A 57,671-nucleotide genomic window follows, 5' to 3' on the forward strand; every position below is an offset into this window, starting at 1 on the left:
ACTCGGGCGAGTTCAATTCGGGTGGCTTTAACATTGGCAAGCAGCTTTCCGGCTTCTGGCGCAGGAGCTGAGCCCCGACGACTATTTGCCCCGCCCTGCGCCGCTGCCACAACCGGCGGCGGCCAGCAACCACGAGTACTGAAAAGCGGTTTCCTTCCACCGTTCATAGCGCCCGCTGATGCCACCGTGCCCGGCGTTCATCTGGGTCTTCAACAGCACCGGGCTGCCGTCGGTGTTGGCGTGCCGCAACGCGGCGACCCACTTGGCGGGTTCGACGTAGTAGACCCGAGTGTCATTCAGCGACGTCATCGCCAGGATCGCGGGATAGTTCTTGGCCTCGACATTCTCGTACGGCGAGTAGGACTTCATGTAAGCGTATACGTCGCTGTCGGCCAACGGGTTTCCCCATTCGTCCCACTCGGTGACGGTCAGCGGCAGCGACGGATTCAGGATGGTGGTCAATGGGTCGACGAACGGCACCTGCGCCAGGATGCCGGCGAACAGTTCCGGCGCCATGTTGGCCACCGCGCCCATGAGGAGCCCGCCGGCGCTGCCCCCCAGTGCCACCAACTGCTGCGGACTGGTCAGCCCCGTGTCGACGAGATGCTCTGCCACCGCGATGAAGTCGGTGAACGTGTTTTTCTTCTCCAGCAGCTTGCCGTGCTCATACCATAACCGGCCCATCTCGCCACCGCCTCGGACATGGGCGATCACGAACACCATGCCCCGGTCCAGCAGGGACAGCCGGGCGATGGAAAACCTTGGATCCTCACAGATCTCGTAGGCGCCGTAACCGTAAATCAATGCAGGTGCCGGGAATTCGGTGCCCGCCTTGAAGACGATGGAGATGGGTACCCGGGCGCCGTCCGCTGCCTGGGCCCAGTCGCGCCGCTCCACGTAGTCCTCACGGCGGTAACCGCCCAGCACCGGCTGCTCCTTGAGCAGGGTGCGCTCGCCCGTGGTCAGGTCCATGTCGTAGATCCGGGCCGGCGTGACGAAGGATCCGGCTCCCACCCGCAGCTTCGGAGAGCGCCAGTTCGGGTTGGCCCCCAGTCCGGCCGACATCAGCTCGGAGTCGAACGAGATCTCCTGCGGATCAGCGTAATTGCCGTCAGAACCGAACGGCCACAGTTGAATTCGCGGGAGCGCTGCTCGCCGATAGCTGACCACCAGGTGGTCGGCGAACGCGTCCACGCCATCGAGGCGCACGTCGTCGCGGTGCGCGATCAGCAGGCGTTGCTGCGTCGGATCGGCCACCGGCGCCTCTACCAGTGTGAAGTTCACCGCGTCGTCGTTGTGCAGGATCAAGAACCGCTCATGGTCCCCCACCACCGCGTGCTCTAAGGAGTACTCGACGCCTTCACGACGCGGGAGCACCACCCTGAACTGAGCGTCGGGATCGGCGGCGTCGGCGTAACGCACCTCCGAGGTGACCGACGATCCGGCTGCGATCAGCATGTAGGCGTTGCTGCGGGTGCGGCCCACGCCCAGCCAGAACCGCTCGTCGGGTTCGTGATAGACCTGCTCCGGTGATCCGCCGGAACCGAGTCGGTACCGCCACACCGTGTCGGGACGCCAAGCCTCGTCCACCGTGCTGTAGTAGACGGTGCGGTTGTCGGCCGCCCAGGTCGCTCCCGCGCCGATGTCCCTGATCTCGTCGGGATAGCGCTCGGCGGTGCGTAAATCCTTGAACCGCAACGTGTATCGTTCGTCGCCTTTGATATCGACGGAGTAGGCCAGCAGATTGGCATCGATACTGACGCTGGCCGCTCCGAGGGCGAAGAAGTCGTGACCTTCAGCTTCGGCGTTCTCGTCGAGCAGTATCTGTTCACCCGGAATTTCCGTGTGCTCGTCGAACTGCGGCGGGCTCCAATCATCGGGATCGCTGACAGGGCAACGGCAGTGGACGCCGTACTGCTTTCCCTCGAAGGTGCGGGCGTAATACCACCACGCACCGCGCCGGGTCGGCACCGACAGGTCGGTCTCCTTGGTGCGCGACTTGATCTCGTCGAAGATCTGTTGCCGCAGCGGCTCGAGATGAGCGGTAGTGCGGTCCGTGTAATCGTTCTCGGCCTCGAGGTGGCCGATGACCTCGGGACTGTCCTTGTCCCGCAACCACTCATACGGGTCGATGAAGACGTCGCCGTGATGTTCGCGGCGTGTCTCCACGCGTTTGGCCGTGGGTGGCACCGACTCGCTCGTCATGCACCGATCCAGTCGCCGAAGCTCAGGCCCGAAATCCGTTCGTAGGCATCGATGTAACGCTCGCGGGTAGCATCGATGATGCCGTCGGGCAGTGGTGGTGGAGGTTCGGTGCCATGACGGTCCCAGCCGGATTCGGGGCTGGTGAGCCAGTTGCGGACGAACTGCTTGTCGAAGCTGTTCTGCACCACCCCGGGCCGGTATTCGTCGGCCGGCCAGTAGCGCGAGGAGTCGGGCGTGAAGATCTCGTCGGCCAGCAGGAGATTGCCGTTTCGATCCGTGCCGAATTCAAACTTGGTATCGGCGATGATGATTCCTCTGGTCAGGGCGTGGTCGGCGGCCTGCACGTAAATCTGCAGGGTGCGGTCACGGAGCTGGTTGGCCACCACTGCGCCGACCAGTTCGATCACCCGCTGGAAGGAGATGTTCTCGTCATGGCTGCCGAGCTCCGCTTTGGTCGCCGGGGTGAACAAGGGCTCGGCAAACTTGCTGGCCTCGACCAAGCCAGGAGGCAACGCGATACCGCAGACCTTTCCGGTCGCCTGATAGTCGAGCAACCCCGAACCGGTCAGGTAACCGCGGGCCACGCACTCCACCTCGAGCATCTTCAGCCGATGTACGACGAGCGCGCGGCCGAGTACCTCCTCGGGGATACGCGGGTCATCGGGTGGTCCGGCCAGATGATTCGAGGCGTCCACGAGTCCGAAGAAGAACACGCTCATCGCGGTCAGGATGCGGCCCTTGTCCGGAATCGTGCTGTCCAGGATGAAGTCGTACGCGGAGATCCGGTCGGTGGCGACCAACAGCAGGTGATCGTCATCGACACCGTAGATCTCGCGAACCTTGCCGCTGGCCAGATGCTGGTAATCCGACAATGGGGGTCGCATCGGGTCAGCCTATCGGGCGCGCCGGACCCATTCCGGGGTGAGCTGTGCTGGTATCACTGTTATGACGAGGTACCTGCCCTACTCCACCCGACCTTTCCGCCTCTTCGGTCAACTGATCAGCGATATCACCATTTCGCTGTGGACGGCGATCTGGGTGTTCGTCGGTATCGCCGTGCATGATGCGATCGCGACCATCGCCGAGGCGGGCCGTCAAGTCGAAACCGGTTCGAAGGATCTGGCCAACAATCTGGCCTCGGCGGGGCGCGGTGCGCACAACGTCCCGCTGTTGGGTGATGCGCTCGGTAAGCCTTTGGACGCCGCCAGCCAGGCGGCCCTGGATGTGGCGGGCGCGGGCCACAACCTCGATTACACGGCGAGCTGGCTGGCCTGGGTGCTGGCACTGGCGGTCGCGTCGCCGCCGATTCTCGCGGTGACCGTGCCGTGGCTGCTGCTGCGGTGGCGGTTCTTTCGGCGCAAGTGGGTGGTGACCGCGTTGGCGGCGACCGCATCCGGACAGCAACTGTTGGCGCTGCGCGCGTTAGCCAACCGCTCGCCTGCCAAACTGGCGGCGGTAAGCGCCGACCCGGTCGGCGGGTGGCGTCACGAGGACCCGATGGTGATCCGGGGGTTGGCCGCACTGGAACTGCGGGCCGCGGGCATCAGGTTACGGATGCCCTGACCAGTAGCGCCGGCTACGCCGGGCTGCGCAGCTTCAACAGCCCCCACACGACGACGATCACCCATGCCGTCGGCGCGACCCAGAAGAACACCAGCGAGACGGTTGCCCAGCGCCGGATTGGGCAGTTCGGCCGCAATCGCGGCCGTGGCCGCGGAGTACATGCCGAGGGGGAAGACCATGGCCCACCACACTCCGGCGAACTGCAGGCTGCCGGGTCGCGGCTGATCCTTTGCAGGCCGAAGTGGATCAGCGGTGGTATCCACAGTGTGGCGGTCACCCACGCGCAATCGACAATATTCCGGTCGCCATGACGGCGGCGAACACGTCGGGCGGCGGCCTCACTTACCCTCGTGCAGTTCCACGACCAGATGCCGGATGCCGGTGTGCCGGTTGCTGCGCGTCCACTCCGGTGGCTGCACCAGTGCAACGGCGCCGAACCGCGACAGCAGTTCCTCGTAGAGCACCCGGAGCTCCAGCCGGGCCAGGTTGGCACCCAGGCAGTAATGCACTCCCTGACCGAATCCCAAGTGCGGATTAGGTTTACGGGTGATGTCGAACTGTGCCGCGCGCTCGAAGACAGTGTCATCGCGATTGGCCGAGCCTTCCCAGATCTGCACTTTCTGGCCCGCCGCGATCGAGTGGCCGCCGAGGGTGACGTCGCGGGTGGCGGTGCGCCGCTTGGAGGGTGACGGCGAGGTCCACCGAATGATCTCCTCGATCGCTGTCGGCAACAACGTGAAATCGGAACGCAGCGCCTGCATTTGGTCCGGATGCTGGGCCAGCGCCAACAACCCGCCGGCGACCGCATTGCGCGTCGTTTCGGCCCCGGCGCTGAACAGCAGACTGAAGAACAGGTACACCTCGAGGTCGGACAACGCTTGCGATTCGCCCTCGTCGACCGTGGCGTTGGCGACCACCGACAACATGTCGTCGGTGGGGTGGGCGCGCTTGGCGGCGATCAACTCCTGCCCGTAGCTGAACATCCGCGACCCGGCCGCCTCGGCTTTCCCCAAGATCGACAGCTGCGACAGCGCCGCCTTGCGCGAGCCACCGAAGTCGAATTGCGGTTCGATAGCCTCGAAGAGCCAATGCCGTTCGCTCTCAGGCACTCCCAGCAGAATGCAGATCATCTGCATCGGCAGCTCGGCGGCGATGTCGACCAGGAAGTCGAACGGCTGCCCCGGCACCACGTCATTTAGCAGGCGACGCGCCCGGGTCCGCAGATCGTCCTCGACCCGGCGAACCATCCGTGCTGTGAGTCCGGAGCTGACCAGCCGCCGGATCTGCGAGTGCCGGGGGTCGTCCATCATGTTGAGCACTTGACCCGCGATGGCCAGATCCTGCAGCAGGGTGCCACCGAACGGGCGGGTGCCGCCGGTGACCGAGGAATAAGTCACCGGATCACGCAATACCTCAAGGGTTTCGGCGTGGGTGGCCACCGACCAGAAGCCTTCGCCATCGGGGGTGTTGTCGGTGGGTTCGTGCCAGAACACCGGCGCCTGGCGGCGGTGGACAGCGAACAACTCGTGCGGGAACCCGTTGGCGAAGTTGTCCAGATCGGTGAAATCGATGCTGGCAACGCCAAGAGTCACAGGATGGCCTCCGGCGTGTACTTGGCCGCCTCCGGATGGCGGCTCACCAGTTCGTCGACCTGGGCGGCCACCTCGTCGACCTGGTCACCGGCCGCGCCGACGAAGGCCTCCTTGTCGGCCAGTGCGGCGTCGAGCGCCTCCCGGTCCAGCGGCAGCCGCTCGTCGGCGGCCAACCGGTCCAGCAGATCGGGCTCGGCGCCGCGTTCCCGCATGGCCAGCGCGGTGGCCACCGCGTGCTCGCGGATCACGTGGTGCGCGGACTCGCGGCCCACACCAGCGCGCACGGCCGCGATCAGAACCTTGGTGGTCGCCAGGAACGGCAGATAGCGGTCCAGCTCGCGCTGGATCACCGCCGGGTACGCGCCGAACTCGTCGAGCACCGTCAGGAACGTCTCGATCTGCCCGTCGATGGCAAAGAAGCTGTCCGGCAACGCAACTCGACGCACCACAGAGCAGAAGACGTCGCCCTCGTTCCACTGCGCGCCGGCCAGTTCGGCGGCCATCGAGGCGTAGCCACGCAGCACCACCTGCAGCCCGTTGACCCGTTCGCAGCTGCGGGTGTTCATCTTGTGCGGCATCGCCGACGAGCCGACCTGACCTTCGGCGAACCCCTCGGTGACCAGCTCGTGCCCGGCCATCAACCGGATGGTGTGGGCCAGCGACGACGGTCCCGCGCCCAGCTGGACCAACGCGGAGATCACGTCGTGGTCCAGCGAACGCGGATATACCTGCCCGACGCTGTGCAATACCGTTGCGAATCCCAGAAATTCGGCCACCTGCTGCTCGAGCGCAGCCAGTTTGGCCGCATCGCCGTCGAGCAGATCGAGCATGTCCTGCGCGGTGCCCATCGGGCCCTTGATGCCGCGCAGCGGGTAGCGGTCGATCAGCTCCCGCAGCCTGGTCAAAGCGATCAGCGTCTCCTGCGCGGCCGAGGCGAACCGCTTGCCCAGGGTGGTGGCCTGGGCGGCGACGTTGTGGCTGCGCCCGGCCATCACCACGTCGCGGTAGCCGACCGCGCGCTCGGCAAGGCGTGCAACCACCGCCACTCCATGGGCGAAGACCAGCTCCAGCGACTGCCGGATCTGCAACTGCTCCACGTTTTCCGTCAGGTCGCGGCTGGTCATCCCTTTGTGCACGTGCTCATGGCCGGCCAGTGCGTTGAATTCTTCGATGCGGGCCTTGACGTCGTGGCGCAGCACCCGCTCGCGCGCCGCGATCGATGCCAGATCGACGTTGTCCAGCACCCGCTCGTAGTCGGCGATGGCTTGTTTTGGCACGTCCACCCCGAGTCCCGCCTGCGCGCGAAGCACCGCCAACCACAGCCGCCGTTCGGCCATCACCTTGGCCTCGGGCGACCAGATCGCCACCATCTCGGCGCTTGAGTACCGGCTGGCCAGCACGTTGGGAATGCTCACGAACACACAGCTTACGGTCGGTCCGAGGACGGGCCCATCGTCGACCGGCCACATCTCAACTGGCACAGCAGCCCCCCGATCAGGCGGCCCACACGCTGCCCGTCTCACAGCGACAAAGTATGGGTGTCGCCTTCAGGCGGGCACAGCGCGGCGCGCTCCCGGCAGAGATCGACGGTGCGGAAGTGACATGATGCCTTGATGTACTTCGCCGGCGTCGACCTGGCCTGGGCGGGGCGCAACCCGACCGGAGTTGCCGTCGTGGACGAAGAGGGTGCGCTCGTCCGCGTGGGCGCCGCCCGCTCCGACGACGACGTGCTCGCGGCCCTGCGCCCCGCCACGCGTGGCGACTGCGTGGTTGGCTTCGACGCGCCGCTGGTGGTGACCAATCCGGCCGGTCAACGTCCGGCGGAGTCCGCGCTCAATCGGGATTTCCGGAGATTCGAAGCCGGCGCGCATCCGGCCAACACCGGCAAACCGGAATTCGCCGACGGACCGCGAGCCGCACGCCTCGCGTACGCGCTGAACCTCAGCCTCGATCCGTACGCAGGGGTCACCCGGCGCGCACTCGAGGTGTATCCGCACGCCGCGACGGTGGCGCTGTTCCGGCTGCCCCGCACCCTGAAGTACAAGGCCAAGCCCGGCCGCGACGTCAGCCAGCTCAGGTCGGAGCTGCTGCGACTGATGGATCTCATCGAGACGCTGGCCGAGGCGCCAGTACCGCTACACGTGCGTGACCACCCCGAATGGGTCCGACTGCGCGAATCGGTATTGGCCGCCGGACGCAAAAGCGACCTGCGGCGCGCCGAAGATCCGGTGGATGCCGTGGTCTGCGCGTATGTGGCGCTGTATGCGCAGCGCCGCCCCGACCACATCACGATCTACGGTGACGCGGCGACCGGCTATATCGCCACGCCGTCGTTGCCCGCAGACGTGCTCACCACGTGTGCGGGCGGTTGATCGACGGGCGCCAGCACCTCGATCAAATCGATGACGGTCGCCATCGCGGCGGCGCGCGGATCCCGTCCTTCGACCAGCGCGGAGACCACTGATCCGTCGACGGCGCAGATCAGGGTGCACACCAATTCAATCTGGACCAACCGTCCCGACCTCTCGATGGCCTCAGCGACCGCCTCGGCCCGCTGCCGCAAGCTGCGCCGCATGCTCTCCCGCAAGGCGGGTAGGCGGGTACACGCGATGTGGCGTTCGTACCGGGATATCAGCTGCTCAGCGAGCCCAGGTCCGGATACGTCCCCCACCAGCAGATCGACCAGCACCTCAGCGGTGGTCTCGGGCCCGCGGCGCCGTCGGGACAGGCCATTGACCCGGGCCCGCAGCTGCGCCACCTCGATCATCCCGATATGTTCGACCGCGCGGGCGATCAGATCGTCGAGCGACGAGAAGTAATAGGTAGTAGACGCCAATGGCAGGCCGGCTCGCCGGGCAACCGCACGATGGCGCACCGCTTCGAACCCACCCTCGCCGAGCAGCTCGGCGGCAGCGCTCACCAACGCATACCGCCGACGTTCCCCCTTGGGAGTAACTGCTGCTGTCACGCCCACCCATGCTGCCAGCCAAAGTGGTACTGCATTGCCATTTTCGCGAAACGAACATGGCATGATGGCCCGCATGCCAGACATCAGCCGCCGCGCCGTGCTGCGTCTCGGCGCTGCCGCGGCATGCGGCGCGGGCGGCGCATATGCGCTCGACGTGCTGTTTCAGCCCCGAACCTCGGGAGCCGCGCCGGCTTCCTGGACTGGGACAAACGTTCCATTGGCGCCGGCACGACCACAGGATCCCGCACCCCCGGCCCAGGCCGCGCCGACCATGGTGACGGGCTCGTTCGTATCGGCTGCCCGGGGCGGGATATCGACCAGCTGGGCGATCGCGCGGCCGCCGGGTCAGACCAGGCCACTGCGCCCCGTCATCGCTCTGCACGGCAAAGGCAACGACGCGGCGACCGTGATGGCCGGCGGGGTCGAGCAAGGTCTGGCGCAAGCCGTCGATGCCGGGTTGCCGCCGTTTGCGGTGGTCGCCGTCGACGGTGGCGGCGGATATTGGCACAAGCGCGCGTCCGGCGATGACGCCGGTGCGATGGTGCTGGACGAACTGATCCCGATGCTGGGTGGCCACGATGTGGACACCTCGCGGGTCGGATTCCTGGGTTGGTCGATGGGTGGCTATGGGGCGTTGTTGCTCGGAGGCCGCCTCGGCGCGGGGCGCACCGCGGCAATCTGCGCCGTCAGTCCCGCGCTGTGGACGTCAGCCGGTGCCGCCGCGCCGGGCGCGTTCGACGGGCCTGAGGACTATGCGGCCAACTCGGTCTGGGGCATGCCGGCGTTGGGTTCCATCCCGATCAGGATCGATTGCGGCGACAGCGACCCCTTCTACTCGGCCACCAAGCAATTCATCGCTCAGCTGCCGAATCCTCCTGCGGGTGGTTTCTCACCGGGCGGTCACGACGGCGGCTTCTGGAGCTCACAACTGCCGGCCGAGTTGACGTGGATGGCTCCGATCCTCACGGCGTAGCGTTCGCCGCCGCTCTTCAAGACTGCGCCCGGCGGCCTTGTAGGCCGTTACGCTCCCCTGGTGAGCACACCATTCGGCTGGGATTTCCCCTACAGCTGGCCACGCACGCCCATGCTGGGCGCCAACGTCGTATGCACCTCCCAACCGCTGGCCGCTCAGGCCGGGATGACGATGCTCACCGCCGGCGGGAACGCGGTCGACGCGGCGATCGCCACCGCGATCACGCTCACCGTCGTCGAACCGGTGTCCAACGGAATCGGGTCGGATGCCTTCGCCATCGTCTGGGACGGCGCGCAACTGCACGGCCTCAACGCCTCGGGTCGCTCTCCCGCGGCTTGGACCCCGCAATACTTCGGCGATGAAGGGGTTCCGGCCGTCGGCTGGAATTCCGTCACGGTGCCCGGGGCCGTGTCGTCCTGGACGCAGTTACATGCCGGATTTGGCAAACTGCCTTTCGAGAGGCTGTTCGATCCCGCTATCTCCTACGCCCGCAACGGTTTTCTCGTCTCGCCGACCGTCGCCGCGCAGTGGGAAGCGCAGGTTCCGGTGTTCGCAGCCCAGCCGGGTTTCGCCGCCGCATTCCTGCCGGGTGGGCGCGCCCCCAGGGCCGGGGAGCTGTTCATGCTGCCCGAGCAAGCGGCGACGCTCGAGCAGATCGCATCATCCGGTGGCGAGGAGTTCTACCGCGGCACACTGGCCGAGCGGATGGAGGCGCATGCCAGCTCCAACGGCGGCGTGCTGCGAGCCACCGACCTGGCCGCGCACCGGGCCGATTGGGTTGACACGATCGCGGGTGATTACCGCGGCTACACCGTTCACGAGATTCCGCCGAACGGTCACGGTATCGTGGCGCTTATTGCGCTGGGAATCCTGGAGCATTTCGACTTGTCGTCGCTGGCAGTCGATTCCGCCGACAGTGTGCATCTGCAGATCGAGGCGTTGAAGTTGGCGTTCGCCGATGCGCAGGCCTACGTCGCGGACATCGACTACATGACGGTCGAGCCTGCCCAACTCCTCGACCGCGAGTATGTGAGGCAGCGGGCCGCGCTGATCGATCGCAAGCGGGCGATTCCGGCCTCGGCCGGAACGCCCAGGGGTGGAACGGTTTACCTGACCGCAGCGGATGCAGCGGGGATGATGGTGTCGATGATTCAATCGAACTACATGGGCTTCGGTTCGGGAGTGGTGGTGCCGGGCACCGGCATCGCGCTGCAGAATAGAGGATCGAATTTCGTTGCGACGCCCGGTCATCCAAATCAGGTCGGACCCAACAAGCGGCCCTATCACACGATAATCCCGGGCTTTGTGACAAAGGACGGGGCACCGGTTGCGAGTTTCGGGGTGATGGGCGGTCCGATGCAGCCGCAGGGACATGTACAGGTGCTGGTCCGCATCGTCGACTATGGTCAGAATCCGCAAACGGCTTGCGACGGCCCACGCTTTCGCTGGCTGGACGGCATGCAGGTGGCCTGCGAGAACGGGTTTCCACCGGCGACGCTCGACGACTTGCGCCAGCGTGGGCACGACCTGCTCAGCGTGGACGACTACAGTGCCTTCGGCAGCTGCCAGGCGATCTGGCGGCTGGAGGACGGGTACCTCGCGGCGAGCGACCCACGCCGCGATGGGCAGGCTGCAGTCGGGTGAGACCCGCTGCCGCGAAGATCACTTGACGGCAAGCTCACAGGAAATCATGAGTGAATTGGCGGCACAACGCCGCGTAGACTCAAGCGTGCATTCGAGGCGGTGCCGATGCGGCGCTCACCATTGTGATAACGGACGGTGCGATGACCCGCTCAGTTGATGAGGGGAACGGAATCGGTTTGAATGCCGGAGATGTGTTCGCCGGCTACACAATTGACCGCCTGCTCGGCCGAGGCGGAATGGGTCAGGTGTACCTCGCCCGGCATCCTCGCCTGCCGCGCCGCGAGGCGCTGAAGATCCTGAACAAGGACATTTCCGTCGACACGGCGTATCGCAAGCGCTTCATCAAAGAGGCGGATGTGGCTGCCGCACTGTGGCATCCGAACATCGTGCGCATCAATGACCGTGGCGAGTTCAGCGGTCAGCTGTGGCTGTCGATGGACTTCGTCGACGGAACCGACGCCGCGAGCTTGCTGCGCAAACGGTATCCGGCCGGCCTGCCCGCGAACCAGGTAGCCGCCATCGTCATGGCAATCGCGAGCGCGCTCGACCACGCCCATCGGCATCACGAGGTCCTGCACCGCGATGTCAGCCCGGCGAACATCCTGCTTGCCGCCCCGGGCACCGCCGAACAGCGGATCTTGCTGGCCGATTTCGGGATAGCGCGCAGCATCGATGACGTGGGTGGCCTGACCGCGACGAACATGACCATCGGCACTTTCCCTTACGCCGCCCCCGAACAGCTGACAGACGAACCAATCGACGGACGCGCCGACCAGTACGCGCTGGCGGCCACCGCCTACCACCTGCTCACCGGGTCCACCCTCTTCCCGCACACCAACCCCGCCGCCGTCATCAGCCGCCACCTCAGCACACCCCCTCCGGCACTGGCCGACACCCGCCCCGCCCTGCAGGGCTTCGACCCGGTGTTCGCGAAGGCCCTGGCCAAGAACCCGGCCGAGCGATACATCCGATGCAGTGACTTCGCCGACGCCTTCGTTCGCACCGCCCGCTGCGGCGAAGCAGAGACCAATTCGGTCTGCACCATGCCCAGAGCCGTCACGATCAGGACACCCGAGCACCCGAAGGCGGCCGCCGCGTCCGCCGCTACACCCCATCGCAGCCGCTGGCGCCTCGTGGCTACTGCAGCGGTGACCGCCCTCGCCGCGCTCGGCGCCGCCGACCACAATCCCGTCGTCGGTCGGCCCACGGCATCCCCGCAGCCGGCACACTCTTATGCGGCCGCGACGTTGGCGCCGCCACCGAAGGACGCCCCGGCGGCGGTCCCGGCCCCTGCGCCCGTTGTGCCTCGTGCGCCAGTCCCCGCCCCTGCGCCCGTTGTGCCTCGTGCGCCAGTCCCCGCCGCACTGCATCCCAAAACGCCCGCACCACAACGACCGCAACGGCCCACTGACCCGGACCAGACGTTCGTCAATACGTTGACCGGCATTCCAGGACTCACCGTCACCGACCCCGCCACAGCCGCCGCCACCGGCCGCGCGATCTGTAAGAGCATGCAAAACGGCGGAAGCCCCAATGACTCAGTCCAGGCGACGATGAGGAACAACTCGAGCCTCACCCCCGCTCAGGCTGCCGCGGGCGTCAACGCCGCCATCACGGTCTACTGCCCGCAATACTCGCACTAGGCGGCGCCCCGGCAAGATGAACTAAAGGTAAACTCATAGGAAACGGCAGGTGACTTCAGGGCAACGCACTGGGTAAACTTACGGGAGTGATTGCGGGCTAGCGCCGGGGCTGCGCCCGGCATTCCTGTAATGGATGGTGCAATGATCGGCTCATCTACTGACGGGGCCGGCATCGGTGTGAATGCCGGAGATGTGTTCGCCGGGTACACAATCGACCGGCTGCTCGGCCGCGGCGGAATGGGCGAGGTGTATCTCGCCCGGCATCCACGACTGCCGCGCCGCGAGGCGCTTAAGATCCTGAACGACGACATATCTGCCGATGACGCATATCGCCAGCGCTTTGTCAGAGAGGCGGACCTGGCGGCCGGGCTGTGGCACCCGAATATCGTTCGCGTCAACGACCGTGGCGAGTTCAACGGACAGCTGTGGATTTCGATGGACTTCGTCGACGGAACCGATGCGGCGACCTTGTTGCGGGACCACTATCCGGCGGGCATGCCGGTAAAGCAGACGGCCGCCATTGTCGAGGCGATCGCAACCGCGCTCGATTACGCACATCTGCACCATGATGTTCTGCACCGCGATGTGGGTCCGGCGAACATCCTGATTTCCCATCCAGGGACCAGTGAGCAGCGGATCTTGTTGGGCGACTTCGGCATAGCGCGGAACATCGGCGATACCGGCGGCCTGACCGCGACGAACATGATGATCGGCACGTTTCCCTATGCCGCACCTGAGCAATTGACGGATGAGCCGATCGACGGTCGCGCCGACCAATACGCGCTGGCGGCCACCGCCTACCATCTGCTGACGGGAACGACCCTGTTCCCGCACACCAACCCTGCCGTGGTGATCAGCCGCCACCTCAGCGCGCCGCCGCCGAAGCTGGCGGACATCCAGCCGGCCCTCAAGGCTTTCGACCCGGTTTTCGCCATTGCGCTCGCGAAGGATCCGGCCGAGCGATTCGCCCGCTGCAGCCAATTCGCCGAAGCTTTCGCACGGGCGGCGCATGCGACAGCTCAAGACACGAATTCGGTGTGGACCATGCCCAGACCGGTAGCGGTCAGGACCCCCACGCCTGCGGCACCGGGCGCAGCGGACACCGCGATACCGCAACGCCGGCGATGGCGGATCTTTGCGGCCGCAGCAACAACGATCGCGCTCGCCGGTGTCGGTGCCGGTGACTACCAGGTGGGGAACGGCTCGGAGGTTCGCGCACCTACTGCGGCTGCGGCGCCGCCTCAGGTGGCCGCGGCGCCACCGCCCAGCGACGCGCCGCCACCGCCGTCGGTGGCGCCACCGCCCAGCGACGCGCCGGCACCGCCGTCCCCCGCACCGCCCCCCGGTTCTGTCTCCGGGCCGCCTCGCGCGTCGGTCCCCGCCGCTGTTTCCGCACCGGCCGCTCCGGTGCCGAAAGTGCCCGCCGCGCAAGCGCATCCATCGCCAGAGCGGCCGCCCGACCCGGACCAGACCTTCGTCAATATGGTGTCCGCCATCCCCGGTCTCACGGTCACCGATCCCGCCACCGCAGCCGCGACCGGCCGCGCCGTGTGCGCGAGCCTGCAGAACGGCGCAACACCCAACGATTCCGTTCAGGCAACGGTGAACGGCAACAACACCATCACCCCCGCGCAGGCCGCCGCGGGAGTCAATGCGGCGATCACCGTCTACTGTCCGCAATATCAGCAGTAGGCGGCCGCGCTGCTACAGGCGAATCTTCCCCTCGGCCGCACGCTGGCCGATGTCGGTGCGAAAATGCCCGCCTGGCAACCGGATCGAGCCCAGTATCTCGTATGCGTGGGCGCGTGCTTCGGACAGGTCGGCACCGGTACCAACGACCGACAGCACCCGGCCGCCGGAGGAGATGATCGCTCCGTCGTTACGGCGGGCGGTGCCGGCGTGCAGGACACCCTCCGCCTCGGAGCCGACGATGACGTCGCCCACCCGGGGCCTTCCGGGATAGTTCTCGGCCGCCAGCACCACCGCGACGGCGGAGCCGTCCCGCCAGCGCAACTGTTCGAAGTCGGCCAGCTTTCCGCTTCCGGCGGCGTGCAGTAGCTGGCCCAGCGGGGATTCCAGCAGGGCCAGAACCGCTTGTGTCTCCGGATCGCCGAAGCGGCAGTTGAATTCGATCACCGCCGGCCCGTTCGACGTGATCGCGAGGCCGGCGTAGAGCAGTCCACAGAACGGGCTGCCGCGCCGAACGAGTTCGGCCGCAACGGGTTCGACGACCCGCTCGACGATCTCCCGGTAGACGTCGTCGGGCAGCCACGACAGCGGCGCATATGCGCCCATCCCGCCGGTGTTGGGACCGGCGTCGCCGTCACCGACCCGCTTGAAGTCCTGCGCCGGTAGCAACGGCACCACAGTCGCGCCGTCGAGCACGCAGAACAATGAAACCTCGGGGCCGTCCAGGAACGATTCCAGCAGCACCGGATGACCCGATTCGAGCAGGCCGGCGGCATGGGCGCGGGCGGCGCCGCGATCCGCGGTGACCACCACGCCCTTGCCGGCGGCCAGCGAGTCGTCCTTGACCACCCAGGCCGGGTCACCGGACGGCGGCCCGAACCGATCGAGCGCCGCATCCAGATGCGCCGGGTTGTCCACGATTTCACTGGCCGCGGTGCGGACCCCGGCTGCGGCCATGACTTCTTTGGCGAAGGCTTTCGAACCTTCGATACGCGCCGCGTCCCTGCCGGGTCCGAAACAGACGATGCCGGCGGCACGCAGGGCGTCGGCCACCCCAAGTACGAGCGGCACCTCCGGACCGATGACAACGAGGTCGGCCTCGACCGTGCGCGCCAGGGCGACGACCTGGTCAGTAGAGGTGACGTCGACGTCGCGTTGCTCGGCCAGCCGAGCGGTGCCCGCGTTGCCAGGCGCGATGACCAATCCCGTGACCTGCGGGTCTCTGCTGAGCGCCAGCAAGAGGGCATGTTCACGGGCACCGGAGCCGATCACCAGGACGCGCACGACAGGTCACACTAGCCGCAACACCGCAACAGCAGGTTTCACGGGTTGTCCTAGAGCACGGGCAACGAGCGCTGGCGAAAGACGCAACGTCCGGCCGCGCCCTGAGCCTATCCGCCGCAGTAGGTGGCCTCGACCGTTTGTTCGCCGAGCAACTTCATCTCGGCGATGCGGAGTTGGTCGGCCAGCTGGTTCTCATCGATGACCGATTGCAGACGGTCATAGAGGTGCCGAACCAGCGCTTCGAAAGTAGGTGAGAAGTCCACGGTGCACAACTTGAGCCCGCCTTTTTTGGCGACCGCAGCGATATCGTCGTAGAGCGGGTCACTCCGATCGATCACGAACGCGTGGTCCATCTCGTCGAGTATCGGCCGAAACGCATTTACCAGCAAGTCGGTGTCGAGCAGGAAATACTGCTCATCGAGGGTGTCACCGACCAGCGTTACCGAGACGAATATCGTGTGACCGTGCAGATTCGCGCACTTGTTCGCCACCAAATCCGACGTGTAAAGCTCACTGCCACCGCGGCTCGTGCGCATATCGTGCGTCCAGGTGCGGTGGCCCATTTCAAGCCGGATAGTTTGTTTGATGGTGTAGGGCATAGTTGGCTTCCCTTCGGTTAATCCAGCCCATAACTAGCGTTGAGTGTCGAGGCGCAGTGCAGTTCCGCTCGTCTGAGTGCGCAGCCGTCGAGTTGTAGCCGGCCGCTTATTCGCTCGTAAATGTGCTGCACGAGGCCTTCGATGGTGGGGTTGAAATCCACCGTGTAGACCTTGTCCGCTATATCAGCGAGTTCACAGACTTTGAGGAACTCATCGAATATTGGATCCTTGTCCCAGATGATGAACGAGTGGTCCAAGTCATCGATGACGGGCTTGACTATTAACGCTAGATCATTGGTGTCAAAGACGGTTTTCATCCGGTCCAACTCGCCTTTGAACTCTAGTATCAGCTTCAATTGCCAGGTATGCCCGTGGATCGTTTCCTCTTTCTTGTAATTGAAACCCAACGATCGATGGCCGGCATCGAATCGAAAAGTCTTTTCAATCGTATGACCCACTGAGGTCTCCACTTCCTGAGCTCTGCAGCAATCTGCTACCTGTTTCGCCGGGTGGAACCTTAAAACACCTGCGCGCGCACGACGAGAGCAATGTCAGGAAACATTCAATCCGACTGCCACCAACGGGTGTGGTGTGCGCGTGGACCCAGCCCGCCAGCCGGCGAACCTGACCTAGTCGCCGCCGGAGTTCATCTTGAGCGCGCGCTCGACGTTGGCTTTCTTGTCTTCCGCCGCACCCTTGGCCGCCGCCCTCTTGCGTCTGGCCACGACGGTGTCTACCGCGCCGTTGAGGGCTGACCCCAGAGGGAACCCGAGATAGTGCGTGAGGAACAGCGCCATTTCCTTCAAATCGCTCTCGCTGAGCTCCTCGTTCAGCAGCGCGGCGTTGATCTGGATCTCCGCCAGGTCGCGATTGCCGATGGCGGTGACTGCGGTCAGCGTCATGATGCGCTTGTCCCGCATCGAGAGTCCCGGTCGGGACCAGATGGACCCGAACAGGTGGTCGACCGTCAGATCGAAGTAGGGGTCGCCCTCGGTATTGGGCATCTCCCAGCCGTAGACCTCGTTCATCTTCTCGAGGCCCCTTCGGCGCAGTTCGTCCATCACGCGTCCTCCTGCTCGTCGTGCGGTACCCCAAGGCCGGCAGCCAAACGCTCGAGCGCGACCTCCGCCAACGGCAGGTCCACCGATAATGACTCGCCCAAGGCTAGAGCCAGACTCAGATCCTTCTCGCCCAGTCCGCGGGTGTGCAGGAACGGCTGGTACAGGAAGTTCTCCGGATCCAGATCGTTCATGTCCTCGCGCACCATGATCGCGCCTGGGCCGCCGGTGAGCGCATCGGTGTGGCGCACCACTCGTCCCAGCGCCTGCAGGTCCAGGCCGGCCGCCTCGGCCAGCTTCATCGCTTCACACGCGGCCACGTACGAGGTGAACGTCAACATATTGCGGGCCAACTTCATTCGCGTTCCCGCACCCGGCTCACCAGCGTGGATGACCATCGACGCCCAATGCTTGAACGCTGGCTTGATCCGCTCGTAAACCTCGCGCTCGGCGCCCACCATGGTTGCGAGCTCACCCTTGGCTGCCGCGGCGGCGCCACCGCTCACCGGCGCGTCAACAATATGGATGCCTCGCGGTTTGAGTTCGGCTGCCAGCTCGACAGCGGTGGTGTCGCTGATGGTGGAGTGAATTGCAATGACCGTGCCGGGGTTGGCGTTGGCGGCCAGCTCGCCGACGACCTTCCGCACCTGGGCGTCGTTGAGCACGGTGATGTGGATGATGTCAGCGGCGGCGACGTCGGCCACGCTGTCGGCCGGGTTGGCGCCCTTTTCAACCAACGGTGTCATCGCCTCTGGTCGGATGTCGTAAACGGTTATCCCGCCCGGCCATTCGGTCATCTTCTTGGCCATCGCGGCGCCCATGTTGCCCAGGCCGACACAACCGAGCGTCAACAAGTCATTCATGATCGGAAAATCTGTCCACCGTCGACGTTGAAGATCTGCCCGGTGATCCAGGATGCCTGATCGCTCAGCAGGAACAGGCACATGCCTACCAGGTCATCGGGTGTTCCCATGCGCGACAATGGAAGTCCCTTGACGATGTCTTCGATGATCTCCTTGGGTGTCGTCGTCCGGTTGGCCTCGGTGTCGATGGGCCCGGGCGCGATCGCGTTGATCCGGATGTTCTGGCCACCCAGCTCCCGCGAAAGTTGTTGAGTGAGGCCGTTGATGCCGACCTTGGCCAGACCGTAGAAGTTGGCATACAGCCATGCCGCCGTGGACGACTGGTTGACGATTGCCCCGCCACCGCGCTTGGCCATCTTCTGGTAAACCGCACGAGTGCACCACAACGCCCCATCGAGGTTCACGCTCATGAATTTCTTGTAGTACTCCGGATCCACGGTGAGTAGGAAGTCAAGTTTCATGCCCCCGAAGATCGCCGCGTTGTTGACCAGGCAGTCGATCCCGCCGAACTCGGCCAGGGTGCGATCCGCCATCGCCTTGGCCGACGCGGGATCGGACACGTCGACGGGAATGCTGATGGCCGTTCCGCCGTCGGCGACGATCTGCTTGGCCACGGCCTGCGCCGCCTCGGCGTTGATGTCAGCGACGACGACTGCCGCACCCTCCCGGGCCAGCGCCTCCGCGTACGCCTGACCGATGCCGCCGCCGGATCCGGTGACGATGGCTACCTTCTCTTTGAATCGCACCGTGAGCTCCCTTTAATCAGCAGCTGTCGCAATGGTTTTGATTTCCAGATACTCTTCGAAGCCGGCCAGGCCCATCTCCCGTCCGTTGCCGGACTGCTTGTATCCGCCGAACGGCGCGTCCGCCGAATACCAGACACCCCCGTTGACGTTGACCGTGCCTACCCGCATCCTCGAGGCAAACCTGGCGGCCCGGTCCGGGTCCGCACTGAACACCGTTCCCGACAAGCCATATGGCGAGTCGTTGGCGATGCGCAGGGCGTCCTCATCGCCGTCGTGGGCGATCACGGTGAGCACCGGCCCGAAAATCTCCTCGCGGGCCACCCGGGCCTCGTTACCGAGACCCGCGATCACCGTCGGCTCGATGAAAAAGCCCACGTCTCGTCCCGCCGGGCGACCACCACCGCAGGCGAAGGTACCTCCCTCCGCGACCGCGGAATCGAGGTATCCCTGCACCCGGTCCCGCTGCCGCGCTGAAATCACCGGGCCGCAGACGGTTCCGGGATCGGTCGGATCACCCGGCTTGATCCCGGACATGGTTCCCGCCGCGCTCGCGACGGCTTCGTCGTAGCGTGCGCGCGGCACCACCAGTCGGGTGGTGATGGCACAGCCCTGCCCAGCATGCATGGACGCGGTGAACCCCGCCATCGCGCATGCGCCGGCCAGATCGGCGTCGTCGAGCACGACGAACGCCGACTTCCCGCCCAACTCCAGAAAAACCTTTTTGATGGTGGCGGCGGAATCGCTCATCACACTACGGCCGGTGACGGTGGATCCGGTGAACGAAATCATATCGACCCGAGGATCTTTGGCCAGCAACGCGCCGACGCTGTGATCGCTGGAGGTGACGATGTTGACCACGCCGGGCGGAAAGTCGGTGTGCTCGGCAATGAGCTCGCCGAGTACCGCTGCACACCAAGGGGTGTCGGGTGCGGGTTTCAACACAACAGTATTGCCGGCCGCCAGTGCCGGACCCAGCTTGGCGAGATTGATCTGGTGCGGGAAGTTCCACGGGGTGATGGCGCCGACGACGCCGACCGCCTCCCGGGCGATGGTGCGGCGGGTCGGAATCCCCATCGGCGCGGCCTCGCCCAAATCCCGTTTCCAGACATAGCTTTCGGCCGTGTCCGCCGCGAACGCGAGGTCGTTGACCGGACCTTCCAACTGCGCCATCGAGGTGAGCATCCGCGGCGCGCCGACCTCGGCAATCGTCAACTCTCGGAGTTCTTCGGTGTGCTGCTGCATCGCCCCGCGCAACTGACGTACGCACCGCACCCTCAATTCGGTGTTACGCGACCAGTCGGTGTCATCGAAGGCGCGTCGCGCCGCCTCAATGGCGCGGCTCATGTCCTGAGCGTCGGCGTCCGCCGCGACCCCCAGCGCCTCCTCGGTGGCCGGATTGACCGTCGGGAAGGTACCCGCATTGCCTTCAGAAAATTTTCCGTCGATGAACAGTGCACTCGCGCCGTCGGCCATCAGGGCCATTACCCACTCCCACCAAATGCGCTCAGCATCAGTCGCCGAGGACCTATCTGAATGGACAACTGTCCGAAATTGATTCCTAAACCATAGCCCGATGTGTTGCGACGGTGCAAGATCCGATCCCGCCGACCGACCCCGAGTCAACGAATATTGGCTCATGAAGTCGGGATTCACGTACAGGACTTGCTTCTCATTATCCCCATCCGCTAGCTTGGACATGTGTCCAGTGATGCTCTGGTTTCGGCTGCCGACCGGGCCGAGCACCCGACGGGTAGAACGCCGCGGAACCGCCGCCAGGAGGAAACGTTCCGCAAGGTGCTCGCCGCCGGCATGGAGACCATGCGGGAGAAGACGTATGCGGACCTGACCGTCCGGATGGTGGCGGCCAGGGCCAAGGTCGCACCGGCCACGGCTTACACCTATTTCTCGTCGAAAAACCACCTGATCGCAGAGATCTACCTGGATCTGGTCCGGCAGGTCCCCTACTTCACCGACGTCAACCTGACGATGCACACCCGGGTGGATCAGGCACTGCGGCACCTGGCGCTGGTTGTCGCCGACGAGCCCGAAGTGGGCGCGGCATGCACAGCCGCGTTGCTGGGCGGCGGTGCCGATCCTGCCGTGCGTACGGTCCGCGACCGAATCGGGGCAGAGATTCATCGTCGCATCGCCTCGGCTATCGGGCCGGGCGCTCAGACCGGAACGGTGTCTGCCCTGCAGATGGCTTTCTTCGGCGCGCTGGTGCAAGCCGGCAGTGGCCAGTTCACCTATCACGAGATCGCCGACCGATTGGCCGATGTGGTGCGCCTTATTCTGTCCGGGGCCGAAAACGGCGGTGACGCATGACGATTCACCTGGGCGATGCCGATGTGGTGCTGGACCCCTACGATTACGATTTTCACGAGGACCCCTATCCCTACTATCGGCGACTGCGCGACGAGGCGCCGATCTACCACAATGAGGCGCTGGGGTTCTGGGCGGTGTCGCGGCATGCCGACGTGCACCAGGGATTCCGCAACAGCATCACGTTGTCCAATCGTGACGGCGTATCGCTGGACCCGGTCTCCCGCGGGCCGCATGCGTCGAAGACGATGTCCTTCCTGGCGATGGACGACCCGGCCCATCTGCGGTTGCGCACCCTGGTGTCGAAAGGGTTCACGCCCAGGCGGATTCGCGAACTCGAGCCCCGGGTCACCGAACTCGCCGCGCGGCACCTCGACGTCATGCTGGAAAAGGCCGGATCCGGAACGGTCGACTTCGTTGCCGAGTTCGCCGGCAAGCTCCCGATGGACGTGATTTCGGAACTCATGGGTGTACCGATGGCCGACCGGGACGGCATCCGCGCCATGGCCGACGACGTCATGCACCGCGAGGACGGTGTCACCGACGTGCCGGCGTCGGCGATCGAGGCGTCGATCAACCTGATCGTCTACTACCAGAGCATGATCGCCGAACGCCGCAAGCAGCTGACCGATGATCTGACCTCGGCGCTACTGGCAGCCGAGATCGACGGCGACCGGCTCACCGACGAAGAAGTCCTCGGGTTCATGTTCCTGATGGTGATCGCGGGCAACGAGACGACCACCAAACTCCTTGCCAACGCCGCGTTCTGGGGACACAAGAACTCCGACCAACTGGTCCCGGTCCACTCCGACCTGACCTGGATACCGCTGTGGGTGGAGGAGACGCTGCGGTACGACACGTCCAGTCAGATCCTGGCCCGCAGCGTCTCCGGTCCGCTGGACCTGTACGACACCACGATCCCCGAGGGCGACGTGTTGCTGCTGTTGCCCGGCTCGGCCCACCGCGACGAGCGGGCGTTCGACAATCCCGACGACTTCGTGATCGGTCGCGACATCGGTTCGAAATTGTTGAGTTTCGGCAGTGGTGCCCACTTCTGCCTGGGGGCCCACCTGGCCCGGATGGAGGCGAGGGTGGCGCTGACCGAGTTGTTCAAGCGAATCCGCGGATATGAAGTCGACGAGGCCAACGCCGTCCGCGTCCACTCCAGCAATGTCCGCGGGTTCGCTCATCTGCCCGTGACGCTGGAGGTTGCCTGATGCCGCGTTTCGAACCGCACCCGGCACGTAGACCGGCGATCGTCGCGGGGGCTTCCTCGGGTATCGGTGCCGCGACCGCGATCGAGCTTGCCGCTCATGGCTTTCCGGTGGCGCTGGGGGCGCGCCGGGTGGAAAGGTGCCAGGAGATCGCCGACAAGATCCGCGCCGACGGCGGCGAGGCGATCGCCTTGCCGCTGGACGTCACCGACCCGGACTCGGTCAAAAGCTTTGTGCGCCAGGCCACCGAGCAGCTCGGTGACATCGAGGTGCTGGTCGCCGGTGCGGGCGACACCCACTTCGGCAAGCTGCACGAAATCGACAGCGACGCGTTCGAGTCGCAGCTGCAGATCCATTTGATCGGCGCCAATCGGCTCGCCACCGCGGTACTTCCCGGCATGCTGGAGCGTCAGCGTGGCGACGTGATCTTCGTGGGTTCCGACGTCGCGCTGCGGCAGCGTCCGCACATGGGCGCCTATGGGGCTGCGAAGGCCGGCCTGACCGCGATGGTCACCAATCTGCAGATGGAACTGGAGGGTACCGGTGTGCGGGCGTCGATTGTGCACCCCGGGCCGACCAAGACGGGGATGGGGTGGAGCCTGCCCGCCGAGTTGATCGGCCCGGCCCTCGAGGACTGGGCTAAGTGGGGACAGGCCCGCCACGACTACTTTCTGCGAGCCTTCGACCTGGCCCGGGCGATCACTTTTGTCGCCGAGACTCCTCGTGGCGGATTCGTGGTCAGCATGGAGCTCCAGCCCGAAGCGCCCCTGGTCGCCAACAAAGAGCGCCAGCAATTGAAAGTCGATGAAGAAGCGCTGAATTCATGAAGACCACACTGACTGTTCCGCGGGTTTCCGGCGGCGAGGCGGAACACGGCCACCTCGAAGAGTTCCGGACCGATCCGATCGGACTGATGCGGCGGGTACGCGATGAATGCGGTGACGTCGGCTGGTTCCAGCTGGCCGGCAAGCACGTCATTCTGCTCTCCGGTGCCGGCGCCAATGAGTTCTTCTTCCGATCCGCAGACGAGGAACTGGACCAGGCCGAGGCCTATCCGTTCATGACGCCGATCTTCGGCAAGGGCGTGGTGTTCGACGCCAGCCCGGAGCGGCGCAAGGAAATGCTGCACAATTCGGCGCTGCGGGGCGAGCACATGAAGGGCCACGCCGCGACCATCGAGGGTGAAGTGCGCAAGATGGTGGCCGATTGGGGCGAGGAAGGCGAAATCGACCTCCTCGACTTCTTCGCCGAGTTGACCATCTACACCTCGACCGCCTGCCTGATCGGCCTGAAGTTCCGTAACCAGCTGGACTCCCGCTTCGCGCACTTCTACCACCAGCTCGAGCGTGGCACCGACCCGTTGTGCTACGTCGACCCGTACCTGCCCATCGAGAGCTTTCGCATTCGCGACGAGGCCCGCGTAGGGCTGGTGGCGCTGGTGCAGGAGATCATGGACCAGCGTATTGCTCACCCGCCCAAGGATAAAGGCGATCGGGACATGCTCGATGTGCTGGTGTCCATCAAGGGCGACGACGGCAATCCCCGGTTCTCCGCCGACGAAATCACCGGCATGTTCATCTCGCTCATGTTTGCCGGCCATCACACCAGTTCCGGCACTTCGGCATGGACGTTGATCGAACTGATGCGCCACCCCCGGGTCTACGCCGAGGTCGTCGAAGAACTCGACGAGCTGTACGCCGACGGCCAAGAGGTGAGTTTCCATGCGCTGCGCCAGATTCCAAAGCTGGAGAACGTGCTGAAGGAGACCCTGCGGCTGCACCCGCCGTTGATCATTCTGATGCGGGTGGCTCAGGGAGAGTTCGAGGTGGAGGGATACCCGATTCACAAGGGCGACTTCGTCGCCGCGTCCCCGGCGATCTCCAACAGAATCCCGCGGGACTTTCCCGACCCCGACTCCTTCGATCCCGATCGTTACGAGAAACCCCGGCAGGAAGACCTGGTCAACCGCTGGACGTGGATTCCATTCGGTGCGGGCCGGCACCGCTGCGTCGGCGCCGCGTTCGCTCAAATGCAGATCAAGGCGATCTTCTCGGTCCTGTTGCGCGAGTACGAGTTCGAGATGGCTCAGCCCGCAGACACCTATCGCAACGACCACTCCAAGATGGTGGTGCAGCTGGCCCGGCCGGCAAAGGTGCGCTACCGCAAGCGTATTCAAGGCTGACAGCGATGGGATTCAGGATCGAAGCGGATCTGGACCTGTGCCAGGGACACGCCATGTGCGAACTCGAGGCACCACGGTACTTCCGGGTGCCCAAGCGGGGCAAGGTCGAGATCCTCGACCCCGAGCCGCCCGAAGACACCCGCGACGAGATCCAGCGGGCTGTCGGGTCCTGCCCCACCCAGGCGCTTTTCATCAAAGAGAAGGAAGACTGATGCCGTCACATCCGCGGGAAGCATTGGAAGACTGGGTCGCACGCTGGCTGGAAGCCAACCGGACCGCCGAACAAGAGGGCGATTGGAAGGGACTGGCCGACTTCTACGCCGACGACGCGACCTACGGATGGAACATCGGACCTAAAGAGGACGTGATGTGCATCGGCGTCGACGAGATCCGCGACATCGCGCTGGGCTTGGAGATGGAGGGTCTGGAGAATTGGCGGTACCCGTACCAGAAGGTGCTCATCGACGACAAGCAGGGCGAGATCGTGGGCTTCTGGAAGCAGGTGGCCATCGACTCCGACGGCGGTCAATCCGAGATCTACGGCATCGGCGGCAGCTGGTTTCGGCTCAACGCCGCCGCCAAGATCGAGTGGCAGCGTGACTTCTTCGACTTCGGCCACGTCCAAGCGCTCTACCTGGACCTGATGAAGGCCGGAAAGCTGTCCCCGGGGATGCAGCGACGAATCGAACGCAGCCTGGCCGGAGAGAAGTTGCCCGGCTACTACCCGCTGGGCGAGGCGCCCGTGCCCATCTGGTGATCCGGCCGCGAGTACCCAACCAAGCATTTGTTTTGTTAAACGCGCTATGCTGACCAGCAGGAGTGCCCTGTGGCACTCATCACCACCGTGCCGGGCATGATGGGGCCCGGCACTCTCAATTCAAAGGCGAAATGGGGTCAGGTCCACCGTGAAGACAAAAGGCGCACTGATCTGGGAATTCAACCAGCCGTGGTCCATCGAGGAGATCGAGATCGGCGACCCCGTCAAGGACGAGGTCAAGATCCAGATGGAAGCGGCCGGCATGTGCCACTCGGATCACCACCTGGTGACCGGCGGCATCCCGATGGCGGGCTTCCCCGTGCTCGGCGGCCACGAGGGCGCCGGCATCGTCACCGAGGTGGGCCCCGGCGTGGAGGACCTCGCCCCGGGCGACCACGTGGTGCTGTCCTTCATCCCGTCCTGCGGGCAGTGCCCGACCTGTCAGTCCGGCCTGCGCAACCTGTGCGACCTCGGCGCCGGACTGCTGGCCGGTGCAGCGGTCAGCGACGGCACCTTTCGCATCCAGGCCCGCGGCCAGAACGTCTTCCCGATGACGCTGCTCGGGACCTTCTCGCCGTACATGGTCGTGCACCGCAGTTCGGTGGTGAAGATCGACCCGACCGTGCCCTTCGAGGTCGCCGCGCTGGTCGGCTGCGGCGTCACCACCGGCTACGGTTCGGCGGTCCGCACCGCTGACATCCGGCCGGGCCAGGACGTCGCGATCGTCGGCGTCGGCGGGGTCGGCATGGCCGCCCTGCAGGGCGCGGTCGCCGCAGGCGCCCGCTACATCTTCGCGATCGACCCGGTGGAGTGGAAGCGCGACCAGGCGCTGAAGTTCGGCGCCACCCACGTCTACCCCGACATCAACGCGGCGCTCATGGGCATCATGGAGGTCACCTACGGGCTGATGGCCCACAAGGTGGTCGTCACCGTCGGCGAGTTGCACGGCGCCGACGTCGACAACTACCTCAACATCACCCAAAAGGGCGGCACCTGCGTGCTGACCGCCATCGGCAGCCTGCTGGACACCAATGTCAACCTGAACCTCGCGATGCTGACGCTGATGCAGAAAAACTTGCAGGGCACCATTTTCGGCGGCGGCAACCCGCAGTACGACATTCCGCAGCTGCTGTCGATGTACAAGGCCGGCAAGCTGAACCTGGACGACATGGTCACCACCCAGTACCGCCTCGAGCAGATCAACGAGGGATACCAGGATATGCTGCAGGGCAAGAACATTCGCGGCGTCATCCGCTACACGGACGCCGATCGGTAACCCTGGTCCTGAGTGACCGGCTTTCCGCATCTGTTGGCGCCCGGGGCGATTCAGCGCCTTGACGGTGTACAACCTCATGTCTGCGATGGAGACGATGCATGGCAGCCGCATAGAACCGGGCGGCCGCAGCGCGTTCGCACCTGCATCTCGGATGAAAACCGCACCGACGCAATGGAACAGTGCTTCGCTTTGGACTGTGCGGTGAATCCGCACTAACGAAAACCGCGCCCGGGCGGCGTCCGCAATCCAGAGAAAGAGAATCGCAATGACCCAAACCGCCCAGTCCCCGGCACTGATTGCCTCACAATCGTCGTGGCGCTGCGTGCAGGCCCACGACCGCGAAGGCTGGCTGGCGTTGATGGCCGAGGACGTCGTCGTGGAGGACCCGATCGGCAAATCGGTCACCAATCCGGACGGCACCGGGGTGCACGGCAAACAAGGCGTCGCGACCTTCTACGACACGAACATCGCGGCCAACCAGCTGACCATCACCTGCGAGGAGACGTTCCCCTCCAGCTCACCCAACGAGGTCGCTCATATCCTGGTGTTGCACAGTAAGTTCGAGGGCGGTTTCACCAGCGAGGTGCGCGGGGTGTTCACCTACCGCGTCAACGACGAGGGACTGATCAACAGCATGCGCGGATACTGGAACCTCGACATGATGAAATTCGAACAACCAGAGTAGCTAGCCGATACGTCCGAGTCCGGTGATATTGCCCTGCATGATCTTGTTGCCCATCAACACCATGCATGCGGTCTGAATCGGGTCGCTGAGGATGGTGGCCGACTTCGGCTGCTGGTACAGCAGACTGCCGGAATTGGGATCGATGACGGAGTAGGCGAACACATCCGCCGGCGTCGTCTGGTCGAACCCGATCCGGGTGATGGTGTAGATCAGGCCGTCGCCGGTCGACAGGTGCGGCAATGCGGCGCTGCGCACCTTGCTCTCCCACACGGTATGACACCCGGGTCCGGGACTGTCCATGTCCACCCTGGTCATGCCGCCGACGAACGGCGCCGTCGGCGGCACTGCCGGACCGGCCCCCGGTGGTACCGCCGGATAGGGATAGCCGTACGTGCTGGCGATGAACATCGAGTTGCCCGCCCCGATCGGTGAGTTCTCGCTGCCCGGCCCGCCCAACGTGAGCACGGTCTGCTGGCACAACACAGTGCCGGTACCGGACTGGTAGACCATCGCGTGCACCTGCGGGTCGGCGTTGTCCACGATTGTCACATACTCGGCGCCGGTGGGACCGAAATACGTTGGGGTGGAACCGGTTCCCCAGCTCAACTGGCCGGGCTTGCGGGCCGGGCCTCGGTCGTAGTTCTGGCTCCACAGGATTTGCGGGTTACCTCCACCGTCGAGGTTGATCTCGTAGATCGCGAAAGTCGTTGCCACCGCGATACGGTTGAGCGGCGAGGCCGAGATACTGTTGGCCACTTGCTGTCCGGCGGGCAGCTGCAAACTTGCGACGCCGCCGGCGGCTTTCGCCACGCCCACCACACCGCCGCCCGTGGCGAACCAGACGTTGCCCTGATAATCGGGGACGACGCCGACCGAACTGTCGCCCGGCGGTATGGCGGCCGACAGATCGGTGGACTGCGTGACGACCAGCTGCCAGCGACCCCGCTCGTCCTTCGCGTGCGCGACGCGTAGCAGATGATTGGTGCCGTCGATGAGCACCATCTGGTTGTTGTTGTCCAGGTAGGCGTAGACGCCCCCGAGCAGGCCGCCCTTGGCGATGTCCATGCTGGCCAGCGGGATGACTTGCGGAAGGATGCCGCCGGGATCGATCAGGTGCAGCACCGGAGACTGTGCGGCGATTGTGGTGCACAGCGCGACCACCAGGCCGTCGGTGCCCTGCGTGATCGTCGGACAGGCGGCTAGCAGCGGGAATGCGAAGATGGGTACCAGGTGTGCGCCCGGACCGGGCAAGGGTCCGGCGTCGGCGGATCCGGCGTCGTTGTGCATGGATGCCAGCCCGTTGGGCGCCATGTAGGGATTCGGCGGACCCAGCGGACCGAAAGCGTCCGCGGCCCGCGCGGGCGCCAGGGCGGGAACCACGGAGACCGCACATGCGGCAAGCACTGCCATTGGAATAGCCAGCAGTGCTTTGGGAAAACGCACCAATGTCGCCTCCCGGGAATTGGGTCACATCGGATTCTGGCGACGAATAAGAACGACACGGCAACGGTGCGTTAACGATTCGGCTGCACCGACTCGCTGCGCTATGCCGGGTCGGGTATGTACACCCCGGTTCCCTGCGCCATCTTGGCCAGAGTCTCGTAGGCCATCCACATGAATCCCTGATCACCCCAACGCTTTCCGAAGCTGTTCTGAATGCGCACCGCGCCGCTGTTCCTGGCGTCGTCGTAGCCGGTGATGATCATGACGTGCCCGGCTTTCTTGCCGGACGCGTTGAGCATCCACTGCCCGTTGCCGACGTACGGCGTCGGGGTGCCGCGATAATGCGGGAAGTCGCTGTAGAGGTTGACGCCGAAGGCGACCGGCAGGCCGGTGGCGATCACGGTCTTCAGATTGTTCAGGCCGTCGTTACCGGTGATCCGGATCAACTTGTGCTCGGGGATATGGAACAACGGATCCGGGTCGATGGTGCGCGCCCCGTAGTCGGTCCAGTTGGCCTCACATGAGGTGGTGGATTTGCGCCTGCCGATGTTGGGTGCCGCCGCCAGCGACGGCGTTCCGCCGTTGGTTTGCAACCAATTCAGGCACTTGACCATTTGGCCGCCCTTACATGTGTTCGCGTCCAGCTTGTTCGCCAGCTGATACCGGATATAGGCGTAGTCGGGGCCGGCCCGGCGCGCCGGGGTGCTGGGCGGTGTGCCTGTCCTGCGAGCGGCGTAGAAGGTGGCCAATCCGTACACGGTGGCCCACACGAAACAATTCGGCATGGTCTGCCGGCCCACGGGCGGCAACCACTCCGTGTTCACCGTCGCCGTCGCGGGCAGCCGACCGAGCGGCTTGGGCGTCTCGGGGGCTCCGGGCTCGGTGACGTCGGAATCGTAGCCGTAGGAGGTCAGCTCGTACGGCTCGTCGTCGTCGGCCCCGCACGCCGGCAGCGCCGCTGCGAGGGCGCCGGCCGCTGCCAGCACGAGCACCTTGCGTCGCGCGATCCGTACCTGCACGCCGATGACCTTATTGCGTGAGCCCCACATATGCTGGGGCAATGGCGTCGATCTTCACCAAGATCATCAACCGTGAAATCCCCGGCCGCTTCGTCTACGAAGACGACGACGTCGTCGCTTTTCTGACGATCGAGCCGATGACGCAAGGTCACACCCTGGTGGTGCCGCGTGCGGAGATCGATCAATGGCAGAACGTGGACCCGCCGGCTTTCGCCCGCGTCATGGAGGTGAGCCAACTGATCGGCAAGGCCGTGACCAGGGCGTTCTCCGCTGACCGCGCCGGCGTGATCATCGCCGGACTGGAGGTGCCGCACCTGCACGTCCATGTTTTTCCCGCACGCAACCTCAGCGATTTCGGCTTCGCCCAGGTCGACCGCAATCCGTCGCCGGAGTCGTTGGACGAGGCCCAGGCCAAGATCAAGGCGGCGCTGGCCGAGTTGGCGTGACTTTGTCGCTGCCAGGCAGTCGCGCGCGGGGTTGGCGGTCGCCCGTTTGCCCACCTGGCAGCGACAGCCTGGCGCCTCTCAGCCGACCTGAGCCGGCACGTCGCTGACACGCGGCAGGGCCACCCGAAAGCAGCAGCCCTCGCCGGGCGCGGTGGTGACCGTGACGCTGCCGCCATGCGCTTTCACCAGCGAGTCGACGATCGACAAACCAAGGCCGGTGCCGCCGCTGGCTCGCGCGCGCGAGGAATCGGTGCGGTAGAAGCGCTCGAAGATGCGATCCGCATCCTGCTGGCTCATGCCGGGTCCCTGGTCGGCGATCTCGAGTACCGCATCATCACCGGCGGTGCCGACACGAATGGTGACATCGGCGGTCACCGGCGTGTGCTGGATTGCGTTGGCTACCAGGTTGCTGAGCACCTGCCGCAGCCGCGGTTCGTCGCCCAGCACCTCCGGAGTACCGGGGCCGTCGAAGACCTCCATGGCGATGGTGCGGCTGGGGTCGATGGCGCGGCCGTCGTGTACGGCGTCACTGGCCAGCGCCAGCAGGTCCACCCGGTTGTGTTCCAATGGTCGCTGCACATCCAGGCGCGCCAGCAACAGCAGGTCGTCGACCAGCAAACCCATTCGGCTGGCTTCGCTTTCGATCCGCGACAGCAGCATCGAGACATCGCGCGCCGCGCCCTGCCGGTACAGTTCGGCGAATCCCCGGATGGTGGTCAACGGGGTGCGCAATTCATGACTGGCGTCGGTGATGAACCGGCGCATCCGTTCCTCCGAGCCGCGCGCCGTTTCGGCCGACGCTTCCGAGGCAGCCAGCGCTTCCTGGATCTGCGACAGCATTCCGTTGAGCGCCAACGAAAGCCGGCCGACTTCGGTCCGGGGATCGCGTTGGGTGATGCGGCGGTCGAGTTGGCCCGCGGCGATCGCGGCGGCGGTCTGCTCGACTTCGGCCAGTGGCCGCAGGCTGCGGTGCACCACCACGAAGCTGGCGATTCCGACCACGACCAGAACCGCCGTCCCGATACCGGCCTGCAACCACACCAGCGACCGGACAGTGTGGTCGACATCGGACAGGTCGATGGCCACCGTCGTGATGCCGCCCTGCGGCCCGCGCACGGTCACCGCGCGCCATTGGATATCGGAGTCGCTGACCGAGGGCAGCGTCGTCGGATTCGGACCGACGTCGTTGTTGGCCGGCAACGCGGGTTCGGCGTTGCGGTCATTGATCGCGGTCATCGTGTGGCCGTCAGGACTGATCGCCCGCACGTAGAACTTCGACGGCGGCCGGGCCGGATCAAAGCCCTGCCCGTTGGAGGTGGTGTGCCGCCACGGGGCCTGCGCCCAGGTGCGGGTGGCATCCATCAGGGTCGAGTCGATGCGGCTGACGAGGCTGTGGCGCAGGATGGACGTCACCGCCACGCCCGAGGCCAGCAGCCCACACAACACCAGCACCAGGGTGGCCGCGACCAGACCTACCCGTAGCGGCACTCCCCGGCGATACCGTTCGGTCATTTCAGCGAGGTTCGCGCAACACGTAGCCCACGCCACGCAGCGTATGCAATAACCGCTTCTCCCCGGTGTCGATCTTGCGGCGCAGATATGAAACGTACGACTCGACGACGTTCACGTCGCCGCCGAAGTCGTAGCGCCAGACATGGTCCAGGATTTTCGGCTTGCTCAGCACGGTGCCCGCGTTGATCACGAAGTAGCGCAGCAGGGTGAACTCGGTGGGCGACAGGGACACCGGTTGGCCGGCCTTCCACACTTCGTGGGTTTCCTCGTCGAGTTCGATGTCGGCGAACGTCAGCCGGGCGTTGCGGGGCTCGTTGCTGCTGCCTTTGCCGGCGCGCCGCAGGATCACCCGCAGCCGGGCGACCACCTCTTCGAGACTGAAGGGTTTCGTGACGTAGTCGTCGCCGCCCAGGGTCAGCCCGGCGATCTTGTCCTGCAACGAGTCGCGGGCCGTCAAGAACAACGCCGGGGCATCGATACCGTCGGCACGCAGTCGGCGCAGTACCCCGAACCCGTCCATTCCGGGCATCATCACGTCGAGGATCACCGCGTCCGGCCGGGCCTCGCGGGCCCGGTCGAGGGCCTGGGCACCGTTGGTCGCGGTGATGACCTCGAATCCCTGGAACTTCAGGCTCACCGAAAGCAGTTCGACGATGTTCGCCTCGTCGTCGACGACGAGGATGCGCGCCTCGGGTTGAGTCGCCTCGCCGGGGTGTCCCATAGTCATCGTCACTCTCCTGACCCGAACTTGAGTACTAGCTTCAAACTCATTGAAAACTTCCTGAAAGGTCGTTGCAAGTAATCTGCTAGCAGTCTGCCAGGTGTCGCAGCGTTGGCTGGGACCCGCGCGGTGTTGTTCGTGGCTGAGTCGCGCATAGACTCGAAAGATGGACCTCGGCAAAACGCTGGTCGCGCTGGCTACCGCTCCGGCGCGAACCGGTCTGGCCGCCGCGGAGGCGAGCCTGAATCTTGCCGGTGCTGCGGTGGGCCTGGCCAAGCAGGCTTTGATCGATCCCAGCAGCGCGAGTGGTTCGAATGCGATGGCGAACATGCTCGGCATCGACGACGCGCTGGCTCGGGCCAATCGGTTGGCGCGGCTGTTGGACGACGACATGCCGCTGGGACGCGCGGTGGCGCCCAATGGTCCGATGGACCGGATGCTGCGCCCCGGCGGGGTGGTCGATCTGCTGACCGCCGAAGGCGGGCTGATCGACCGCCTGACTGCCGAAGGTGGTGGGTTGCATCGGGCCCTGCAGCCGGGTGGCCTGGCCGACCAGCTGATGGGCGCCGACGGGATGATCGAGCGGGTGCTGGCCGAGGACGGGCTGGCCGACAAGCTGCTTTCCGAAGGGGGACTCATCGACACCCTGACGGCCAAGAACGGTCCGCTGGAGCAGCTGGCCGACGTGGCCGACACCCTGGCGCGCCTGGCGCCCGGGATGGAAGCGCTGGAACCCGCGATCGCCACACTGCAGGACGCGGTCATCTCGCTCACCATGGTGGTCAACCCATTGAGCAACATCGCCGACCGGATACCGCTGCCGGGGCGCCGGCCACGTTCCTCATCGCGACCGGTGCGCTCGCAGCGGATCGTCGAAGGCGAGCCGTGACCAGTTAGGCTGGCACGGGTTTCACCGGCCTCCTTAGCTCAGTGGTAGAGCACTCGCCTTGTAAGCGAGCGGTCGTCAGTTCAATCCTGACAGGGGGCTCTGAGTTCGTACTGAGCTGAGCGTCGCGCAGCATGGCGGTGCGAGTCGACACTCCAACGGCCGGAGAGCCCGTACGATGCGGTCCGTGGTCTGCCTCACGACCGGGTCTGCGTGCGATTCAATCGAGGAACAGTGTTAGCTAAGCTGCGAGAACAGCAACCGGAGCTCGCTCGGCGACGCCTTCTTGGGCGACGCGACGCTGGTTGCCACCGCCGGGAGCGCGCTTCCTAGTGAGCTCCTACCTTTCGGCGCTCTGCCGCAGCGCGGTCGGTGCGCTGCGGCCGTCCAACGCTCGCTGGGCTTTGGGCCCGGCCGCGTGGGCAGTGGCCACTGCTGCGCTGATCGCCGGTACCAGCTTGCTCGTCGGCAATCTCCGATTCCTGGGCCTGGCGTTCCTCGGTGCAGCTTGCGCGGTGAGCTTCCTGTCCACCGGCTTGTACCGCGCACGTTGGTGGGCGGTGACGGCACAGGCGATCGGGGGGGCGCTGGGAATCAGCGCGGGTGCCGTGCTGTGGCCCGGTTCGGCCGCCGCGCTGGTCATGACGGCCGCCGGTGCCGGTGCGATCTCGGGAATGGTGGGTGGAATAGGCCCTAGTGCAACAGCTTTCGCGATGATGTTGTCCGTCGGCGTAGCGTTCGGTCAATTCGGGGGATCACCGCTGCCCTGGCCCCAGCAGGTGGTCTGGTACCTGATCGGATCGGCGCTTGCGGCTGTCGGGGTTTTGGTCTCGTGGGCGTTACGTCGGGACGAGCCGGAACGCCGCGAGGCGGCCGCGTTGTTCGATGCGGCCGCTGACCTTTGCGAGGCCATCGGGACCGAACAGGCGACTTCGGCTCGGGCGCGGCTGGCCGCCGCATCGGCGCGCGTGCGTCCGATGCGAGATCGTCGGCGTTCGGACCTCGTGGCACTCGCGGCGGCCACACTCTATGCGCAACGGCGGCCGGTGCCGAAACCGGCAGTTGCCGCGATCCGACTGGCCGGCAGCCAAGTTCGCGCCGGCCAACCCATTTCGGTTGAATTCACGGCCGTTGATGACCCGGGACTCATGGCGTTGGCGGATGCGCTGAGCAACCAACCGGTTCGACCGGGAACCCCGCTGCCCGCGGCTCGCCGCTTTTCGTCGCTGCTCCGCACAGCCACGTCGGAGACCGCACTGGCCAACGGTGCACGGATCGGCCTGTGCCAAGCGGTGGCTACCGGCATCACAGTCGCCATGCACCAACCCGAGCACTCGTTCTGGCTGCCGTTGACCAGCGCGGTGATCGTACGACCGGAATATGCGTCGATTTTCGTGCGTACGGTGAACCGGATAGTCGGGACGCTGCTTGGCGCGTTGATGGCGACGGCTTTTCTTGCCGTCTATTCCTCCGGGTTTCCCGTAGTGGTGGCGGCCGCCCTGATGATGGGGTTCGCCGTACTCGCCGCGCCGAAACTGTACGCACTCAGCGTCATCGGCATTACCAGTGCGGCGTTGCTGTCACAATCGATCGGTCAGCCGGATCCGGTGGCTCCGGGAATCCGCTTGGTCGACACCATCATCGGCGCCGCTGTCGCGGTCGTATTCGGTTATCTGGTGTGGCCTGGCGCCAGGCGCTTGCCCGGCTCCGCCAGGCTGACGTTGGCGTTGGCCGCGGCCCGCGGTTACCTCGAAGAGGCGGTGAAACCGGCACCCGAACGGCGGCGCTATCAGGCCGTTCGTGACGATGCCTATCAGCTCGCCCACCGGGTCCGCGATGCGGCGCAGGCCGCCGTCCTCGAACCGCCACCGGTGAATACTGTTGCGTTACAGATCATCCCGTTCGCCATGGAAATGGAGGACACTGTGGACGCCATCACCGCGGTCGGAGCAGCGGTCAACGGAGGTGGCGATTGTGGCCCGCTGATAGACGACGTGAACCGGCGACTGGCGGGTATCGAACGCGCCGCGTCGTACCCACGGTAGGCCGACTGCTGATCACGACTGCAGAAACTGTGCTGCGCGTGCAGTCAGCGTCTTGACCAGGTGAGCCCGATAGGGGTCGGTACCTGCGGCCTGCCAAGTGATATCTCGCAACGAATCGGCTCGCAACTTCCGAGCCAGCATCTCCTCAGCCTCCTGCCACCTCGTCACACCTGAGGCCAGCCCGCTGATCGCGACCCTGAATCCAGAGTCGCTCTGAGCAACCAAAACACCTACGAGCGCACTGTGAGCGCGGCGATCAGGGAGTCGTACATACGCAGACTTGCGCGGGACAGGAAATGTCAGCGACACGACAATTTCACTATCAGCAAGGGCCGTCGTGAACGGTCCCCGGAAGAATTCCTGTGCTGGAATCCGGCGCCGGTCGGTGACAATCGTTGCATCCAATCCGACACATACGGCCGGATAGTCGCCGGCCGGATCGTTGAGGGCCAGTGAGCCGCCGATGGTCGCGCGGTTTCGCACCTGCGGATCAGCGATCTCGGTCGTCATCCACGCAAGTGATGGAATCGATTGACGAACAAGGATACTGCTGTTGATCTGAGTGTGAGTGGCCATTGCGCCGACGTGCAGTCGACCATCGACGACCGCGATGCTTCGCAGGCTGGTTACCGCGTCCAGGTCGACCAGATCAACCGAACTGCCTGGATCTCTGCTCAACGCGGGAATCAGTGTTTGGCCGCCGGCCAAGACGAGACCGCCGGTGGCGGAGAGCAACCGAACAGCTTCGCCGATACTACTGGGACGGTGGTAAACCCAGGTGCTCAACGCCAACGTCCATCCGCGGACTCACCGGCCATCGCCCTGGCAGCCTCAGCGATCGCCGAGACTATGCTGCGATAACCCGTGCAGCGGCATAAGTTCCCGGAGATGCCTTCGCGGATGACGCGGTCCGGCAAAGACGCCTCGGAGCGGGACACCAGATCGACTGCCGCCATGATCATTCCGGCAGTGCAGTACCCACATTGCACCGCGCCGTGCCGAATGAAGGCATCCTGCAAGGGGTGTAGCGAGTCCGCTTCCGACAAGCCTTCAATGGTAGCGATCTCCGATCCCGCGGCCTGCACGGCCAGGACGGTGCATGACTTCACCGCTGAACGGTCCATCAGCACCGTACACGCCCCGCAGACGGCCGTATCACATCCGATCGCGGCGCCAGTGAGTCCCAGCTGACCACGCAGAACATCGGTCAAGCGATCACGGGGGGCAACGCTAAGCTCGTATCGCTTGCCGTTGACCGACAATCTGATGACATGAGTCTTTTGCGGCGCAGGGTCATTCATGGATTGTCCTCCATACGGCATCCGGACGGGCTGGCATTTGGAGGTGGTCTGCCGCCGAATAATTGCGCAAAGCATCGGCGATGGCGTTCATCACCGCGGGAGGCGCTGCGGCCGTTCCGGATTCGCCACATCCTTTAGCCCCCAGCACGTTGGCCGCTGAGGGCAGTCCGTTGTCAACCCACTCAACTTCGGGAAACTCTGTTGCGATTGGTGGAGAGTAGGCTGCTCCCAAGCGATTTGAGATGCCGATCAGATCCTCGCAACTGGGCGCGCGCTCGATCAGAGCCTGCGCAATGCCGTGTGCGACGCCTCCCTGCACTTGTCCGCGCACCGCCCGCTCGTTGACGACACAGCCGAAGTCGTCGACGGCGACGTAGCGAATCACATTGACCCAACCCGTGTCCGGGTCGATCTCCAGCTCGCACGCATGGCAGCCGTTGGCGAAGCTGCCTTTCTGCAACGTGGCCTCCGAGGTGCCATCAAGTATGCCCGGCCATTGCCAGGCGACGTCGGGGATGGAACAGGCGAGCAATTCACCATCACCGGCATCGGCCACGAAAATCCCTTCGCGGTATCCCACCGCTTTCACGTCAACGCCCCACTTGTCGGCCAGTACCTTCTTGCCCCGCTCCACCACATCGGAGATGGCGCGATCCAGAGCGTTCGTGGACGTCAGCAGAGACTTCGATCCACCCGTGCCCGCACCCACCGTTGCGATGGAACTGTCTCCTTCTCGCACGCTGATACGCTCGGGATCCACCCCGAGTCGCTCTGCGGCCAACTGCTGCAGCGGAACGCTGTGGTCTTGTCCACTGGACTGGGTCCCCACCACGATGTCGAGGTAGCCGTCATCGGAAAAGCGCAACGAGGCACATTCGACCGGAAAGCCTCCCGCATTGACAGCCGCGGCGACCTGCAGGCCACCGTTGGCCTCTACATAGTTGGCGAAACCGAAGCCCCGTAGCCGTCCCCGACGAGCGGACTCCTCTCGACGCGCAGCGAAACCGGCCCGGTCAGCAACATCAAGACAGCGAACCTGGTTGTCCAGGAAACGCCCACCGTCGATGACGAGTCCGGTGGTGGCGACGAAGGGCTTGGTCTGCGTGCCCGGAAGATTCCGGGCACGCAGATCTGCCGGGTCGATATGCAGCTCGCGTGCGGCCCGGTCGATCAAGCGTTCCAGGACGTACGTCGCCTCGGGGCGGCCTGCGCCGCGGAAAGCGTCAACCGGCACGTTGTTCGTGAATACCGCACGAACCGAAATTTCCACGGCTTGGAAGCGGTAGGCGCCAGTCTGCACCGGCGCACCGACTCCGGTCGCCGTCATTGGAGCCAGCTGAGACAAGTAGGCACCCAGATCCACAGTGGGGTGCACAGATAACGCCAGAAACCGCCCTTCCTTATCCAAAGCGATCGCCGCATGGGTTAGGTGTCCCCGCCCCTGCGTGTCGGACAGAAAGGCCTCTGAACGTGTCGCGGTCCAACGGACCGGCCGCCGCAGCCGGCGTGCACTTTCCAACACGAGTGCATGTTCGGGATATGCGTAGATCTTCGCGCCGAATCCGCCGCCGACATTGGGAGTCACCACCCGAAGCCGCTGCGCGTCACGGTTGAAAGCCTTCGCCAGCACATTGCGGACCAAGTGCACCCCTTGGGTATTCGCCAGCAACGTCATGGTGTCGGTATGCGCGTCGTAAAGGCCGACCGCCGCACGCGGTTCGATTGGGTAAGGAACAAGCCGCGGTGATTCCAGCATCATTCGCACCACGTGATCAGCGGACCCGAACAGCTCCCGGCATGCCTCCGCGTCCCCGAAACGCCAGTTGAAGCACACGTCGTCGGGAGCGTCTGGCCAAATGGCCACCTCCATTCTGGGTGAGGAGACGTCGGATCGGTACGGCAGCGGCTCGTAGTCGACGTCGACGAGGGCAGCAGCGACAGCGGCTTGGCGCGAGGTTTCCGCGACGACAAACGCGACGCCATCACCGACGTGGCGCACCCGGTCTACCGCCAATACGGCTCGGTCCGCATCCACCCGCGGCGTTCCGTCATGGGACCGCAGCGGGATGATGCAGCCCAGCGGGCGGATTGAGGCTGCAATGTCGTCGCCGGTGATGACAGCGAGAACGCCTGGCGCACACGCTGCTTGCGAGGCGTCGATGCGGCGGATTCTGGCATGGGGCCACGGCGAGCGGACCACGCAACCGTGCGCCGCACCGTCGAATCGCATGGCGTCCACGAACCTGCCGGCGCCGCGAATGAAGTGTTCTTCAATGCGGTCCACCGGGCCCAAGCTCCGAGCATCCCAACCGGGGCCCATCGAATACTCCGCTTCCATCAACTCACGCACCGGCCAGCACACCGAGGAGAATAGTCAAACCCAAAAGCTGCAACGGCGGGCAGCGGCGTCGTGGCGATTCCGACGTCGGTGTAGCGCAATGTCGGCCGCATCTCAAGATCACGTGGCGGGGGATCCATCAGCGGAAGAACCCAGATTTACCAGGGTCGGTATTGAAGCCGCCGGAGTTGGCACCACCGGAGTTAACGAGACCCGAGTTACGCCCTACACTCCCGAAGTTCAGCAAGCCCGTGTTGAATCCGCCGTTGCCCGAGTTGAAGAGGCCGCTGTTGAAACCCGCCCCGGAATTGAGCAGCCCCGTGTTCCCGTAGCCGATGTTGAACAGGCCGGTGTTCCGGTCGCCCACATTGAAGAATCCGGTGTTGAAGACGATGGACGAGTTTCCGATGCCGGAGCTGTCGCCACCCGTGTTGAAAAAGCCTGAGTTTCCTATTCCGACGTTGCCGAAACCCGAGTTTAGGACGGGTTGGTTTACGGCGGAACCCAACCCTGTGTTGTAACTTCCGGAATTGAGCAGACCGGTGTCTTGACCTCCCGAGTTCGCCAAGCCGGTGTTGACGTTGCCGGAGTTGAAGAATCCAGTATTGAGAAAACCGGAATTGAAGCTGCCAGTACTGTGATTTCCGCCGTTGAACATTCCCGCGTTGAAGTCACCGGCATTGGCAAAGCCCGTGTTGTGTTCACCGGTGTTGCCGAAACCGGTGTTGAATCCGGCGAGCGGACCGGCACCAGAATTCCCGGCGCCGGTGTTGTTGTGCCCCGAGTTGTTGATACCGGTATTGAGGGCTCCGGAGTTGGCGACACCGGTATTGGTGTCACCTGAGTTGCCGATACCGAAATTGCCGTTGCCCGAGTTGAAAAAGCCGATATTGTGGGTGCCGGAGTTGCCAAACCCGATGTTGCCACCGCCTGAGTTGAGACCCCCGATGCCGAACTGGTTGTTTCCGCCGAGGCCGACGCCGATGTTGCCATGGCCGGAATTGCCGAAGCCGACATTGTTGCTGCCACTGTTGCCCAGTCCCCAGTTGCCGTTGCCGGTGTTGCCCCAGCCGATATTGGCGCTGCCGTTATTACCCGAGCCGACGTTGCCGTTGCCGGTATTCCCACTGCCGAGATTAAGGCTGCCGAGGTTACCGTTGCCGATATTTCGATTGCCCGCGGCACCGAAGGATCCGGCATTACCGAAGCCGATATTGAAATCTCCTACGTTCCCTCCTCCCACGTTGAACTTCGACTTTATTCCGAGAAGAATGCTGCCATTTCCGCTGCCCAAGTTCAGTTCGCCGTAGTTGCCGCTGCCTACGTTGCCGCTGCCGGCGTTGCCGCTCCCGAGGTTGGCATTGCCCTGGTTGCCACTGCCCAGGTTGTCGGAGCCGGTGTTGCCACTGCCTAGATTGTGACTCCCGATATTGCCGATACCGAGGTTGAGGCCGGGTAGCCACTGTTGTGACAATTGGGTCGCCACCGCCGAAGCCGCTGCGCGATAGCCCGACATGACTTCGGCATCCTGGGCCCACATCTGCTCGTAGGCCGCTTCAGCGGCCGCGATCGCCGGGGCATTCTGCCCGAGTAAGTTGGAAAGCAACAGCGATACCAGCCGACTGCGATTGACCGCAATCGTTGCCGGAGGCACTACGGTTGATCGCGCAGCTTCATACAGTGCAGCAGCAGTGCGGGCATTGTCGGCGGCCCGATCGGCAACTGTGGCCGCGGCGTTGAGCCAGCGTTGGTAGGGCACTGCCGCCGCCGACATCGCCTCCGCCCCCGGGCCCCGCCACGATTGGCCCGCCAATGCAGCGGTCACCGAGCTGAAGGAACTTGCAGCACAGCTCAGTTCACCCGCCAGGCCGCGCCAGGCCGCCGCCGCGGACAACATCGGGCCGGGTCCCGATCCGGCGAAGATCAATGCCGAAGTCATCTCCGGAGGCAATAAACAGAAATTCATCGCCACGGTCCCTTCGCGTGAACCCTATCTCGCTGCAACACAGCGGGCGAGCTGCGGCCGAACTCGTATCACGCAATAAGCCTATGAGCAGCGACCGACCGCCGGGCTTACTTCGGCCGCCTTGACGACGTTGCCCTCAGCTTGCTCGACTGTTTCAGCGATGCTTGACGTATCGACCTCCGCTCGGCTTCGAGGAACCGGCGGTTACCCGTGGCACCGCCCGTTTGCTCTCCGAGCACCGCCGGCCAGCGTCGGCAACCAAATTGAGTTTGCTGACCGACCCCGGCGTCGGCGAAGATAGATCGGTACATAACCGGGGGTTACCTTGCCGGGGGTGACACGAGGTGGACGATCAAGGCGGGCCCGCAGTGATCGATGCATTACTGGATCGCGCGGTAGCGGCACTCACCAGTGGTGATCACGCCGCGGCGACGGCGTTGGCGGGGCAGGTGCTGGCCGCCGACGGGGGCAACCCCGACGCTGAGGAACTACTGGCCGCGCCCGCCCGTGGAGGCGAGATTCGGCGTTTGACAATTCTTTTCGCCGACTTGGTCGACTCCACCGCGTTGTCGACCCGCACCGAGCCGGAGACGTACCGCCTGGTGGTCGGCCGGTACCGCCAAGAGGTGCTGGCGATCGTGAACCGCTTCGGGGGCCACATCGGCTCGACCGCGGGTGACGGTTTGCTGGCAGTGTTCGGCTACCCGGTGGCACACGAGGACGATGTGCGCCGCGCCGTGCTCGCCGGATTGGAGATCACTCGCGCCGTGCCGAGATTGAGCGCGAAGGCCAAGGCGCGCTTCGGATTTGAGATCAGCGTGCGAGTCGGTGTGCACCGTGGCGTGGTCTATCTGGACACCACCCAGGCTGACGTGTACGGGTTGGGCGCCAACCTGGCGGCCAGGGTGTGCAGCCTGGCGCCGCCTGGGGCGGTGGTCATATCCGAACCCGTCGCACGTCTGGTGTACGACGCGTTCGACCTGGAGACCCGCGCCGCCGCACCGGTGAAGGGCGTCGAGGGCCTCATCGACCACCATCGGGTACTCGGCGAACGATCCGTGCCGGCCCGGGTCGCGCCCGGCCCTCTCGTCGGACGACACAGCGAATGGCAGCACCTGCAGAAGAGCTGGACGCTGGCGCAGGCCGGACAGCTGGGGACTCCGGTGGTGTTCTGCGGTGAGCCCGGCATCGGCAAGAGCCGGCTGGCGATGGCGGGCCAGGAGTTGGTCGGGCAGTCCGGGAACGCGGTGATCGAGCTGATCGGCTCGCCCTTTCACGCCGACGCCGGTCTGTATCCGGTGCGTGCCCTCATCGAACGCCATTGCGGCATCGGCCGTCTCACCGATCCTGCCGACCGGCTCACGCTGCTGAACGCCGAACTGGCCAGGATCGGATTGGATCCCGCTCGTTTCGTCCCGTTATTGGCGCCGGTGCTGGGTATCGACGCCCAGCACGGGTATCAGGCCGCTGCCGACGAAGGCCGCCGACTCTACGATCTGATCGCCGACGCAGTCCGGGACTATCTCGTGGCCTGCCTGCAAGGCGTGCCCGGGTTGGTGATCGCCGAGGACGCGCACTGGTTCGATCGCACCAGCCTCGAGGTGCTCGACGGACTGCTCGACGGGGCGGACGGACGCGTTCTGCTCGTCGTCACCGGCCGGGACAAGGGATGGTTGCCGGACAGCTGGCGAGAGACGGTGTTCGATCTGAAACCCTTGACGGAGCCGGAATCTGACGAGCTGATCGTCGCGCTGAATCCGGGTTTGACGCCGCAGGAGCGGGCCACTGTCAAATCCCGCTGCGACGGCGTGCCTTTCTACATCGAACAAGTAGTGTCCGGGATCACCGAGGTCGGCGTGCCGGAGGCACTCTACGAACCGTTGTTCGCCCGGCTCCGGGCCAGTGCCGAGGTGGTACCGGTGGTCGAAGCGGCGGCGGTCATCGGTCGCTACATCGATACCGGCCTGCTGAGAACCGTGGTCGAGATGGACGCGGACGACGTCCGCCGCGTCCTCGACGAGTTGGCGGACGCGCAGGTCCTCGAACGGTGGAACAGCGACGGCTGGCGCTTCCGCCATGAGCTGCTGCGCGAGGTCGCCGTCGAATTGGCGCCACCCAGCGTGCGCCGGAAACTGCACGCAAGAGTGGGCGACGCCTTATGCAATTTCGGCGGTGAGCCTGACTGGGGCCTGGTCGCCGGGCACTATCGGCAGGCCGAACGCTTTGAGGATGCCGCCTCCGCTTACCAGCAGGCTTCGGCAGCGGCGCGGCGCCGCGGCGCCCTGACCGAGGCGCGCATCTATTTGAGCCACGGCCTGGCGCAGCTCGACCAGTGTCCGCCCAGCCCGGATCGGGACCGCCGTGAGATCGCGTTCCGGTTGGGCCGGGGATTCCTCACCGGAAGCGCGGTGAGTCCATCGAGTCCCGTGGTTGCCCCGGACTTGGAGCGTTGCCTGGAACTGATCGGGGCCGAAGTGCCCGTCGACAACCAGGGGAAGACGTCCACCGCGGAGGAGCTGTTCTCGACGTTGGGCGTGCTGACCGGCTACTACACCGGTCGCGCCGATCTCAGCCGCGCGACCAAGGCACTAGAACTGCTGCGCGCCGCGCTGGAGCAATGGCAACCGGGGTCCTGGCCGCGTACCGACGCCTGGGCGGGGGTGCTGGCCTTTCTGCGAGGCGAATTTGGCTCCGCGCAAACACAATTGGAGCTGGCCACCGAACCTGGGCCGGCCGCCGGTCGCAGCACGGAGACTGTGGGCTACCTACCGATAGACCCGATCGTCGCGGCGCGCATTCATCTGGCTCTGGTCCGATTGATTCGGGGGAGCCTGCCCGCGGCCGAGGCGGAGTTGGCACGCGCCGCGAAATCGGTTGAGGGGACCGGGTTTCCGCAAGGTCCCTACAGCCTCGCCTACCTGCGGTTTGTAGAGATCTGGGTGCAGATCGAAACCGGTCAGTTCCACCGTGCATCGGCGCTCGCGGTCGAACTCGTTGAAGACGCCCAGCGCCACGGCTTCAATCAGTGGCGTTTGCGAGGCACGATCCAGCACGCCGTCGCGGAAGTTCTGGCCATGACAGACCGGCCATCGCCCGCAGTCGACGATCGAATCGCGGAGATCACCGCGCTGGTCGACGAATTGCGCGCCGCCGACCTCAACGTCTACCTCCCCTTCTTCGAGGGCGCGCTCGCCCGGGTGATGATCGCGGCGGGCCGCCACGACAGTGCCCGGCTCGATGCGGCCCTGGCGATGGCCCACGAGACGGGGATGTCGTTCTATGACTCCGAGCTGCTGCGGCTTCGAGCGCAGCTGCAGACTGATCCCGCGGCGCGTCGCGCCGACCTCGAGAGCGCGTTGCAACTTGCCCGCCACCAGGGCGCTAGCCTGTTTGAATTACGTTGTGCCCTAGATTATTTCGAACTCGGCGGACAGAGCGCGAGTGCCGCTCTGGCCGCCGCGATGAGCGGTGTGCCAGCCGACAGCGCCCTCGCCGAATCAGCTAAAGCCGCCGACGCGCTGACCCATCAGGACCACTGAGCTGCCCGTGACCCGGGCTGACCGCGCCGATACTCAGGACGCCATCGGCATCCCGAAGCCTGGGCTCTGGATGACCGGCGATGCTGCGGCGAGCACGTTTGGCCGACAACATGCTCAGCCGGGCCATGGCGCACCGAATGCCCCAGCGTAGTTCGGCCCGCAGCGTGTAGTCGTGGCGCAGGTTCATCGAGCTGGAGGTTTTCGCAATGCCGGTGACGGCGGGCCCCATGCCGGGGGCCGCTCTTCAGCGCCCACGGCCAGCAATTTCAGGCGCTCAACGCCCGGCTCGCAGCATTTCAAAACCAGTTCATGCAGACGCTGACGGCCGGCGCGAACTCTTACGCCTCAGCCGAGGCCACCAACACGCTGTAACAGGAGCTGGTCAACGCAATCGACACACCGACGCAACTGCTGATGGGGCACAGCCTCATCGGCGATGGCGCCAGCGCGACGACGTCCCGCGGCCGGCGCGGCGACGGCGGATCCGCATGCAGCCCGGAGCGGGAGGCAACGGCACACCTGCCGGGGAGGGCAGTCTCGGCAGCGACAGTCCGCGTTGAGGGCTGCTGATTCTGAGCGACTCTGGCTCAAACACCGGTGAACAGCGGGTTCCGCAATTGGACAACCTTTCTTCAAGCGCCGGTCGACACCATTTGCCCCAAACCGGGGATGTGCTCAGTCAGCAAGGAGTCATCGATGTCGTTTGTGTTTGCCTCGCCCCACGCGGTGAGCGCCGCGGCCACCGATGTCGCCGGGATCGGCTCGGCGGTGTACATGGCCGCACGCACCGCGTCGGCGTCAACGACCCAGCTGCTGGCCGCGGCCGGCGATGAGGTATCCGTTCAGGTCGCGGCGTTGTTCAGCGCCCATGGACAGCAATTCCAGGCACTCAGCGCTCAGGCGGCCGCCTTTCATGACCACATCCTGGCCACCCTGGCGTCCAGCGCCCATGCGTACGCCACGACCGAAGCCGCCAACACCGTCCAGCAACAGCTGCTGGCCGTCATCAACGCCCCGACCCAGGCGCTGCTGGCCCGCCCGCTGATCGGTGACGGCGCCAACGCAACCACGCCAGGCGGTCGCGGCGGTGACGGCGGATTGCTGTGGGGCAACGGCGGCAACGGTGCCCCCGGTGCGGCCGGACACGCCGGCGGGGCCGGCGGCTCGGCGGGATTGTTCGGTAACGGCGGAGCCGGCGGGGCGGGCGGATCCGGGGCCAATGGCGGGGCCGGCGGTAACGCTGGGCTGCTGTACGGCACCGGCGGAGCCGGCGCCAACGGCGGCGGCGGCGCACCCGGCGCCGCGGGTCAATCCGGAGCGGCAGGCGGTGACGGTGGGGCCGGCGGAAGGGGCGGTCTGTGGTACGGCCAGGGCGGTGCCGGTGGCCTGGGCGGAGACGGCGGAGCCGGTGGCCTGGGAGCATCAGCGGCCGCCGGTACCGCTGCCGCCGGTGTGAGCGGCGGCGCCGGTGGGGCCGGCGGACATGGCGGGGCCGGTGGGGCAAACGGGCTGCTTTTTGGCCGCGGCGGCAACGGTGGCATCGGCGGCAACGGCGGGGCCGGCGGCCTGGGCGGTGACGGGGCCTCGGGCATCGGCACCGGAGGCGGTGACGGCGGCGCCGGCGGCAATGGCGGGTTCGCCGGTGCGGGCGGTGCGGCCGGGGCTGGCGGCGGCCTGGCCGGTCCGGCGGGCCATGGCGGCCAAGGCGGCACCGGGGGTAGCGGCGGAACCGGCGACAGCAACACGGCCGTGGCTGCCGACGGCACCGGCGGCTCCGGTTTTGCCGGCGGGGCCGGCGGCGCAGGTGGTGCCGGCGGCAACAGCGGCGCGGGGGGCACCAACGGCAGCGGAGGCCACGGCGGCAACGGCGGCAACGCAGGCAACGGTGCCGCCGGCGCATCAGGCAACAGCTCAGGCACAGCGGGCGCCGCTGGCGGCGACGGCGGCTCGGGTGGTAACGCCGGCGCCGGCGGCCAAGCCGGCAACGGGGGCACCGGCGGCACCACCGGCGGCGCGGGCCGCGGCGGCAACGGCGGTGCCGGCGGCGTGGGCGGCACTGGCGCCGAAGGCGCCTTCTCTACCCGCGACGGCAGCGCCGGCGGCACCGGCGGCCACGGCGGCGCAGGCGGCGCCGGCGCGCAGGGCGGCGACGGTGGCATCGGCGGCCAAGGTGGCGCGGGCGGCGCCGGCGCGCCGTTCGGCTCAACCGGTGCTGGCGGTAGTGGCGGCAACGGCGGCGCCGGCGGCGCGGCAACCGGGACCGGCACCGGCGGCACAGCCGGCAACGGCGGTCTGGGCGGCGACGGCGGGAGCGGCTCCACCGGAGGCACGGGCGGCACCGGCGGTGTGGGCGGCGCAGCGCTCGGCAGCGACACCGCCGGCGCCGGCGGCGCCGGCGGGCAAGGCGGCCATGGCTACAACGGCGGCGCCGGCGGGACAGGCGGTACGGGCGGCACGAGCAGCTCCGGCCAAGCCGGAGCCGGCGGCATGGGCGGCCAAGGTGGAACCGCCTCGGCGATCGGTGGCGCCGGCGGAGGCGGCGGTCAAGGCGGCGCCGGCGGCGTGGCAACCGACGGCGGCAATGCCGGCTCCGGCGGTACGGGCGGCGACGGTGGCACGTCAACGGTCGCTGGCCAGGGCGGTAACGGAGGCCGGGGCGGCGTCGGCGGCACCGCGACCAACGGCGGGTACGGCGGTGACGGCGGCAACGGCGGTCAGGGCGCAGCCGGCGGCGACGGCGGCATCCTCGGCAATTCCACCGGCGGCAACGGCGGGGATGGTGGTGCCGCCGGCATCGCCAGCGGCAGCGGCGCCGGTCACGGCGGCAACGGCGGCGACGGTGGCAACGGCGGTAATGGCGGCACCGCAGCCAGCGATGCCCAGGGCAGTTCGGGTGGAATGGGCGGCCAAGGCGGCGCTGCCGCCGACGGTACCGCCGGGAAAGGCGGCGCCGGCGGCAACGGCGGCGGTGGGGGCAACGCCAGCAGCCTCCAGTCCGACGGCGGCAACGGAGGCGCCGGCGGCCAAGGCGGCGCCGGCGGCGCCGCAGGCCTCGGCGGCGACGGCGGCACCGGCGGCAACGGCGGCATCGGCGGTATCGGTGGGGGTGCCGGCGGCCTCGGCGGCGACGGCGGCACCGGCGGTGACGCCGGAGCGGGCGGCCTCGCCGCCGACGGCAGCGGCGGTACCAACGGCTCCGCGGGCACCGGGGGTGCTGGCGGCAACGGCGGCACCGGAGGCCTGGGCACCGTCGGCGGCACCGGCGGCGACGGCGGCCAAGGTGGCGCGGTCACCGCGACCGGCGGCAAAGGCGGCGCAGGCGGGAACGCGGGCAACGGCGGCGACGCCTTCTTGGCCGGCGCCGGAGGCGGCGGCGGTCATGGCGGCAACGGCGGCGACGCATACGCCGCCAATTCCACCGCAGGTACCGGCGGCGATGGCGGCTTCGGCGGCAAGGGCGGCAACGGGGGCCTCGGCGGCAACGGCGGGTCAGGCGGCAACGGCTTCAATGGCGGTAACGCCGGTAACGGCGGTTTTGGTGGCGACGGCGGTAACACCGTTGGTGGTAGCGACGTCGCCGCGGGCAACGGAGGAGCAGGCGGGGCCGGAGGCACCAGCCTGGGCGGCGGCAAGGCCGGCGACGGCGGCCAAGGCGGCCAAGGCGGCCTCACCCTCAGCGCGGGCAACGGCGGCAACGGCGGCGACGGCGGCGTAGGCGGGACCGCCATCGGCGGCAGCAGCAACGGCGGCAACGGCGGACGCGGCGGCGATGGCAGCGGTGCAAACTTCAGCCAGAACAGCGGCGGGAACTACACCGGCACCGGCGGCCACGGCGGCACCGGGGGCGTCGGGGGCGCCGCAACCGGCAGCGGTGACGGCGGCACCGGCGGCCAGGGTGGTACGGGGGGCACCGGCGGAGTCGGCAACACAAATTCCCTGAGCTTCGCCTCCGGCGGTACGGGCGGCGAGGGCGGTGCTGGCGGGGCCGGTGGGGCCGCAACCGGCAGTGGCAAAGGCGGCACCGGCGGCATCGGCGGCATGGGCGGTGACGCCGGCGACGGCGGTCGACTCGTTTCGGGTCCCGTCGGCGGCCCGGGCACCGTCGGCGCTACCGGCGGCGTCGGGGGCAACGGTGGTGCCGGCGGCAACGGCGGTGGTGCGGCCAACGGCGGCAGCGGCGGCACCGGCGGTGCGGGCGGCACGGGTGGCAGGGGTGGATACGGCGAGTTCAGCGGCGGCGCCGGGGGCAACGGGGGCAACGGCGGCAACGGCGGCACCGATAGCGAGGGCGGCGACGGCCCAGGCGGTTCGGGTGGCAACGGCGGCCACGGCGGCGGAAACGGAGGGGGCGGCGGTCTCCACGGCAGCGGCGGCGCAGGCACACCGCACGGCAGCGAAGGCAACGACGGCGCTGCCGGACGATCCGGTCCATAGGCCCCACGACTGCCGAACCGCCCGATTTCACACCCGATCAAGTCCGCAGACGAACCGGTCGCGTTCTCCGTGCGGCCGTACCGCGCTATCGCCGCCCAACTCGACGCGCTGCGAAAATCTCCCCGCCGCCGAGCGGGCCTGCGGCCCAATTGCGTCGGTATCGCCGGACCGGATTATGTGAAGTCTGAATTAGGTCATTGGGTCGCATTTGGAAAATAAGCGTTATGGCTCTATTCAGCTTCAACCGGAAAATTGGAACATATGCTCCACGCTCGTTAGCATGGGGAATCTGTACCAAAAGAATTTTCAATCGCGTTGGCTGAGTGACGCTTGTACGCAAATCCCGGGCCGGCGTTTTCAGGAGCTGAAATGTCGGTGCCGCTCGTATTCGCATCACCAGAAATGCTGACCTCCGCGGCCGCGGATTTGAGCGAGCTCAGCGTGGCGATCAGCGCAGCCAATCGGACGGCGTCAGCAGCCACCACACAGGTGCTGGCAGCGGCCGGCGACGAAGTATCCGCGGCCATCGCGGCCTTGTTCGCCACGCACGGGCAGCAATACCAGGCGCTCACCACGCAGGCGGCGGCGTTTCATGACCGGTTCATCGCCGCCCTGGCAGCCGGTGCGAACTCCTACACCCTGGCGGAGGCTGTTAACACCTCGCAGTTGCAGACTCTCGAGCAAGACCTGCTCGCTGCGATCAACACTCCGACTCGGCTGCTGGTTGGGCGAAACCTGATCGGTGACGGCACAAACGCGACTGCGCCCGGTGGCGCGGGCGGTGACGGCGGACTGCTATGGGGCAACGGCGGCACCGGCGCGGCCGGCGCTGCAGGTCAGAACGGCGGAGCCGGCGGTTCGGCCGGACTGTTCGGCAACGGTGGCGCCGGCGGCGCTGGCGGGGCGGGAGTTGGCGGCGGGGCGGGTGGCGCCGGCGGGGCCGGCGGCAACGGCGGACTGCTGGGTGGCCGGGGCGGTGTGGGCGCCAACGGCGGTATCGGAGCGTACGGCGGCGCAGGCCTGGCCGGCGGGGCCGGCGGCGATGGCGGCGCCGGCGGCAAAGGTTTAGCACTGTTCAGCGCTGGCGGGGCCGGCGGCATGGGCGGTAACGGCGGAGCCGGGGGCAGTGCGACGGCCGACCACGCAGCCGGGAGCGCCGGTGGGGCCGGCGGCCACGGCGGTGTCGGTGGCGCTGGCGGCGTCCGCGGCACCGGGGGTCTGGGCGGCAGCGGTGGCGCCGGTGGCCTCGGTGGCGATGGCTCGCACACGGGCGGGACCGCCGGCAACGGCGGCGCGGGCGGGGCCGCCGGTGCGGGTGGGGCAGCGGGCCTCGGCGGTGTCGCGGGCGCCTCGGGCAACGGCGGGCATGGCGGCAACGGCGGCAATGGCGGCAACGGTACCGACGGTGCCGACGGCAACCTCGGCTTGATACCCGGCGACGACAGCATCCTCAACCAAACGTCGCAGTCCTATGACACCAGCCAGTGGGTGGGTCGGGGCGGCTTCAACGGGGGCGCCGGCGGCGCCGGCGGCGCGGGTGGGAGCAGCGGCCCCGGCGGCCTCAACGGCAGCGGCGGCCAGGGCGGCAACGGCGGCGGCGGCGGGCACGGCGGTAATGCCTACAACTTCGCCGGCGACCTAGCCCAGGCGAACGGCGCAAGCGGGGGCGGCGGCGGCGCGGGCGGCAATGGCGGTGCGGGCGGACTGGCCGGAACCGGCGGCAGCGGCGGCACCGACGGCGCCGCGGGCAACGGCGGTCGAGGCGGTGACGGTGGCAATGGTGGCCAAGCCCCCCAGGTCGCCCGCGTGCCGCGCGCCGGCATCTCGCTGACAACCCTCAACGGGGGGTCCGGCGGCAGTGGAGGTGCGGGCGGGGACGGCTGGCAGGCCGGCGATGGCGGCAATGGCGGGACCGGCGGCACCGGCGGCGACGGACGCATCGCCAGCGGGTTCGCGGGCGGAGTGGGCGGCGCTGGCGGCGACGGCGGCCAGGGTGGCGATGGCATCGGCGTCGGCAGCACTGCAGGCAATGGCGGCACTGGTGGCGCGGGCGGTTTCGGAGGTTACGGAGACTTCGGGAACCGGAATGACCCCACCGCGGTCGGCGGCACCGCCGGCGACGGCGGTCAGGGCGGCAAGGGCGGCGCCGGCGGCCAGGCCCCGTACTCAACCGGCATCCGGGAAGGTCAACCCGGTATCGCCGGGGACTTCGGCACTACCCACGATGGCCCTACGCCCGGCAGTGGCGGCAGCGGCGGCAGCGGCGGCGCGGGCGCCGGCCCATAGCCGATCGGCGTGGCGACCACTGGCTGTCGCTAGCCGCCGAAGATTTCCCGCATCCGTTGCGCCGCTCCTTCGTGACACCGGACCGCACCCAGCGTTCGAGCAAGTGCCGAACCGACAACCGCCCGAGCTCGGCCGGGTCGGCATCACCCGGCAAGGGAAACCGCAGATCGAAGTCGACTGGGGCAGTAGCGCATCACCATCGCAACGATCACCCGAATGGTGGCGCCCGGAAAGCCGACCTCGACCGGATCGGCCAGGAAGCTTTTAGAAGGACGCAAGAAAGCCACAAGGTCTGCCCCACAGACTCACTTCACCAGGAATCATCCCTCCACACCGAAGTGACCAAGCAGGCCAACATGACCACTCTCCGAACGATCGATCTGCACGGTGACCGTGTCGCATACCGCGACGAAGGCGCCGGTGAGGTGCTGTTGTTGATCCACGGGATGGGCGGCAACTCGAACAACTGGCAGGCGATGATCCCGATGCTGTCCCAGAAGTATCGCGTGATCGCACCGGACCTGCTCGGCCACGGCCAGACCGCCAAGCCGCGCGGCGACTACTCGTTGGGCGCCTTCGCCGTGTGGTTGCGTGATTTCCTTGACGCGCTTGGCATCCCGCGCGTGACCATCGTGGGTCACTCGTTGGGCGGCGGCATCGCGATGCAGTTCGCCCACCAGCACCGCGATTACTGCGAGCGGCTGATCCTGCTCAGCAGCGGCGGCCTCGGCAACGAGGTCAACCGGGTGTTGCGGCTGGCTTCGCTGCCCGGGTCGGGGATGCTTCTTCAGCTGGCGTCCTCGAAGCCGGTGATCAAAGCCCGGATGGCCCTGTCGGCACTCGGCAGCCACGCGGACCTCAGCCACCACTGGGAAGCCCACGCCGCGCTGGCGAACCGGGAGAACCGGCAGGCATTCCTGCGCACGCTGCGGGCCGTCGTCGACGGTCGCGGGCAGGCGGTCTGCGCGCTGAGTCGCCTGCACAGCAATGCCGACCGGCCGGTGCTGATCATCACCGGCGATCAGGACCCGGTGATCCCGGTCGCTCACGCCTACGCCGCCCAGGAGGCGATGCCGCACAGCCGACTGCACGTGATTCCCGGCGTCGCGCACCATCCCCACACCGAATGCACCGAGACAGTGGCGCGGCTCATCGACGACTTCATCGGTTCGGACGAGGAATACGCGAACTCGGCGGCGGTGTCGTTGGCCGACTGGTCAACGGCGCAGCGCAAAGGCACCCGGCGACGCTCTCGGCGGCACCTGCGGGCGGTGCCCACCACCGACGAATCCCTTTGCGGCTGATCATCTTCCGGGAACCAGGCCGCCGACAGCAGACCTGTGTGAAATATATGACTATTCCCTGAGTCTCCTCGGCAGTCGCCCGGTAGCTTCGCTTTGCGGCTTCAATCGGTTCCCAAAGATCGTGACGTTCGGTCCAAGGAGAGTCGTGAACGACGAAGGCACGCCGTTCGGCCGCTATCGGCTGATCGAGCTGATTGGCCGTGGTGGCATGGGCGAGGTCTGGCGGGCCTTCGACACCGAGACCCAACGCGTGGTCGCCGTCAAGGTGTTGTCGGCGAATCTCGCCAACGACCCGAGTTTCGTGCAGCGATTCCGACGGGAGGCATTGGCCGCGGCCGGGCTCAACGACCCACATGTCATCCCTATTCACCATTTCGGTGAAATCGACGGCCGCCTCTATGTGGACATGCGCCTGATCAACGGCCGGGATCTGCAAAGCATCATCGCCGAGAGCATCATGGATCCCGGACGCGCCGTGACGATCATCGAGCAGGTCGCCTCGGCACTGCACAGCGCGCACCAGATCGGACTGGTGCATCGCGACGTCAAGCCGTCGAACATTCTGGTCACTCCCAATGACTTCGCCTACCTGATCGATTTCGGCATCGCCAGCGCGGCGGGGGAAGCACGAATGACCAATACCGGCAGCGTGATCGGCACCTGGGCCTATATGGCTCCGGAGCGGCTGAACCAGGGCCAAACGGACCCGCGCAGCGACACCTATTCGCTCGCCTGTGTTCTGCACGAGTGCCTGACCGGCACTCAGCCGTACCCGGGGACCAGTATCGAACAACAAATCGGCGGCCATCTCGGATTGCCGACGCCGCGTCCCTCGGCTCTTCGCAAGGGCCTGCCCATACAACTCGACGGCGTGGTCGCAATCGGGATGGCGAAGAATCCCGACCAGCGCTATGCGACTCCCGTCGAGATGGCCGCCGCGGCGCGTGCGGCGATCACTCCACCGGCGAAGGCATCCGCCCAACACCACACCCAGGTGGTGCCGGTGCAGGCCAGCGTGCCACGCAACTACTATCCGGCGGCGCCGGCTTCCAACACCGACGCGACCCAGTACCGGCAATACGTCCCACCGACCGGTTCAGATGTCCCGGCCGTCCCCAGTCTGCCGCCGGTCGGCCCGTCCCGGTCCCCGGCAACGACGTCATCCCCACCGCCGAACCGCAGACGTCGACGTGTCGTCCTGGCAAGCAGCATTGTCGCGGCGATGGCCGTGGTCGCCCTCGTCGCTGCATTCGCGTTGATCCCCAATGACAAATCCGCTCCCGCGACTACTCCGCTAGCCAATTCCGGGCCGATAACCGGCACCTACACCGCGAGCTTCGGCCCCAGCATCAGCCTGTCCGGTAAGCCTGAACCAGGTACGGAGCCGCCGGGTCAAGAAACGTGGACGCTGCGGTCGGTGTGCGGCGCGAAAGGGTGCGTGGCTACCGCGGCCAGAAGTTCGGGGTCCTTCAAACACCCGTCGAACCTGACATTCGATGACGTCAACGGACGCTGGATCGCGGTGGCTCTCGATACCGAGAGATGCGGCAACGAAGACATCGAAGAGTGGCATTGGGTCTATCTGCTACCGCGTCCGGACGGCAGTTTGGCCGGCGAATGGATCGACGACTCCGTCAAGTGCTACAGCAAACGCAGTGTGACGTTCACCCGGACCGGTGACGCCGATGTCACCGGACTGCCCGACCCGGCCGCCCTGCCTACCCGAGTGGCGTCCCCGGCGTTGGGATTACGCGGCTTCTACCGCTCGCGAGTGACGACGGCAACCGGTCAACCCAAGTTGGGCGACCAAGACTTCAGCGTCGATACGTTCTGTCTGCGCGCCGGGGACCGATGCCTGAGCCGTTTCGTGCTGACTGATTTCAGCGACCATCAGCTGTTCATTTTCGCCAACAACGCATGGACGGAGAACTCCGAGGAGGACGTCCCTTGCCCCGCCGGCGGCACGAGTCGCGTCAGGATGACCGGAGTGTTCCCGCTGCCCAAGCCGGCGCAGGACCCGATCACATCGCTCTCCGGCCACGGCATGGAGGACGTTTCGGGTAGTGCGTGCAAGGGCGGACCCTACGATCAGGTCTTCAACCGGATCAGGGACTGAGCCGGCTAGATCGGGACGGACAGACCGGTCAGATCACTGAGGCTCGGTTGCGTCAACGAGTCGATGAAGTCCTCGGCCACCGCCAAGGGAAAGTTCAACGTCGCCGTCCCCACTCTCTCGACGCCGTCGCGCACCGCGATGGCGAACGTGGTCGGGTCCCCGGACAGCAGGCCCTCCCAGGCGCTCCAGACTCCAACCTGCGGCGCCACGATCAGATTCCGGAAGTCGACGAACAGCTTCGTCGGAAGATTCGCCGGACCGACAGGCACGCCGTCCCAGCTCACCAGGTTCCAACCACCGGTGGGGTCACCCCGCACAACGACAACGCTGGTGTTGTTGAGCGGGTGGGTGAGCATCAGCAACGGATTGGGGTTGTTGACGTTCATCAGCGTGCCGGCCTCGATCGTGAAGGCGCTCGAGTACGCCACATCGGTGATGTGCCCGGTCGACGGTGAGACGATCGGGTTGCCCACGGCGGTGTTGTACATCGTCTGCATCGACGCCGTGAAGGCGCGGTTGAACACGATTCCGTTGATGTCGGTGGAACCCGGTGCCAGCATCGGCATCAACGGAAAGCCGAGCGTCCACGCGACGGGGCCGACCAGATAAAGCAGGCCTGCGGGGCTGAGCTGCGGTGACCCCTCGAAGATTCCAGCGTTGATTTCGTTGAGGCCGGGCATGATCTGCGGGTTCGGGGTCAGCGCCAGGGCGGTCAGCTGGGTGCGCATCAACTCCGAGGAGAAGACTCCGGCGTACTGGCTCGAGGGCGCAAGCACATTGGCGATCGCCAGCGCCTGCTGGTGGCCGAGCGCGGTCAGTGCGACGCCGGGCACCGCGGTGTCGATCCAGCCCGCCGCGTTGGCGATCGATTGGGCATGGCGTACGAAGTCGATTTGAATCGGGATACCCGGACCACCGGTGGGGACCGTGCCGGCACCCGGTACACCGACGAACAGACCGCCCCGGCCGGCGAACCCGCCGGTTCCCGCAGCGCCACCGTTGCCGAAGAACAACGCCTGGCCACCGGCACCTCCGGCACCGCCGGCACCACCGTTGCCCATCACCCAGCCGCCGACACCGCCGGTGCCACCGATCGCGCCGCCGAACCCGGCCCCACCGGTGCCGCCATTGCCGATGAAGCCGGCGTTCCCACCGTTGCCGCCCGCCACGTTGCCCGCCGTCGGCGAGTAACCGGTCCCGCCGTCGCCGAACAGGATGCCGCCGGCCCCGCCGGTGGGATTGGCCGCGGTGCCGGGGGCACCGTGGCCGATCAACCCGCGCCCGAGGAGCACAGTCGTCGGCGCGTTGATGATCGGGTCCAGCGTCTGACCAAACGGGCTGGCTATCCAGGCGTCACCGGCGGTGTGGATTGGACCGTAGACCAACGTCTGAAATCCATTCGCGGCAACCGAATCCAGCGCACCCAACGCGTCCGCGCTCGCCGCCTCCGCGCCCGAATACGATGTCGCGGCGATGCCGAGGTCCTGCAGGAACCGGTCGTAGTACGACGCCGCCCGGGCCGCGGCCGCCTGGTACTGCAGGCCGTGGGTACCGAACAACGCGGTTATCGCCGAGGACACCTCATCAGCGGCGGCTGCTGCCAGCTCGGTGGTCGGAACGAATGCCCCGAGACTACCGACCCGCAGTGCCTCGCCGATCTGTGCCAAGTCCGTCGCCGCCGTCGTCAACAAGCCCGGCGCCGTGGTCACAAATGACATCGCCCACCCTCGTTGGTATCACGCTTCTGGTCATCATCTCGCCCAGCACCGGAAAATGAGCGCATATCGGAGAATTGGGTGAACACCCGGTGAGCGTGCGGTTGCGACTACGTTTTCCCGTTTTCTCGGACTTTTCGGTCGAGAAATGACCGCATGTGCCGCTGAGGTTCGCCGGTCAGGAAGGCCTGTCCGAACTCTTCCACGCTGTCTTCGATCGCCGTGTGGACCGACATGTCGAACCACTTGTTCAGCAGCCGCTTCTGTTGGCGGACCGCGGCCGGACCGAATCCGCTGAGCCGCGACGTGAGCTGCGCGATGCGGGCGTCCAACGCATCGGGTGCGACTGCCTCGTGGACCAGGCCCCAGGCCACCGCGGTCCCGGCATCGATCGTCTCCCCGGTGAGCAACATCCACGCCGAGTGCCCGGCCCCGATCAAGGCCGGCATCAGGGCCGCGTGGATCACCGAGGGTATTCCGACGGCCACCTCCGGCATGCCGAACTTCGCGCCGGATTCGGCGATCCGTAGGTCGCACGACATCGCGACCTCCAGACCACCGCCGAGGCAATAGCCGGCGAGCCGCGCGATGACCGGGACCGGGCATTGCCGAATCGCCTCGCACAGGCCCGCGAGCCGGTGGATGAACACCTTGCCGCCGGCCTGGTCGAGGTTGACCATCTCGTTGATGTCCGCACCGCCGATGAACGCCTTCTCCCCCGAACCGCGCAACACGACCACGCGCACATCACTGCCTTGTCCGACCGCGCGCAACGCTTCGGTCAACGCCGAAATCGCCGGGCTGCCAATGATATTCAAGGCCTTCGAGTTGATCAGCTCGATCGTGGCCAGACCACCGTCGTGGCGGAGCCGGACGAATCGATCGTCGGTCATGGTCACCTCCCCGATGTGGCGTCCTCCAACTCGTCGAGCGCCTCCCCGGTGTAGACGGCAAGCCGCTGCAGGTGCGGCAGGGTGTCGCGGCAGCCGATGAACCCGAAGTTCAGTGTGCCGGCGTAGCTCTGCAGCGTGATATTGAGCGCCTGGCTGTGTGCGACGAGGGATACAGGGTATGACGCCTCCATGCGACTACCCCGCAGATAGAGCACGTCCCGGGGGCCTGGCACATTGCTGACGGTCAGATTGAAGGCGTGCGGCAGGGGCGTCTTGATGCCGGTGAGCGCGCTGGCCACCTGCATGGTGAATGGCGCCAGCAACGCTCCGGTGTAGGCAAGGATCGCATCCTTGTTCATCTTCGCCAATTCGGCCTTCGCCATCCGGGTCGTCGCGGTGATCGCCGCCAACCGCTCCTGCGGATCGGCGATGTTGGTGCCCAGC

45 protein-coding genes, 1 tRNA gene and 2 pseudogenes (1 of these 48 running past the window's edge) are annotated in these 57,671 nt (G+C 66.3%); 24 read left to right on the forward strand and 24 right to left on the reverse strand.

Translation table 11 applies throughout. The annotated features are described in order from the left end of the window. Together ACX9NE_RS10515 and ACX9NE_RS10520 are read right to left on the reverse strand one after the other, a co-directional pair. A pseudogene (locus tag ACX9NE_RS10515) lies at positions 1-2,205 on the reverse strand (S9 family peptidase); the annotation flags it as partial. Then, positions 2,202-3,089, reverse strand: coding sequence for a phosphoribosylaminoimidazolesuccinocarboxamide synthase (locus ACX9NE_RS10520; RefSeq protein ID WP_459361877.1), 888 nt, complete (start codon positions 3,087-3,089; stop codon positions 2,202-2,204). The pseudogene ACX9NE_RS10515 and the gene ACX9NE_RS10520, both read right to left, overlap by 4 nt. A 61-nt stretch (positions 3,090-3,150) precedes the next feature. Between ACX9NE_RS10520 and ACX9NE_RS10525 the strand changes: the two genes are divergently transcribed. Further along, positions 3,151-3,768: a hypothetical protein gene (locus tag ACX9NE_RS10525; protein WP_459361875.1), complete on the forward strand. Its 618-nt coding sequence runs from the start codon at positions 3,151-3,153 to the stop codon at positions 3,766-3,768. Here the strand turns inward: ACX9NE_RS10525 and ACX9NE_RS10530 are convergent. The 3 genes from ACX9NE_RS10530 to purB all read right to left on the reverse strand — a co-directional run bounded on the left by ACX9NE_RS10530 (position 3,690) and on the right by purB (position 6,775). Further along, the gene (locus ACX9NE_RS10530; protein ID WP_459377725.1) at positions 3,690-3,947 is read right to left on the reverse strand and encodes a hypothetical protein; all 258 of its coding nucleotides are present in this window, start codon (positions 3,945-3,947) and stop codon (positions 3,690-3,692) included. The two genes, ACX9NE_RS10525 and ACX9NE_RS10530, sit on opposite strands and share 79 nt — an antisense overlap. 159 nt (positions 3,948-4,106) lie before the next feature. Continuing rightward, the gene (locus ACX9NE_RS10535; RefSeq protein ID WP_459361873.1) at positions 4,107-5,360 is read right to left on the reverse strand and encodes a cytochrome P450; all 1,254 of its coding nucleotides are present in this window, start codon (positions 5,358-5,360) and stop codon (positions 4,107-4,109) included. Next, positions 5,357-6,775: an adenylosuccinate lyase gene (gene purB / locus ACX9NE_RS10540; protein ID WP_459361871.1), complete on the reverse strand. Its 1,419-nt coding sequence runs from the start codon at positions 6,773-6,775 to the stop codon at positions 5,357-5,359. Before purB ends, ACX9NE_RS10535 begins: the two co-directional genes overlap by 4 nt. Positions 6,776-6,973: 198 nt before the next feature. Between purB and ACX9NE_RS10545 the strand changes: the two genes are divergently transcribed. Further along, a complete protein-coding gene (locus ACX9NE_RS10545; RefSeq protein WP_459361870.1) occupies positions 6,974-7,732 on the forward strand; it encodes a DUF429 domain-containing protein in 759 nt (252 codons plus the stop codon). Here the strand turns inward: ACX9NE_RS10545 and ACX9NE_RS10550 are convergent. Further along, positions 7,675-8,334, reverse strand: coding sequence for a TetR/AcrR family transcriptional regulator (locus ACX9NE_RS10550; protein WP_459361869.1), 660 nt, complete (start codon positions 8,332-8,334; stop codon positions 7,675-7,677). The two genes, ACX9NE_RS10545 and ACX9NE_RS10550, sit on opposite strands and share 58 nt — an antisense overlap. A 55-nt stretch (positions 8,335-8,389) precedes the next feature. On the opposite strand from ACX9NE_RS10550, the gene ACX9NE_RS10555 reads away from it, so the two are divergent. From ACX9NE_RS10555 to ACX9NE_RS10570, 4 genes are all read left to right on the forward strand, one after another. Continuing rightward, entirely contained in the window at positions 8,390-9,301 is a 912-nt protein-coding gene (locus ACX9NE_RS10555) for an alpha/beta hydrolase (RefSeq protein ID WP_459361906.1), read from the forward strand. 60 nt (positions 9,302-9,361) lie between these two features. Next, positions 9,362-10,945, forward strand: a complete 1,584-nt coding sequence (ggt, locus tag ACX9NE_RS10560) for a gamma-glutamyltransferase (RefSeq protein WP_459361868.1) — start codon at positions 9,362-9,364, stop codon at positions 10,943-10,945. A gap of 140 nt (positions 10,946-11,085) precedes the next feature. Beyond that, positions 11,086-12,588, forward strand: a complete 1,503-nt coding sequence (locus tag ACX9NE_RS10565) for a serine/threonine-protein kinase (RefSeq protein WP_459361867.1) — start codon at positions 11,086-11,088, stop codon at positions 12,586-12,588. Positions 12,589-12,729: 141 nt separating this feature from the next. Continuing rightward, a complete protein-coding gene (locus tag ACX9NE_RS10570; protein ID WP_459361866.1) occupies positions 12,730-14,280 on the forward strand; it encodes a serine/threonine-protein kinase in 1,551 nt (516 codons plus the stop codon). Positions 14,281-14,292: 12 nt separating this feature from the next. Here ACX9NE_RS10570 and purD read toward each other — a convergent pair whose 3' ends face one another. The 7 genes from purD to ACX9NE_RS10605 form a co-directional block, all read right to left on the reverse strand. Beyond that, positions 14,293-15,561 carry a phosphoribosylamine--glycine ligase gene (gene purD / locus ACX9NE_RS10575; RefSeq protein WP_459361865.1) on the reverse strand — a complete coding sequence of 423 codons (1,269 nt, stop codon included), beginning with the start codon at positions 15,559-15,561 and terminating at the stop codon, positions 14,293-14,295. Positions 15,562-15,668: 107 nt separating this feature from the next. Further along, complete coding sequence (locus tag ACX9NE_RS10580) at positions 15,669-16,160, reverse strand: 6-pyruvoyl trahydropterin synthase family protein (RefSeq protein ID WP_459361864.1); 492 nt, start codon at positions 16,158-16,160, stop codon at positions 15,669-15,671. A gap of 17 nt (positions 16,161-16,177) precedes the next feature. Beyond that, the gene (locus ACX9NE_RS10585) at positions 16,178-16,618 is read right to left on the reverse strand and encodes a 6-pyruvoyl trahydropterin synthase family protein (protein WP_459361863.1); all 441 of its coding nucleotides are present in this window, start codon (positions 16,616-16,618) and stop codon (positions 16,178-16,180) included. A 171-nt stretch (positions 16,619-16,789) separates the two neighbouring features. Beyond that, positions 16,790-17,221, reverse strand: coding sequence for a carboxymuconolactone decarboxylase family protein (locus tag ACX9NE_RS10590; protein WP_459361862.1), 432 nt, complete (start codon positions 17,219-17,221; stop codon positions 16,790-16,792). Next, positions 17,221-18,081 carry an NAD(P)-dependent oxidoreductase gene (locus tag ACX9NE_RS10595; RefSeq protein WP_459361861.1) on the reverse strand — a complete coding sequence of 287 codons (861 nt, stop codon included), beginning with the start codon at positions 18,079-18,081 and terminating at the stop codon, positions 17,221-17,223. The genes ACX9NE_RS10590 and ACX9NE_RS10595 overlap by 1 nt, the downstream gene beginning before the upstream one ends. Next, positions 18,078-18,827: an SDR family oxidoreductase gene (locus tag ACX9NE_RS10600; protein ID WP_459361860.1), complete on the reverse strand. Its 750-nt coding sequence runs from the start codon at positions 18,825-18,827 to the stop codon at positions 18,078-18,080. The genes ACX9NE_RS10595 and ACX9NE_RS10600 overlap by 4 nt, the downstream gene beginning before the upstream one ends. 12 nt (positions 18,828-18,839) lie before the next feature. Further along, positions 18,840-20,309 carry an aldehyde dehydrogenase gene (locus tag ACX9NE_RS10605; protein ID WP_459361858.1) on the reverse strand — a complete coding sequence of 490 codons (1,470 nt, stop codon included), beginning with the start codon at positions 20,307-20,309 and terminating at the stop codon, positions 18,840-18,842. A 216-nt stretch (positions 20,310-20,525) separates the two neighbouring features. Here ACX9NE_RS10605 and ACX9NE_RS10610 point away from each other — a divergent pair, with 216 nt between their 5' ends. The 8 genes from ACX9NE_RS10610 (at position 20,526) to ACX9NE_RS10645 (ending at position 27,263) form a co-directional block, all read left to right on the forward strand. Continuing rightward, positions 20,526-21,152 carry a TetR/AcrR family transcriptional regulator gene (locus ACX9NE_RS10610; protein WP_459361857.1) on the forward strand — a complete coding sequence of 209 codons (627 nt, stop codon included), beginning with the start codon at positions 20,526-20,528 and terminating at the stop codon, positions 21,150-21,152. After that, positions 21,149-22,366, forward strand: coding sequence for a cytochrome P450 (locus ACX9NE_RS10615; protein ID WP_459361855.1), 1,218 nt, complete (start codon positions 21,149-21,151; stop codon positions 22,364-22,366). Before ACX9NE_RS10610 ends, ACX9NE_RS10615 begins: the two co-directional genes overlap by 4 nt. Then, complete coding sequence (locus tag ACX9NE_RS10620) at positions 22,366-23,190, forward strand: SDR family oxidoreductase (protein WP_459361853.1); 825 nt, start codon at positions 22,366-22,368, stop codon at positions 23,188-23,190. The genes ACX9NE_RS10615 and ACX9NE_RS10620 overlap by 1 nt, the downstream gene beginning before the upstream one ends. Then, complete coding sequence (locus ACX9NE_RS10625) at positions 23,187-24,545, forward strand: cytochrome P450 (protein ID WP_459361851.1); 1,359 nt, start codon at positions 23,187-23,189, stop codon at positions 24,543-24,545. The genes ACX9NE_RS10620 and ACX9NE_RS10625 overlap by 4 nt, the downstream gene beginning before the upstream one ends. A gap of 5 nt (positions 24,546-24,550) precedes the next feature. After that, positions 24,551-24,757 carry a ferredoxin gene (locus ACX9NE_RS10630; protein ID WP_459361849.1) on the forward strand — a complete coding sequence of 69 codons (207 nt, stop codon included), beginning with the start codon at positions 24,551-24,553 and terminating at the stop codon, positions 24,755-24,757. Continuing rightward, a complete protein-coding gene (locus ACX9NE_RS10635; protein ID WP_459361847.1) occupies positions 24,757-25,302 on the forward strand; it encodes a nuclear transport factor 2 family protein in 546 nt (181 codons plus the stop codon). The genes ACX9NE_RS10630 and ACX9NE_RS10635 overlap by 1 nt, the downstream gene beginning before the upstream one ends. Positions 25,303-25,450: 148 nt before the next feature. Beyond that, positions 25,451-26,578 carry an NDMA-dependent alcohol dehydrogenase gene (locus tag ACX9NE_RS10640; protein ID WP_459361845.1) on the forward strand — a complete coding sequence of 376 codons (1,128 nt, stop codon included), beginning with the start codon at positions 25,451-25,453 and terminating at the stop codon, positions 26,576-26,578. Between the two features lie 265 nt (positions 26,579-26,843). Continuing rightward, the gene (locus tag ACX9NE_RS10645; RefSeq protein ID WP_459361843.1) at positions 26,844-27,263 is read left to right on the forward strand and encodes a ketosteroid isomerase family protein; all 420 of its coding nucleotides are present in this window, start codon (positions 26,844-26,846) and stop codon (positions 27,261-27,263) included. Here ACX9NE_RS10645 and ACX9NE_RS10650 read toward each other — a convergent pair whose 3' ends face one another. Next, positions 27,264-28,706, reverse strand: a complete 1,443-nt coding sequence (locus ACX9NE_RS10650) for a hypothetical protein (protein WP_459361841.1) — start codon at positions 28,704-28,706, stop codon at positions 27,264-27,266. Positions 28,707-28,807: 101 nt separating this feature from the next. After that, positions 28,808-29,725 carry a C1 family peptidase gene (locus ACX9NE_RS10655; protein WP_459361839.1) on the reverse strand — a complete coding sequence of 306 codons (918 nt, stop codon included), beginning with the start codon at positions 29,723-29,725 and terminating at the stop codon, positions 28,808-28,810. A 41-nt stretch (positions 29,726-29,766) separates the two neighbouring features. Between ACX9NE_RS10655 and ACX9NE_RS10660 the strand changes: the two genes are divergently transcribed. Further along, positions 29,767-30,171, forward strand: coding sequence for an HIT family protein (locus ACX9NE_RS10660; protein WP_459361837.1), 405 nt, complete (start codon positions 29,767-29,769; stop codon positions 30,169-30,171). A 78-nt stretch (positions 30,172-30,249) separates the two neighbouring features. Here ACX9NE_RS10660 and ACX9NE_RS10665 read toward each other — a convergent pair whose 3' ends face one another. Together ACX9NE_RS10665 and phoP are read right to left on the reverse strand one after the other, a co-directional pair. Beyond that, the gene (locus ACX9NE_RS10665) at positions 30,250-31,683 is read right to left on the reverse strand and encodes an ATP-binding protein (protein WP_459361835.1); all 1,434 of its coding nucleotides are present in this window, start codon (positions 31,681-31,683) and stop codon (positions 30,250-30,252) included. 1 nt (position 31,684) lies between these two features. Next, the gene (gene phoP / locus ACX9NE_RS10670; RefSeq protein WP_459361833.1) at positions 31,685-32,410 is read right to left on the reverse strand and encodes a two-component system response regulator PhoP; all 726 of its coding nucleotides are present in this window, start codon (positions 32,408-32,410) and stop codon (positions 31,685-31,687) included. Positions 32,411-32,570: 160 nt separating this feature from the next. Here phoP and ACX9NE_RS10675 point away from each other — a divergent pair, with 160 nt between their 5' ends. The 3 genes from ACX9NE_RS10675 (at position 32,571) to ACX9NE_RS10685 (ending at position 35,335) form a co-directional block, all read left to right on the forward strand. Beyond that, positions 32,571-33,293: a hypothetical protein gene (locus ACX9NE_RS10675; RefSeq protein ID WP_459361831.1), complete on the forward strand. Its 723-nt coding sequence runs from the start codon at positions 32,571-32,573 to the stop codon at positions 33,291-33,293. Between the two features lie 27 nt (positions 33,294-33,320). Further along, positions 33,321-33,392: transfer RNA gene (locus ACX9NE_RS10680), tRNA-Thr, on the forward strand. Between the two features lie 230 nt (positions 33,393-33,622). Next, on the forward strand, positions 33,623-35,335 hold the full coding sequence (locus ACX9NE_RS10685) for an FUSC family protein (protein ID WP_459361829.1): 1,713 nt from the start codon (positions 33,623-33,625) through the stop codon (positions 35,333-35,335). Positions 35,336-35,347: 12 nt separating this feature from the next. Here ACX9NE_RS10685 and ACX9NE_RS10690 read toward each other — a convergent pair whose 3' ends face one another. The 4 genes from ACX9NE_RS10690 to ACX9NE_RS10705 all read right to left on the reverse strand — a co-directional run bounded on the left by ACX9NE_RS10690 (position 35,348) and on the right by ACX9NE_RS10705 (position 40,940). Next, positions 35,348-36,127, reverse strand: a complete 780-nt coding sequence (locus tag ACX9NE_RS10690; RefSeq protein WP_459377721.1) for an FAD binding domain-containing protein — start codon at positions 36,125-36,127, stop codon at positions 35,348-35,350. Further along, entirely contained in the window at positions 36,118-36,711 is a 594-nt protein-coding gene (locus ACX9NE_RS10695) for a (2Fe-2S)-binding protein (RefSeq protein ID WP_459377723.1), read from the reverse strand. The genes ACX9NE_RS10690 and ACX9NE_RS10695 overlap by 10 nt, the downstream gene beginning before the upstream one ends. Beyond that, complete coding sequence (locus ACX9NE_RS10700; protein WP_459361823.1) at positions 36,629-38,920, reverse strand: xanthine dehydrogenase family protein molybdopterin-binding subunit; 2,292 nt, start codon at positions 38,918-38,920, stop codon at positions 36,629-36,631. Before ACX9NE_RS10700 ends, ACX9NE_RS10695 begins: the two co-directional genes overlap by 83 nt. A gap of 193 nt (positions 38,921-39,113) precedes the next feature. After that, positions 39,114-40,940, reverse strand: coding sequence for a PPE domain-containing protein (locus ACX9NE_RS10705; protein WP_459361821.1), 1,827 nt, complete (start codon positions 40,938-40,940; stop codon positions 39,114-39,116). 344 nt (positions 40,941-41,284) lie between these two features. On the opposite strand from ACX9NE_RS10705, the gene ACX9NE_RS10710 reads away from it, so the two are divergent. From ACX9NE_RS10710 to ACX9NE_RS10735, 6 genes and pseudogenes are all read left to right on the forward strand, one after another. Next, positions 41,285-44,479, forward strand: a complete 3,195-nt coding sequence (locus ACX9NE_RS10710; protein WP_459370718.1) for an adenylate/guanylate cyclase domain-containing protein — start codon at positions 41,285-41,287, stop codon at positions 44,477-44,479. Between the two features lie 252 nt (positions 44,480-44,731). Beyond that, positions 44,732-44,851, forward strand: a pseudogene (locus ACX9NE_RS10715) (PE family protein); the annotation flags it as partial. Positions 44,852-45,175: 324 nt separating this feature from the next. Beyond that, a complete protein-coding gene (locus ACX9NE_RS10720) occupies positions 45,176-48,913 on the forward strand; it encodes a PE family protein (protein ID WP_459361817.1) in 3,738 nt (1,245 codons plus the stop codon). 369 nt (positions 48,914-49,282) lie between these two features. Next, on the forward strand, positions 49,283-51,199 hold the full coding sequence (locus ACX9NE_RS10725) for a PE family protein (protein WP_459361815.1): 1,917 nt from the start codon (positions 49,283-49,285) through the stop codon (positions 51,197-51,199). A 356-nt stretch (positions 51,200-51,555) separates the two neighbouring features. Continuing rightward, entirely contained in the window at positions 51,556-52,503 is a 948-nt protein-coding gene (locus ACX9NE_RS10730) for an alpha/beta fold hydrolase (protein ID WP_459361813.1), read from the forward strand. Positions 52,504-52,648: 145 nt separating this feature from the next. Then, positions 52,649-54,619, forward strand: coding sequence for a serine/threonine-protein kinase (locus ACX9NE_RS10735; protein ID WP_459361812.1), 1,971 nt, complete (start codon positions 52,649-52,651; stop codon positions 54,617-54,619). A gap of 5 nt (positions 54,620-54,624) precedes the next feature. Here ACX9NE_RS10735 and ACX9NE_RS10740 read toward each other — a convergent pair whose 3' ends face one another. The 3 genes from ACX9NE_RS10740 to ACX9NE_RS10750 form a co-directional block, all read right to left on the reverse strand. Next, entirely contained in the window at positions 54,625-56,337 is a 1,713-nt protein-coding gene (locus ACX9NE_RS10740; protein WP_459361811.1) for a PE domain-containing protein, read from the reverse strand. 107 nt (positions 56,338-56,444) lie between these two features. Continuing rightward, the gene (locus tag ACX9NE_RS10745; protein ID WP_459361810.1) at positions 56,445-57,227 is read right to left on the reverse strand and encodes an enoyl-CoA hydratase; all 783 of its coding nucleotides are present in this window, start codon (positions 57,225-57,227) and stop codon (positions 56,445-56,447) included. Positions 57,228-57,229: 2 nt separating this feature from the next. Then, positions 57,230-57,671: the 3' portion of a WS/DGAT/MGAT family O-acyltransferase gene (locus ACX9NE_RS10750; RefSeq protein ID WP_459361809.1), read on the reverse strand. It continues 1,028 nt past the right edge of the window; only the last 442 of its 1,470 coding nucleotides appear in the window; its start codon lies beyond the right edge, outside the window; its stop codon occupies positions 57,230-57,232.

Source organism: Mycobacterium sp. ML4 (assembly GCF_054515735.1).

Coding starts and splice junctions, on each gene's coding strand:
- ACX9NE_RS10570 (WP_459361866.1), top strand. CDS start 12,730: ATGATCGGCTCATCTACTGACGGGGCCGGCATCGGTGTGAATGCCGGA.
- ACX9NE_RS10740 (WP_459361811.1), bottom strand. CDS start 56,337: ATGTCATTTGTGACCACGGCGCCGGGCTTGTTGACGACGGCGGCGACG.
- ACX9NE_RS10665 (WP_459361835.1), bottom strand. CDS start 31,683: ATGACCGAACGGTATCGCCGGGGAGTGCCGCTACGGGTAGGTCTGGTC.
- ACX9NE_RS10620 (WP_459361853.1), top strand. CDS start 22,366: ATGCCGCGTTTCGAACCGCACCCGGCACGTAGACCGGCGATCGTCGCG.
- ACX9NE_RS10615 (WP_459361855.1), top strand. CDS start 21,149: ATGACGATTCACCTGGGCGATGCCGATGTGGTGCTGGACCCCTACGAT.
- ACX9NE_RS10725 (WP_459361815.1), top strand. CDS start 49,283: ATGTCGGTGCCGCTCGTATTCGCATCACCAGAAATGCTGACCTCCGCG.
- ACX9NE_RS10635 (WP_459361847.1), top strand. CDS start 24,757: ATGCCGTCACATCCGCGGGAAGCATTGGAAGACTGGGTCGCACGCTGG.
- ACX9NE_RS10545 (WP_459361870.1), top strand. CDS start 6,974: ATGTACTTCGCCGGCGTCGACCTGGCCTGGGCGGGGCGCAACCCGACC.
- phoP (WP_459361833.1), bottom strand. CDS start 32,410: ATGACTATGGGACACCCCGGCGAGGCGACTCAACCCGAGGCGCGCATC.
- ACX9NE_RS10660 (WP_459361837.1), top strand. CDS start 29,767: ATGGCGTCGATCTTCACCAAGATCATCAACCGTGAAATCCCCGGCCGC.
- ACX9NE_RS10630 (WP_459361849.1), top strand. CDS start 24,551: ATGGGATTCAGGATCGAAGCGGATCTGGACCTGTGCCAGGGACACGCC.
- ACX9NE_RS10525 (WP_459361875.1), top strand. CDS start 3,151: ATGACGAGGTACCTGCCCTACTCCACCCGACCTTTCCGCCTCTTCGGT.
- ACX9NE_RS10605 (WP_459361858.1), bottom strand. CDS start 20,309: ATGGCCCTGATGGCCGACGGCGCGAGTGCACTGTTCATCGACGGAAAA.
- ACX9NE_RS10625 (WP_459361851.1), top strand. CDS start 23,187: ATGAAGACCACACTGACTGTTCCGCGGGTTTCCGGCGGCGAGGCGGAA.
- ACX9NE_RS10565 (WP_459361867.1), top strand. CDS start 11,086: ATGACCCGCTCAGTTGATGAGGGGAACGGAATCGGTTTGAATGCCGGA.
- ACX9NE_RS10520 (WP_459361877.1), bottom strand. CDS start 3,089: ATGCGACCCCCATTGTCGGATTACCAGCATCTGGCCAGCGGCAAGGTT.
- ACX9NE_RS10530 (WP_459377725.1), bottom strand. CDS start 3,947: ATGGTCTTCCCCCTCGGCATGTACTCCGCGGCCACGGCCGCGATTGCG.
- ACX9NE_RS10595 (WP_459361861.1), bottom strand. CDS start 18,081: ATGAATGACTTGTTGACGCTCGGTTGTGTCGGCCTGGGCAACATGGGC.
- ACX9NE_RS10645 (WP_459361843.1), top strand. CDS start 26,844: ATGACCCAAACCGCCCAGTCCCCGGCACTGATTGCCTCACAATCGTCG.
- ACX9NE_RS10705 (WP_459361821.1), bottom strand. CDS start 40,940: ATGAATTTCTGTTTATTGCCTCCGGAGATGACTTCGGCATTGATCTTC.
- ACX9NE_RS10590 (WP_459361862.1), bottom strand. CDS start 17,221: ATGGACGAACTGCGCCGAAGGGGCCTCGAGAAGATGAACGAGGTCTAC.
- ACX9NE_RS10730 (WP_459361813.1), top strand. CDS start 51,556: ATGACCACTCTCCGAACGATCGATCTGCACGGTGACCGTGTCGCATAC.
- ACX9NE_RS10555 (WP_459361906.1), top strand. CDS start 8,390: ATGATGGCCCGCATGCCAGACATCAGCCGCCGCGCCGTGCTGCGTCTC.
- ACX9NE_RS10745 (WP_459361810.1), bottom strand. CDS start 57,227: ATGACCGACGATCGATTCGTCCGGCTCCGCCACGACGGTGGTCTGGCC.
- ACX9NE_RS10580 (WP_459361864.1), bottom strand. CDS start 16,160: ATGCCCTACACCATCAAACAAACTATCCGGCTTGAAATGGGCCACCGC.
- ACX9NE_RS10695 (WP_459377723.1), bottom strand. CDS start 36,711: ATGCTTTGCGCAATTATTCGGCGGCAGACCACCTCCAAATGCCAGCCC.
- ACX9NE_RS10675 (WP_459361831.1), top strand. CDS start 32,571: ATGGACCTCGGCAAAACGCTGGTCGCGCTGGCTACCGCTCCGGCGCGA.
- ACX9NE_RS10720 (WP_459361817.1), top strand. CDS start 45,176: ATGTCGTTTGTGTTTGCCTCGCCCCACGCGGTGAGCGCCGCGGCCACC.